53 protein-coding genes and 1 tRNA gene (2 of these 54 running past the window's edge) are annotated in these 55,778 nt (G+C 60.1%); 31 read left to right on the top strand and 23 right to left on the bottom strand.

Going from position 1 to position 55,778, the window contains the following annotated elements; genetic code table 11:
- Positions 1-467, top strand: the final stretch of a protein-coding gene (locus HNR55_RS02365) for a DUF2125 domain-containing protein (RefSeq protein WP_166110768.1). Its footprint begins 595 nt before the window's first position; the window shows 467 of its 1,062 coding nt (coding positions 596-1,062); the start codon falls outside the window, past its left edge; its stop codon occupies positions 465-467.
- Positions 468-480: 13 nt separating this feature from the next.
- Here HNR55_RS02365 and gloB read toward each other — a convergent pair whose 3' ends face one another.
- Positions 481-1,206, bottom strand: coding sequence for a hydroxyacylglutathione hydrolase (gene gloB, locus HNR55_RS02360; RefSeq protein ID WP_166110765.1), 726 nt, complete (start codon positions 1,204-1,206; stop codon positions 481-483).
- 63 nt (positions 1,207-1,269) lie between these two features.
- Between gloB and HNR55_RS02355 the strand changes: the two genes are divergently transcribed.
- The 7 genes from HNR55_RS02355 to HNR55_RS02325 all read left to right on the top strand — a co-directional run bounded on the left by HNR55_RS02355 (position 1,270) and on the right by HNR55_RS02325 (position 8,584).
- Positions 1,270-2,019: a class I SAM-dependent methyltransferase gene (locus tag HNR55_RS02355; RefSeq protein ID WP_166110762.1), complete on the top strand. Its 750-nt coding sequence runs from the start codon at positions 1,270-1,272 to the stop codon at positions 2,017-2,019.
- A gap of 80 nt (positions 2,020-2,099) precedes the next feature.
- The gene (locus HNR55_RS02350; RefSeq protein ID WP_242005382.1) at positions 2,100-3,833 is read left to right on the top strand and encodes a hypothetical protein; all 1,734 of its coding nucleotides are present in this window, start codon (positions 2,100-2,102) and stop codon (positions 3,831-3,833) included.
- On the top strand, positions 3,830-4,843 hold the full coding sequence (locus HNR55_RS02345; RefSeq protein WP_166110759.1) for a hypothetical protein: 1,014 nt from the start codon (positions 3,830-3,832) through the stop codon (positions 4,841-4,843). The genes HNR55_RS02350 and HNR55_RS02345 overlap by 4 nt, the downstream gene beginning before the upstream one ends.
- Entirely contained in the window at positions 4,840-5,424 is a 585-nt protein-coding gene (locus HNR55_RS02340) for a hypothetical protein (protein ID WP_166110756.1), read from the top strand. Before HNR55_RS02345 ends, HNR55_RS02340 begins: the two co-directional genes overlap by 4 nt.
- Complete coding sequence (locus HNR55_RS02335; RefSeq protein WP_166110753.1) at positions 5,421-6,554, top strand: hypothetical protein; 1,134 nt, start codon at positions 5,421-5,423, stop codon at positions 6,552-6,554. Before HNR55_RS02340 ends, HNR55_RS02335 begins: the two co-directional genes overlap by 4 nt.
- Positions 6,491-8,050: an NADH-quinone oxidoreductase subunit D-related protein gene (locus HNR55_RS02330; RefSeq protein WP_242005381.1), complete on the top strand. Its 1,560-nt coding sequence runs from the start codon at positions 6,491-6,493 to the stop codon at positions 8,048-8,050. The genes HNR55_RS02335 and HNR55_RS02330 overlap by 64 nt, the downstream gene beginning before the upstream one ends.
- A 36-nt stretch (positions 8,051-8,086) precedes the next feature.
- Positions 8,087-8,584, top strand: a complete 498-nt coding sequence (locus HNR55_RS02325) for an NADH-quinone oxidoreductase subunit B family protein (protein ID WP_166110750.1) — start codon at positions 8,087-8,089, stop codon at positions 8,582-8,584.
- Here the strand turns inward: HNR55_RS02325 and HNR55_RS02320 are convergent.
- From HNR55_RS02320 to aroB, 6 genes are all read right to left on the bottom strand, one after another.
- Positions 8,573-9,463: a CDP-alcohol phosphatidyltransferase family protein gene (locus HNR55_RS02320; RefSeq protein ID WP_166110747.1), complete on the bottom strand. Its 891-nt coding sequence runs from the start codon at positions 9,461-9,463 to the stop codon at positions 8,573-8,575. The genes HNR55_RS02325 and HNR55_RS02320 overlap by 12 nt on opposite strands.
- 7 nt (positions 9,464-9,470) lie before the next feature.
- Positions 9,471-10,160, bottom strand: coding sequence for a phosphatidylserine decarboxylase (locus HNR55_RS02315; protein WP_166110744.1), 690 nt, complete (start codon positions 10,158-10,160; stop codon positions 9,471-9,473).
- A 92-nt stretch (positions 10,161-10,252) separates the two neighbouring features.
- Positions 10,253-12,898, bottom strand: coding sequence for an alanine--tRNA ligase (gene alaS, locus HNR55_RS02310; protein ID WP_166111259.1), 2,646 nt, complete (start codon positions 12,896-12,898; stop codon positions 10,253-10,255).
- A gap of 153 nt (positions 12,899-13,051) precedes the next feature.
- Positions 13,052-13,549, bottom strand: a complete 498-nt coding sequence (locus HNR55_RS02305; protein WP_166110741.1) for a GtrA family protein — start codon at positions 13,547-13,549, stop codon at positions 13,052-13,054.
- Between the two features lie 582 nt (positions 13,550-14,131).
- Positions 14,132-15,220 carry an OmpA family protein gene (locus tag HNR55_RS02300; RefSeq protein WP_166110738.1) on the bottom strand — a complete coding sequence of 363 codons (1,089 nt, stop codon included), beginning with the start codon at positions 15,218-15,220 and terminating at the stop codon, positions 14,132-14,134.
- Between the two features lie 348 nt (positions 15,221-15,568).
- Positions 15,569-17,299 carry a 3-dehydroquinate synthase gene (aroB, locus tag HNR55_RS02295; protein WP_166110735.1) on the bottom strand — a complete coding sequence of 577 codons (1,731 nt, stop codon included), beginning with the start codon at positions 17,297-17,299 and terminating at the stop codon, positions 15,569-15,571.
- A gap of 65 nt (positions 17,300-17,364) precedes the next feature.
- Here aroB and HNR55_RS02290 point away from each other — a divergent pair, with 65 nt between their 5' ends.
- The 3 genes from HNR55_RS02290 to HNR55_RS02280 all read left to right on the top strand — a co-directional run bounded on the left by HNR55_RS02290 (position 17,365) and on the right by HNR55_RS02280 (position 19,593).
- Entirely contained in the window at positions 17,365-17,625 is a 261-nt protein-coding gene (locus HNR55_RS02290; RefSeq protein WP_166110732.1) for a hypothetical protein, read from the top strand.
- Positions 17,622-18,554, top strand: a complete 933-nt coding sequence (locus HNR55_RS02285) for a tyrosine recombinase (RefSeq protein WP_264813728.1) — start codon at positions 17,622-17,624, stop codon at positions 18,552-18,554. Before HNR55_RS02290 ends, HNR55_RS02285 begins: the two co-directional genes overlap by 4 nt.
- An 82-nt stretch (positions 18,555-18,636) precedes the next feature.
- Positions 18,637-19,593 (top strand): acetyl-CoA carboxylase carboxyltransferase subunit alpha, encoded by a 957-nt coding sequence (locus HNR55_RS02280; RefSeq protein WP_166110729.1) that lies wholly within the window; start codon positions 18,637-18,639, stop codon positions 19,591-19,593.
- Positions 19,594-19,654: 61 nt separating this feature from the next.
- Here HNR55_RS02280 and HNR55_RS02275 read toward each other — a convergent pair whose 3' ends face one another.
- Positions 19,655-20,407, bottom strand: a complete 753-nt coding sequence (locus HNR55_RS02275; protein ID WP_095349027.1) for a competence/damage-inducible protein A — start codon at positions 20,405-20,407, stop codon at positions 19,655-19,657.
- 155 nt (positions 20,408-20,562) lie between these two features.
- Here HNR55_RS02275 and HNR55_RS02270 point away from each other — a divergent pair, with 155 nt between their 5' ends.
- From HNR55_RS02270 to HNR55_RS02260, 3 genes are read left to right on the top strand one after another with little or no spacing between them, the layout of a single operon-like run.
- A complete protein-coding gene (locus tag HNR55_RS02270) occupies positions 20,563-22,182 on the top strand; it encodes a lysine--tRNA ligase (protein WP_166110726.1) in 1,620 nt (539 codons plus the stop codon).
- 17 nt (positions 22,183-22,199) lie between these two features.
- Positions 22,200-24,266: a lysylphosphatidylglycerol synthase domain-containing protein gene (locus HNR55_RS02265; protein ID WP_242005380.1), complete on the top strand. Its 2,067-nt coding sequence runs from the start codon at positions 22,200-22,202 to the stop codon at positions 24,264-24,266.
- Positions 24,267-24,314: 48 nt separating this feature from the next.
- A complete protein-coding gene (locus HNR55_RS02260; RefSeq protein ID WP_166110723.1) occupies positions 24,315-25,055 on the top strand; it encodes a MarC family protein in 741 nt (246 codons plus the stop codon).
- Between the two features lie 89 nt (positions 25,056-25,144).
- On the opposite strand, the gene HNR55_RS02255 is transcribed toward HNR55_RS02260, so the two are convergent.
- A complete protein-coding gene (locus HNR55_RS02255) occupies positions 25,145-25,966 on the bottom strand; it encodes a 23S rRNA (adenine(2030)-N(6))-methyltransferase RlmJ (protein ID WP_166110720.1) in 822 nt (273 codons plus the stop codon).
- On the bottom strand, positions 25,963-27,069 hold the full coding sequence (gene tsaD, locus HNR55_RS02250; RefSeq protein WP_166110717.1) for a tRNA (adenosine(37)-N6)-threonylcarbamoyltransferase complex transferase subunit TsaD: 1,107 nt from the start codon (positions 27,067-27,069) through the stop codon (positions 25,963-25,965). The genes HNR55_RS02255 and tsaD overlap by 4 nt, the downstream gene beginning before the upstream one ends.
- Positions 27,070-27,215: 146 nt before the next feature.
- Between tsaD and hemC the strand changes: the two genes are divergently transcribed.
- Positions 27,216-28,292 (top strand): hydroxymethylbilane synthase, encoded by a 1,077-nt coding sequence (hemC, locus tag HNR55_RS02245; RefSeq protein ID WP_166110714.1) that lies wholly within the window; start codon positions 27,216-27,218, stop codon positions 28,290-28,292.
- A 22-nt stretch (positions 28,293-28,314) separates the two neighbouring features.
- Complete coding sequence (locus tag HNR55_RS02240; protein WP_166110711.1) at positions 28,315-29,064, top strand: uroporphyrinogen-III synthase; 750 nt, start codon at positions 28,315-28,317, stop codon at positions 29,062-29,064.
- Positions 29,065-29,128: 64 nt separating this feature from the next.
- Here the strand turns inward: HNR55_RS02240 and secB are convergent, their stop codons facing one another.
- Positions 29,129-29,626: a protein-export chaperone SecB gene (gene secB, locus HNR55_RS02235; protein ID WP_166110708.1), complete on the bottom strand. Its 498-nt coding sequence runs from the start codon at positions 29,624-29,626 to the stop codon at positions 29,129-29,131.
- A gap of 139 nt (positions 29,627-29,765) precedes the next feature.
- Complete coding sequence (locus HNR55_RS02230; protein WP_166110705.1) at positions 29,766-30,284, bottom strand: histidine phosphatase family protein; 519 nt, start codon at positions 30,282-30,284, stop codon at positions 29,766-29,768.
- A 182-nt stretch (positions 30,285-30,466) separates the two neighbouring features.
- Here HNR55_RS02230 and HNR55_RS02225 point away from each other — a divergent pair, with 182 nt between their 5' ends.
- The 4 genes from HNR55_RS02225 to HNR55_RS02210 all read left to right on the top strand — a co-directional run bounded on the left by HNR55_RS02225 (position 30,467) and on the right by HNR55_RS02210 (position 34,334).
- Complete coding sequence (locus HNR55_RS02225; RefSeq protein ID WP_166110702.1) at positions 30,467-31,147, top strand: Tim44/TimA family putative adaptor protein; 681 nt, start codon at positions 30,467-30,469, stop codon at positions 31,145-31,147.
- Positions 31,144-31,998 carry a DNA-methyltransferase gene (locus HNR55_RS02220; RefSeq protein ID WP_184382522.1) on the top strand — a complete coding sequence of 285 codons (855 nt, stop codon included), beginning with the start codon at positions 31,144-31,146 and terminating at the stop codon, positions 31,996-31,998. Before HNR55_RS02225 ends, HNR55_RS02220 begins: the two co-directional genes overlap by 4 nt.
- 122 nt (positions 31,999-32,120) lie before the next feature.
- Entirely contained in the window at positions 32,121-33,539 is a 1,419-nt protein-coding gene (locus HNR55_RS02215; RefSeq protein WP_184382519.1) for a cytochrome-c peroxidase, read from the top strand.
- 159 nt (positions 33,540-33,698) lie between these two features.
- Positions 33,699-34,334, top strand: coding sequence for a Smr/MutS family protein (locus HNR55_RS02210; RefSeq protein ID WP_166110699.1), 636 nt, complete (start codon positions 33,699-33,701; stop codon positions 34,332-34,334).
- Here HNR55_RS02210 and HNR55_RS02205 read toward each other — a convergent pair.
- Together HNR55_RS02205 and hemF are read right to left on the bottom strand one after the other, a co-directional pair.
- Positions 34,311-35,477, bottom strand: coding sequence for a hypothetical protein (locus HNR55_RS02205; protein ID WP_166110696.1), 1,167 nt, complete (start codon positions 35,475-35,477; stop codon positions 34,311-34,313). The genes HNR55_RS02210 and HNR55_RS02205 overlap by 24 nt on opposite strands.
- A gap of 74 nt (positions 35,478-35,551) precedes the next feature.
- Positions 35,552-36,466 (bottom strand): oxygen-dependent coproporphyrinogen oxidase, encoded by a 915-nt coding sequence (gene hemF, locus HNR55_RS02200; protein WP_166110693.1) that lies wholly within the window; start codon positions 36,464-36,466, stop codon positions 35,552-35,554.
- 167 nt (positions 36,467-36,633) lie between these two features.
- On the opposite strand from hemF, the gene HNR55_RS02195 reads away from it, so the two are divergent.
- From HNR55_RS02195 to HNR55_RS02185, 3 genes are read left to right on the top strand one after another with little or no spacing between them, the layout of a single operon-like run.
- Positions 36,634-37,812, top strand: a complete 1,179-nt coding sequence (locus HNR55_RS02195; protein WP_166110690.1) for a cytochrome b — start codon at positions 36,634-36,636, stop codon at positions 37,810-37,812.
- Positions 37,809-38,570 (top strand): cytochrome c1, encoded by a 762-nt coding sequence (locus tag HNR55_RS02190; RefSeq protein WP_166110687.1) that lies wholly within the window; start codon positions 37,809-37,811, stop codon positions 38,568-38,570. Before HNR55_RS02195 ends, HNR55_RS02190 begins: the two co-directional genes overlap by 4 nt.
- Positions 38,557-39,444 (top strand): S-methyl-5'-thioadenosine phosphorylase, encoded by an 888-nt coding sequence (locus HNR55_RS02185; RefSeq protein ID WP_166110684.1) that lies wholly within the window; start codon positions 38,557-38,559, stop codon positions 39,442-39,444. Before HNR55_RS02190 ends, HNR55_RS02185 begins: the two co-directional genes overlap by 14 nt.
- Positions 39,445-39,608: 164 nt before the next feature.
- Here the strand turns inward: HNR55_RS02185 and HNR55_RS02180 are convergent, their stop codons facing one another.
- Together HNR55_RS02180 and HNR55_RS02175 are read right to left on the bottom strand one after the other, a co-directional pair.
- Positions 39,609-41,090, bottom strand: a complete 1,482-nt coding sequence (locus HNR55_RS02180) for a hypothetical protein (protein ID WP_166110681.1) — start codon at positions 41,088-41,090, stop codon at positions 39,609-39,611.
- A gap of 468 nt (positions 41,091-41,558) precedes the next feature.
- Positions 41,559-41,644 (bottom strand) — tRNA-Tyr (locus HNR55_RS02175).
- Between the two features lie 214 nt (positions 41,645-41,858).
- Here HNR55_RS02175 and panB point away from each other — a divergent pair.
- Complete coding sequence (panB, locus tag HNR55_RS02170; protein WP_166110678.1) at positions 41,859-42,677, top strand: 3-methyl-2-oxobutanoate hydroxymethyltransferase; 819 nt, start codon at positions 41,859-41,861, stop codon at positions 42,675-42,677.
- 121 nt (positions 42,678-42,798) lie between these two features.
- On the opposite strand, the gene HNR55_RS02165 is transcribed toward panB, so the two are convergent.
- Complete coding sequence (locus tag HNR55_RS02165; RefSeq protein WP_166110675.1) at positions 42,799-43,890, bottom strand: NADH:flavin oxidoreductase/NADH oxidase; 1,092 nt, start codon at positions 43,888-43,890, stop codon at positions 42,799-42,801.
- 98 nt (positions 43,891-43,988) lie between these two features.
- Between HNR55_RS02165 and HNR55_RS02160 the strand changes: the two genes are divergently transcribed.
- On the top strand, positions 43,989-44,309 hold the full coding sequence (locus tag HNR55_RS02160) for an ArsR/SmtB family transcription factor (protein ID WP_166110672.1): 321 nt from the start codon (positions 43,989-43,991) through the stop codon (positions 44,307-44,309).
- Here the strand turns inward: HNR55_RS02160 and HNR55_RS02155 are convergent.
- From HNR55_RS02155 to argH, 5 genes are all read right to left on the bottom strand, one after another.
- Positions 44,306-45,289: a zinc-dependent alcohol dehydrogenase family protein gene (locus tag HNR55_RS02155; protein WP_165925071.1), complete on the bottom strand. Its 984-nt coding sequence runs from the start codon at positions 45,287-45,289 to the stop codon at positions 44,306-44,308. The genes HNR55_RS02160 and HNR55_RS02155 overlap by 4 nt on opposite strands.
- A 212-nt stretch (positions 45,290-45,501) precedes the next feature.
- Positions 45,502-48,303 carry a DUF4175 domain-containing protein gene (locus HNR55_RS02150; protein ID WP_166110669.1) on the bottom strand — a complete coding sequence of 934 codons (2,802 nt, stop codon included), beginning with the start codon at positions 48,301-48,303 and terminating at the stop codon, positions 45,502-45,504.
- A 3-nt stretch (positions 48,304-48,306) separates the two neighbouring features.
- Positions 48,307-49,650: a diaminopimelate decarboxylase gene (gene lysA, locus HNR55_RS02145; RefSeq protein WP_166110666.1), complete on the bottom strand. Its 1,344-nt coding sequence runs from the start codon at positions 49,648-49,650 to the stop codon at positions 48,307-48,309.
- A gap of 116 nt (positions 49,651-49,766) precedes the next feature.
- Positions 49,767-49,907: a hypothetical protein gene (locus HNR55_RS02140; protein WP_166110664.1), complete on the bottom strand. Its 141-nt coding sequence runs from the start codon at positions 49,905-49,907 to the stop codon at positions 49,767-49,769.
- 4 nt (positions 49,908-49,911) lie between these two features.
- The gene (gene argH, locus HNR55_RS02135) at positions 49,912-51,360 is read right to left on the bottom strand and encodes an argininosuccinate lyase (protein ID WP_166110661.1); all 1,449 of its coding nucleotides are present in this window, start codon (positions 51,358-51,360) and stop codon (positions 49,912-49,914) included.
- 245 nt (positions 51,361-51,605) lie between these two features.
- On the opposite strand from argH, the gene HNR55_RS02130 reads away from it, so the two are divergent.
- From HNR55_RS02130 to HNR55_RS02105, 6 genes are all read left to right on the top strand, one after another.
- Positions 51,606-51,914, top strand: coding sequence for a hypothetical protein (locus HNR55_RS02130; RefSeq protein ID WP_166110658.1), 309 nt, complete (start codon positions 51,606-51,608; stop codon positions 51,912-51,914).
- Between the two features lie 83 nt (positions 51,915-51,997).
- A complete protein-coding gene (locus tag HNR55_RS02125; protein ID WP_166110655.1) occupies positions 51,998-52,768 on the top strand; it encodes an N-formylglutamate amidohydrolase in 771 nt (256 codons plus the stop codon).
- The gene (locus HNR55_RS02120; RefSeq protein ID WP_166110652.1) at positions 52,765-53,634 is read left to right on the top strand and encodes a shikimate dehydrogenase; all 870 of its coding nucleotides are present in this window, start codon (positions 52,765-52,767) and stop codon (positions 53,632-53,634) included. The genes HNR55_RS02125 and HNR55_RS02120 overlap by 4 nt, the downstream gene beginning before the upstream one ends.
- 38 nt (positions 53,635-53,672) lie before the next feature.
- Entirely contained in the window at positions 53,673-54,260 is a 588-nt protein-coding gene (gene coaE / locus HNR55_RS02115; RefSeq protein ID WP_166110649.1) for a dephospho-CoA kinase, read from the top strand.
- A complete protein-coding gene (gene dnaQ / locus HNR55_RS02110; RefSeq protein ID WP_166110646.1) occupies positions 54,257-54,931 on the top strand; it encodes a DNA polymerase III subunit epsilon in 675 nt (224 codons plus the stop codon). Before coaE ends, dnaQ begins: the two co-directional genes overlap by 4 nt.
- An 87-nt stretch (positions 54,932-55,018) precedes the next feature.
- Positions 55,019-55,507, top strand: a complete 489-nt coding sequence (locus HNR55_RS02105) for a hypothetical protein (protein ID WP_166110643.1) — start codon at positions 55,019-55,021, stop codon at positions 55,505-55,507.
- A 15-nt stretch (positions 55,508-55,522) separates the two neighbouring features.
- Here HNR55_RS02105 and HNR55_RS02100 read toward each other — a convergent pair whose 3' ends face one another.
- Positions 55,523-55,778 carry the end of a glycosyltransferase family 4 protein gene (locus HNR55_RS02100; protein ID WP_166110640.1) on the bottom strand. It continues 872 nt past the right edge of the window, so 256 of the gene's 1,128 nt are visible here — the last part of the coding sequence; its start codon lies off the right edge, out of view; the stop codon is at positions 55,523-55,525.

Genomic DNA, 55,778 nt, shown 5'->3' with positions numbered 1-55,778 from the left:
CATGGCCGCAATACCTGCAAAACGTCAAAGCCGCTTTTTCCATGCCCGGTCCATATGAGCGCCTGCGCGTGCTGGAGCAGGAGGAGGAGAGCGGGCAGGCCATCTGGCCCGAACTGCTCGTGCAAAAAGCCTCAGCTGACTGGAATGGCCTCAAGCTGGGTGTGACCGGCCATGTGCGGGGTGGACATGCCACAGCCATGACTGGTGATTTCTGGCTGACAGTCAGGGATTGGAAGCCTTTTGTGGAGCGCCTGCAACCTGAAAAAATCCTCCCACCTGAGCAGGCAGCGCTTTTTAAAACCACACTGGAAGATATGATTGCCCGGGGGGACCGGTCAGGCGGCAAGCTCGTTCTCTCGCTCTCCGCACGCAATGGCTATGTGTATATGGGGGCTGTGCCGCTGGAGCAGATTTTGCCGGTTGTAAGGCTGATGCAACCCCCACAGGGCACACAGGCTACGCAGTAGGTGCCTTGGGTGGTCAGAACGCGTCTTTACGTTTACGCAGGCTGGCCAGCGTTTGCGCATCGGGTGCGCGCAGGAACGGGTTTGTCGCGCGCTCAAGCCCAAGGGTAGAGGGCACGGTGGGCAATCCCTTGTCACGCAGGGCGCGTACCTCCTGTGCCCGTGCTGTCAGTGCGGGGTTTTCGGGGTCCACGCTCAGGGCAAAAAGAGCGTTGGAGAGCGTATATTCGTGCCCACAGCAGATATGGGTCTGTTCTGGCAGGGCGCGTAACCTGCTCAGGCTTGTAAACATCTGCTGTGCTGTGCCTTCAAACAGGCGGCCACAGCCAAGGCTGAACAGCGTATCGCCACAGAACAGGGCCGGGGGCTGATCAAAGTAATAGGCAATATGGCCCAGTGTATGGCCCGGCATGGCAAGGACCTGCCCGGCGCTCTGGCCTATTTCCAGCCTGTCATTGTCATGCAGGGGCAGGTCCAGTGCTGGCATGCGGTGCTGGTCGGCTGCGGGGCCAGCCACCTTGGCATGGTAACGGGCACGCAGGGCGTCAGTGCCGCCAATATGGTCATGGTGGTGGTGGGTCAGTAAAATAAAATCCAGCCTGTTCCCGTTCTCAGCCAGTGCACGTTCTATGGGGGCTGCCTCGCCGGGGTCCACAATGGCGGTCGTGCCTGTTGCTTCATCCCGCAGGAGCCAGGCGTAATTATCGCTCAGGACCGGAATGGCGCGAATGGTAAGGGGCATGGGGCCTCCTGCTGCTGGGCTGGGTCATGGCTTTGGCGGGCCAATCCATGATAGGCATGAACCATGCAAAATGCCATGCCGTGCGAAGAATGCTTTTACGGGACTCCACCGGGCAGAGTGTGTGTCAGCCTGCTGGGCGAGCGCATGCGATGGTTCTGGCCGGAGCTTAAAAACCAGTCTGTTCTGGGGCTGGGTGGGGCTGTTCCTTACCTGCATGCTCTGGGCGATGCGTCCACCCTGCGCATAGGGGCCAGTTTTGGGGCCATGCGGAGCGAGATGGTTTTGCAACCCGGACCGTGCTGCGTGGTGGACCCCGCAAGCCTTCCGTTTGAACCACAGAGGTTTGACCGCATTGTGCTTGTGCATGCCCTGCAAGGGCGTGAAAATCCGTTGACCGTGCTGCGTTCCGCAGCCCGCGCGCTCAAGGATGACGGGCGCCTGCTGATGGTTGTGCCCAGTCGGCTGGGTGGGCGTGCAAGACTGCGGCGTACTCCGTTTGCACGGGATGCCTCCTTTACGCGACCCAAGCTGCGGCAGTTGCTGGCAGCAGCCATGCTGCGGGCCGAACAGTGGGATGAAGCGCTGTTTCTGCCAGCCAGTCAGGTCTGCCATACACTCAGGCGTGGCAGACGGATGGATATTGCAGGCAAGGTGCTCTGCCCCGGCGGAGGCAGCCTTATTCTGGTAGAAGCCGTGCCGGAGATGTACTCTGCCCTTTCTTTACCGGTGCAGCGTAAAAAGGGGTGGTTTGCGCGTATACGCACGCCCTTGGCTGGCATGGTCGGAGCGTCCGGAGCGGGAAAAACATCCTAAGCCTGAACTGGTGCAGGTTGAACACATTGTATTCAACCTGCACTCATGGTGTTATCCGCCGGTTTTCGTGTTCATAGGTTTTGGGGCTGGGTTCCATTCTTCTCACTTGTGTTCTTTGTGGTCTGCTTCTGGTGCTGGTGGCGCTGGGTGTTGTTGCCGCGCTGCCGGACAATGTCCTGCGCGGCATGGCATTCTGGCGGGCCGAAATACTGGTGGCACTCTGGGGTCTTGCAGGTGTAACCGCTCTGACCGGTGCCGCTTTTCGGGTGGAAGGGGAATTCGGGTGGTTTCCCGTATTCGGGGCGGATGGGCCGTCTTTGCCCATGCTGGCCATTCTGGCCTGTGTGGGGGGGCTGGTGGGTCGGGGCCGGGCTGGTGTGGCCTGTGTGCTGGCCTGTCTGGGGGTTCTGGCTCTTTCGCCTCTGGTGTTTGGCCTGTTTACGGGTACGGCCCTCGTGCTGCTGGCAGGGCATGGCAAGCGTGGGCTGTGCCTGCCTTTTGCCGTGCTGCCTGCCTGTATTCCAGCCGATAGCAGCCTGTCCGTGCCGCTCTTGGGGGTTATGGTCCTGCTTGTGGGGTGGGCCATTGCCGTGCAGCGGGGGCCGTTGGGGGTTCTGCCAGCCTGTATTGGCCTGTTTTTGCTTGGGCGTCTGCTAGCCGAAGTGGGGGAATTGCCCCTGCTGTCGCAAGGGGTGCTGCTGGCCTGTGGGGGTGTGGTTGCGTGTGCAGGGCTTGCGCAGGCCATGCGCGACCGGCAGGCCATGGCCCTTGTGGCAGGGCTGGCGGCATGCTGGTACGGCATGCTGGTGCTGGCCCTTGTGCTGGCTCTTTCTTCCCCTCTGGGGGGGGCGGATACGTTTCGTACAACCGTGGTGCTGGGCATGGGCGCCCCTGTTGTGGCGCTGCTGGGCATGCTCTGGGTGGCTCAGCGTAATGACACAGGTGAGGGCGGCGTATTACAGACCCGCTTGGCGCGGTGCCTGCTGGGTGTGGTGCTGGCCCAGTGCTCGGTTCTGCCACCCTGTGGTGGGTTTGCGGTCCTGTGGGCGGCTCTGGCGGGGGGCAGTTACTCGGTCGAGGCCACGCAGCCGGTCATGGCGCTTCTGGCGGTGATGCTGGTGGTGTTTTTTGTCGCCCTTGGAGTGATGTTGAGTGCTGCTCTGGTGCGTGCGGGCCTGCTGCTTCTGTCCGCTCCACAGGAGGAGGCGGATGCCCCCGCTGCCATGGTTCTGCCTTTGTGGGTATGCGCGGTGCTGAGCAGTGTTCTGGCTTTTGTGCCGGGAACCTGGCTGTTTGTGGCGGACCATCTGGTGGTGGGGCCGCCCCTGCTGCCCGTAACATGGCAGGATATGACAACAGTGCATTTTGCAGGGCACGCTGCCCGCCTGACGCCACTGCTGGTTTTGCTGGGGGTGGCGCTGGTGCTGCTTGCCACGGGTCTGCTGGTCCGGGTGTTTGGTTTTATGCCATTTGCCCCGGCTCTGCGGCAGGTTGCAGCATGGCGGCAGGGCGCTCCGGTGTACGAGATTCCTCCAGACCGGAATGGTGCCGCACCGGTGGCGGAGGGTTGCTCTGGCGGGGGACTATTGCCTTTGTGGCCAGCATGGCGCGGTTTTTTTACCACGCCTGCGGCCGTTACGGCCCTGCGCGTACCGGGGGCAAGGGGTATTCTGCCACGCCGAGGGAAGGTTTTCTGGCGATATGCAAGGCGTTGCCTGTTTGTGGCCATAAGCTGGTGCGAAGCGCAGGGTATGGTTCTGATCCTGCTTCTTATGGGGGCAGGGCTGCTGGCCGGGCTGTTTGTGGGTAAATGACACATTCCATTCCCTGGGGCTGGGTCCTCCTCTTTTTGCCGCTTCTGGGCCTGCAAACACTGGCCATGGTGTTTGCAGCACCCTGGTTGAGCGGGCTTGTCGGGCGGGTGGCGGGTCGCCTGTCGGGGGTATCGGCTTTTCCGGTCATGGGGCGGTGGCAAGACATCTGGCACCAGTTTCGTCGATCCCGCTTGCAGCAGGAAGGTGCACAACTGGCCGGTATTGCCTGTGCGGCGGCACTGGTGCTGGCCGTTCTGGGCTGTGCGCTGGTTCCGGCATTTACACTGGTGGTTCCGGGTTTTCCAGCACCGGGCCTGCTGTTGATCTGCTGCGTGCTGGTTATGGCGCTGGTGTGCCTGAACATCCCCTGTGTGCTGGGCGGTGGTCTGGGGGCCGTGCAGGGCGCTCGCGGCATGCTGGGGGCATTTTTGTTGCTGCCTGCACTGGTACCGGTTTTTCTGCTCTGTGGCGCGCGTGATTTTTCGGATTTTCTGGCCACGGTACACGGACTTTCCCCCCTAACCGATGGCGCGCCTTTTGTGCTGGCCGGTGTGGCCCTGTTTTTAGTGCCCGCATTGGCGTGGCCTGTGCAGGATGGCCAGCTTGCCCTGCTGGCCGGGCCGGAGCGGGCCATGTGGCTCTGGGCGGCAGACTGTGTGCAAGTAGCATGGGTTGTGCTGGCGCTGGATACGGCATGGCCGGGCAGCCTTGCCTTGCCTGATGATGGGGGCATGGAACAATGGCTGAGCCAGTGCATGCTCGGTTTTGGTCTGTGGGGTGCCAAGCTGTTGTTGGCTGCGGTGTTGCTTGCACTGGTCCGGCTGGTTGTGCTGCCCCCGCTACGGCGTGCGCGGGTGAGGCTGGTCAGTATCTTTTTGCTTGGAGTGCTGGCCTTGCAGGTCACCTGGTCTGTTCACCCTTTTCTGGCTGAACGGGAGGATACCAGCGTGTCTGCCGTTTTGCAGGATAATTCGCAGGCTTCCGCCGCAGGGATGGAGGATACGCCATGACCCTTGTTGCCATTCTTGTGCCTATGGTGGCCTTGTGTGTTGTGGCGCGGGGTGTTGGTTTTCTGCTGCCCGCCGGGGTGGTGACTGCACTGGCCATGCTGATGGATGGGCTTACTCCGGTGCAGGAGGCAGGGGCCACGCTGGCGCTGCTGTTTGCAGCCCTGCCGCCGTTTTTTTTAACCCGCTACCAGCACGATGCCACACACGAACGCACAGGGGCCGCCGTGCCGTTTTTTGCACTGGCCCTTATGGTTTTGCTGCTGCTGGCCTGTAATCACGCGGGGAGTACGGTTTTCCCCGCAGGGCTATGCACCATGGTAGCCGGGCTTGTGGCCGTTGTGTGCCGCCAGAGCATGGTCTGGCAGTGGGCGGGGCTTTTAACCTGTATTGAAGGTGTTCTGCTGTCCGCCGTATTGGGCCACCAGCCTGTGGTGCTGGGTGTGGCCGCTCTGGCCGGGGCGGTGGTGCTGCTCCTTGGGGGCATGTGCATCCACCGCATTATGCCGCGTGTTGTGCCGGTGCGTGCTGCTGGCCAGCGGGGCAGGCGCACGGAGCAGCCGGGCGGAGGGGCAGGCGCATGAGTGCTGGCATGGAAGCCACGGTTTTTCTGGCCGCACTGGCGTTTGTGTGGCCCTTTATTGGTGCGCTGGTTGTGGCCGCGCTGCCTGCGGCCCATAGCCGTGAAGTCGCGATATGGATGGCCGCCATCGGCTGCGGGCTTGCGGTTGTCGTGTTCATGTTCCCCTCGGTCGGGAATGGCGCCAGCGGGTGGGATGATGATCCGGTGCAAAGGGCAGGGCGGGTCATGCTCGCTTTCGGCCTGCTGATGCTGGTGCTGGAAAACGGCATCCAGCCCGACCGCCTGTTGCGTAGCCTGCCGCATGTCTGCACGGCTCTGGCGGGGCTTGCGTGTGTTGCTCCTCAACCGGCCGTAGGGCTGGGTATTCTGGAACTGGCTCTGGCGTGGGGAGTGTTTGTTTTTACGCGCCCGGCCGGGCAGGCCAAAACCGGGTGGGGGTTAATCCGCACCGGGTCGGTGGGAACGGTCCTTGTGCTGTCGGGTCTGTTATTGCCGCAGGGGAGCACGGTTTCGGGCCTGATGATGGCATGTGGCCTTGTTATTTTAACCGGGCTTGCCCCGTTTGGTCAGTTCTGGCGCGATGAGAACGATAGCTTCCTGTTTCTCCCGTTTGCTGGGGCATCCATCCTGCTGGCCATGCGGCTGCGCGGGCATGGTGGTGCTGCGTTTGAAATGGCTCTGGTGGCGGCGGGCCTTATTTCGGTCTGGTTAACGGCTGCTGCTGGCCGTGCGGGGGACAGGCAGAGGCTGTTCCGCACATTTCCGTCCGCGCTGGCACTTATGGCCGTTGGCGTGGAGGCGGATGTTGCGGCCTTGCTGTTCCTGTGTGGCTGGTGCCTGGCGGGGGGGAACCGCAGTGGGCGGGGCTGGGCGATCAATGTTCTGGCCTGTTTTCCCCCCGGTGCGCCGTTTGTGGGGTGCCTGCTTTTGCTGTCTGTCATGACCGACTGGGCATGGCCCGTTGCGGTGCTGACCGTGTGTGGCATTCTGGCCGCCGTGCTGCGCGCCGTGCCGGACCGGGAGGCCGCCCGCCTGTTCTGGCCAGATGACATGGCCGGGCGTGTGGCATGCTCGGTGCTGACCGTTATGGGTTTTCTGGTACCATTGGCCATGATGCTGGGGGCGTTCTGATGGATGTTGCCGCACTGATTTACGCAGGCGAACAGACCTCCACCCCATGGCGCTTCCGGCTGGGTGAACTGGCCTGGCGCGATATGGTGGATATGCTCAAGCGTGATGATCTGCCTTTTGTCGGCCTGTGGTGCGATGGGGCGGATGTGCATGCCCTGTTCTTGCCCGATGGGCACCCACTCGCTGCAACACTGGCGCTGGAAGGGGGACGTTATCCTGCCCTTTCCCCCGCACGGGTTGCCGCCAGCCTGTACGAACGGGCGATCTATGACCTGTTTGGGGCAGAAGCCATGTGGGCGGTGGATGTACGCTGCCTGCTTGACCATGATGTGTGGTCTGCTGCTCCACCGCTTTGCGCCGCACCCGGTCGGGGCGGGCAGCGTAAGGGACTTGTGGCGTTCCAGCCATCCGATGCCATGGCGGCCGCCAAGGGGCGGGTGGAAGAGCGTGGCCCTGCAACGGGCGATCTGGCTCCACCGTTTTATACGCGGCTTGTCCTGTCCGGCACATTGGTCGCCAATGCGGAAACACAGACTGGCTATGCCCACCGGGGCATTGCCGCCCGCTCACGGCATGCGCGGGTAGAGGATGTCTGCCGGTTGAGCAGCCGCGTTGCGGCGGGCAGTTCCGTGGCGCATCAGGTTGCGTTCTGTCAGGCGGTGGAAAATGCCTGCAATGCGCAGGTCGAGGCCGAAGTGGCACTCCTGCGCGTAGCTTTGCTGGAAATGGAGCGCCTGTTCCAGCACCTGTACACTCTGGCCGGTATGGCGCGGCTGGCGGGTGCGCAGCTTGTGGCGTCGCACTGTATGGCGCTGCGGGAAAAACTGGTGGCCGAGGCTGCCCCCATAACCGGGTCACGGTTGCTGATGGATGTTTGCATCCCCGGTGGCCTGTCCGTGCGTGACGCAACGCAGATGGGGGATCTGTGCGCCAGATTGTACGAACTGGGGCAGAAGGCTTACCCGCAACTGGTGCTTTTGTGGCGTGAATACCCCGGTCTTTCTGCCCTGCTGGGTCGTGTGGGGCGTATTCTGGCCGATGATCTGGAGCGGATCGGGCTGGATGGTCCCGTAGCCCGGGCCGCAGGCTGGGACTGCGATGGTCGGCGCATGATGCCTGCATATGACGGGCTGTGGCGTTACACATCGGGCAGGCAGAACGGCACGGCGGAAGACCGCGCCCTGCTGTTGCTGGATGAGATGGAGGAAAGCCTGCGCATGCTGGACCTGGCTTCAGCCCGGATCGGGTTGAATGCTGGTGGTACGGTTCCCCTGTCCATGCAGGATGGGGAGGGAACGGGGCTGGTGGAAGGGCCATGGGGTGGCGTGCTGTACTGGGTGCGTCTGGCGCATGGCCGTGTGGCGGAGGCTTTTTGCCGCAAGCCTGAAACCTCGGCCCTGCTGGTGTTTGAGCAGGCTCTGCCCAACCATGAGGCGGAGGATGCCGCGTTGCTGGCCTGCTCACTCGGTATGAACGCAGCAGCACTCGATGGTTAAGGGAGCAGGCATGAACGGGTACAAGGCGGGGCAGTCATGGGGCTGATCCGCGCGGTCATGAATACGGTGTTCTGGAAAGAGCGGCAAAAGCGCAAACCATTGGGTCCGCGCTGGCCTTTGCTGCTTTTTCATGTGGATACGGGGGGCTGTGGTGGCTGTGGCATGGAGCTACAGGCCATGACCTGCCTGCCGTATGACATGCAGGGAGCGGGGTTCGGGTTTGTAAACTCTCCCCGCTCGGCCGATGTGCTGCTGGTCACCGGGGCTTTAACCCGCACCATGGCGCCTGTGTTGCAGGCGGCATGGGAGGCCATGCCAAACCCCAAAGGCATTATCAGCATTGGCACCTGCGCACTGGATGGCGGCGTATTTAGCGAAAATTATGCCGTTATGGGGGGGCTGGAGCGGCGCGTATCGGTCGATCTGGCCATTACGGGTTGCCCACCCAGCCCGCAGGAAATCCTGAATGGGCTGTGCTCCCTGCTCGGGAGTGCGGCGCAGGGCGGCAAAAAGGAAACGCCCTCAGGGGGATGAGGGCGTTTCGGTATCGTCTTTATGCAGGTCTTCAGCCGCTTTTTTCAGTTTGAGAAAACTGCGGCGGCTCAAGGGGAGCAGAACCATATAGATCACGCCCGCCGCAGCCAGTGCGGCCCACGGGTCTGCCACCAGCACCACTGCGTAAATGCCGGTCCCCAGCATAAGGGGCAGCACAAACTGGGCCGGAACCTTGAAGTTTTTAAAGGACCAGACCGGAAGGGTGGAAACCAGCAGCAGCGCGGTGCTGGTCAAGGTAAAGTCCGGCAGCCATGGCAGGCGGGTCAGGTTGTAAAGCCAGTCTATGCCCAGTTTTTGTGCTTCCAGCCCCAAAAAGAGCGGAAAAAGCGCAAGCCCGGCTCCGGCAGGGGCGGGCACGCCAGTAAAAAAGTTGCTGGCATATTTGGGTTTCAGCTCTTCCCCATCCAGATTGGCGTTAAAGCGCGCCAGCCTGAGCGCCATGCAGACCGTAAAGAGCAGGCAGGGCAGAAAAGCGTAGCGGTTACTGTCCTTGATCGCCCAGAAATACAGCAGGAACGAAGGTGCTACCCCAAAGCACAGAAAGTCGGAAAGGCTGTCAAATTCCGCGCCAAAGCGTGTGGCCCCGCGCAGCATGCGGGCAATGCGCCCGTCCAGCCCATCAATAAAGGCGGAAATGAGCAATGCTGCCGCAGCCGCCTGAAAACGTCCTTCAATGGCAAAGCGCATGCCCATCAGGCCCGCGCAAAGCCCCAGCATTGTCAGAATGTTGGGAATCAGGCGGTTAAAGGAAGGGCCGCGGCTTTTGTTGCGCACACGCCGCTTGCGGTGGCGTGGGCGCGGCGCATCCGTTTGCTCGGTCAGGACCACTGAAGGAGATGTTGGTGTGGGGAGTGTCACGGGCTTGTCAGAGACGCGCCATGACGGTCTCACCGCCAACCATGGTCTGACCAACAGCTACCAGCGGTTCAACGCCGGGTGGCAGATACAGGTCGGTGCGTGACCCAAAGCGGATCAGGCCGAAGCGTTCGCCCGCTTCCACTTTTGTACCTTCGTTGACGGAGCAGACAATCCGGCGTGCAACCAGCCCAGCAATCTGCACCACGGCCAGCATGCGGCCATCTGGCAGGGTCAGGCTGAGCACATTGCGTTCATTCTGCTCGGAGGCCTTGTCCAGACTTGCGTTCAGGAACAGGCCCGGGTGGTAGGCAATACGGGTAACCGTCCCTGCAGCGGGCATACGGTTTACATGCACATCCAGAACGGACAGGAAGGTGGCAATCCGCCATACCGGGGTTTCGCCCATACCCAGTTCCTTGGGGGGGGCAATTTTTTCAATGGACACAATATGCCCATCCGCAGGGGCCACCGCCACGTCATTACGGGCAGGTGTTACACGCTCCGGGTCCCGGAAAAAATAGAGGCAGAAGCCAAAAAAGCCGGTGCTGGCATGGCCAAGCAGGCGCAGCTTGGGGCAGCGCAGCTTGCGGCCAAGCAGGTAGGACACAACGGACACCGCGCCCGATGCCAGCAAAAACGGGCGGGCTTCGGGGTGGGGGCGTGCGACAACAAGTTTAAGGGATGCAAGTAAAGACATAACGCAATCCTTACGCCAAAGGCGCACCAAAGGGAAGCAGCGGGACAGGGGAGTAAGGTCTGCTCCGCTGCTTCGTTTTCAGGGCGTCTGTGTCAGACGGCTTCTTTCAGCACATCGCGTACGGCGGCAAAGGCCGCATCCGCTGCTGCACCATCCGGGCCACCGGCCTGAGCCATGTCCGGGCGGCCACCGCCACCTTTGCCACCCATGGCCACGCTGGCTGCCTGGACCAGAGTCACGGCGCTGACCTTCTCGGTCAGGGCTGGGGCTACGGCCGCCACAACACTGCCTTTGCCTTCAGCGCAGGAAATCAGGACCACCACATCGGCTTCGCCCTGCTTGAGAATGGTTTCTGCCAGCCCTTTCAACTCACGTGCGGGGGTTTCTCCCACATTGCGTGTGGCCAGGCGGGTTGCCCCCACTTTTTCCACGCCAGCAGCGGCAACGCTGCCTGTCGCCATCTGGCGTTGCAGATTGGCAATCTGGCGTTCCATGGCCTTGCGTTCTTCCAGCAGGGTAGCCAGCCGTTCGGGGGCATCGGCCACGCTCACCTTCATCATGCTGGCAAGCTGGAGCAGCCTCTGCTCGTTGGCCGCCGTCAGGGATTCGGCAGCTTTGCCTGCTACGGCCTCGATACGCCGCACACCGGCGGAAACACCGTTTTCGGCCACAATACGGAACTGCCCGATATCCCCCGTGCGGCTGACATGTGTGCCGCCACACAGTTCCATGGACCACGCACCCTTGCCATCTTCAGATGGGCCCATGGCCACAACGCGAACCTCATCGCCGTATTTTTCGCCAAACAGGGCGGTTGCCCCTTCGGCAATGGCTTCTTCGGGGGTCATGGAGCGGGTGGTCACGGCCGCATTCTGGCGAATACGGTGGTTCACTTCGGCCTCAATATCCGCCAGTTCTTCCGCCGTAATCGGGCGGGGCTGGCTGACGTCAAAGCGCAGACGGTCCGGGGTGTTCAGGCTGCCTTTTTGCGCCACATGCGCACCAAGGCGGCGGCGCAGGGCTTCGTGCAGCAGGTGGGTGGCCGAGTGGTGGGCGCGTATGGCCGAACGGCGGTCATGGTCCACGGTGGCGGTTACAGCCATGCCGGGCCTGAGCGTTCCTTCGGTGACCGTGCCGTAATGCACAATCAGGTCACCTGCTTTTTTCTGTGTATCGCGGATGGCGATCTTCAGCCCTTTGGCGGTCAAAAAGCCTGTATCGCCCGCCTGACCACCACTTTCACCATAAAATGGTGTCTGGTTGAGCAGCACGGCAACTTCCTGCCCGATCGTGGCTTCCGGCAGGAACGCGTTGCCTGCAACAAGGGCCAGAACTTCGCCATCAGCCTGCTCGGTGGAATAGCCAAGGAACTCGGAGGCACCAAACCTGTCGCGGGCTTCAAACCAGATGGTTTCGACCGCTGTATCGCCAGAGCCGGTCCAGGCCGCGCGGGCACGCTGGCGCTGGATGGTCATGGCGTCATCAAAGCCTTTTACATCCACATCGTGGCCACTACCGCGCAGGGCGTCCTGCGTCAGATCTAGCGGAAAGCCGAATGTGTCATACAGGCGGAAGGCCACATCACCGGGGAGCGGTGCGCCGGAGGCCAGCTTGCTCTTTTCGTCGTCCAGCAGGTGCAGGCCGCGGTCGAGCATGGCTTTAAAGCGTTCTTCCTCTCCGCGCATGGTTTCACGGATCAGGGCTTCCCCATGCACCAGTTCGGGGTAGGCCGAACCCATCTGCTGGATCAGGGCTGGTAGCAGCTTGTAAAAAATCGGGTCCGTGGTGCCCATCATGTGCAGATGGCGCATGGCCCGACGCATGATCCGGCGCAGCACATAACCGCGGCCATCCTTGGAGGGCAGAACACCATCGGCAATAAGGAACGCGGTGGAACGCAGGTGGTCGGCCACAACGCGGTGACTGGCCTTGAAGGGGCCATCCACGGCCTGATGTGTCAGTTCCGCTGACGCGTTGATGAGCGATACAAACGTGTCCGTATCGTAGTTGTCACGCTTGCCCTGCATGATGGCGGCAAAGCGTTCCAGCCCCAGACCCGTATCAATGGAAGGGCGGGGCAGGGGGGAACGTGTGCCCGGAGGGTCCTCGAAATACTGCATGAACACGAGGTTCCAGATTTCGACAAACCGATCGCCATCTTCATCGGGGGAGCCGGGAGGGCCGCCGGGAACATCGGGGCCGTGATCATAAAAAATCTCGGAGCAGGGGCCGCAGGGACCGGTATCGCCCATCCGCCAGAAGTTGTCGGAAGTGGGGATGCGGATAATGCGACTGTCATCCAGCCCTGCAATGGAGCGCCACAGACCGGCGGCTTCTTCATCCTCAGCAAAGACGGTTACAAGCAGCTTGTCCGGGGAGATGCCAAAACCCTTGGTAATCAGGTTCCATGCCAGCTCTATGGCCTGCGGTTTGAAATAATCCCCGAAGGAAAAATTCCCCATCATTTCAAAGAACGTATGGTGCCGGGCCGTGTAGCCAACGTTATCCAGATCGTTGTGCTTGCCGCCAGCGCGCACAACCTTCTGTGCGGTTGTTGCGCGGGAATAGGGGCGTGTTTCCTGCCCCGTAAACACGTTTTTGAACTGGACCATCCCTGCGTTGGTAAACAGCAGGGTTGGGTCGTTGCTCGGCACGAGGGACGAGGAGGGGACGATCTGGTGGCCCTTGCTGGCAAAATAGTCCAGAAAAGCGGTGCGGATTTCATTTGTTGTCAGCATGGCGTGAGGCAGCAAAGTCCTGAAACTGGTTGAGCGCATAAGATCCTCCCGCAGAGCGATGGATGATGCTTACGACCGGGTGATACGCGCAGTATTCTCTTAAACCTGTGGGTAAATGTAGCGCACCCTGTGCTTCTCTGAAAGAGGGCAGGATTATGGCTCTGCGTTGTGTGTGGGGTCGGTGGAGGTGAGTTGCACTGTCATTTCTGCAAGCTCAAGTGCCGAGGTGGGTGGTTTTTCACGAAAAACCAGTTTTTGCGTCAGGTTGAAGTTGGCGAACAGCCCCGCAAAACAGCCGCAGATCAGGGCCAGAACCGGGTAACGGACGCAAAGGGGAAAGAGGTAAAACAGCGTATAGACTGTTCCACGGTTAAGAAAAAACCCCAGACTGTTGGCGGAGAGGAATCGCAGCCATTGCAGGACCGGATGGTCGTGGTGAGTAGCGCCACGGAATGTCCATAAACTGTTCAGAATCCAGTTGAACGTTGTGGCAATAAAATAGGCAGCCAGCGTTGCTGCGGTTAACCCGATAACAGGGCGCAGAGCATAAACAGAGCCTGTGTCCCACAGGAAACCAAAACTGCCGACAACACAAAATTTAAAAAAACGTAAAAGACGTGGGGACGGCCTGAACGGAAGGACTGAACGCATATCCAGCAAAAGTCAGAAAAAAATGATCAGGGCAAGATATAAAAACGGGGGGCATGGAAGCCTCGTCTTAACGCTGTTCTGGAATGCCTCAAGGAGCAGTAACGGCCTGTCTTGCGGATAGCCCCTTTCCTGCGTGCCGTGCGTAGCGTGACGCAGGCCTATTGAGAGCCATGATCAGAAGAGGTGTGATGGATATGCAACAGATAGTAGCATGCATGGCAGCATATCACTGGCCGAAGGGCTGGTACCTGCTGTTTGTGATTCTATGTTTGATAATACCTGACATGACGGAGCATTTTATACGGCCTGTTACCGCAAGTAACTGAAGATACAAGGTTTTTTAATGTGACTTGCAGAAGCATGAAACGCCTGATCTGCTTTTTCAAGACTATAAATTTAAATATACAATCATATCACCACGCTGTTCTTGGTGATCGGCAGTAATGCAAAAAGCTGTTGAGAATAAAGTTCCATAAAAAAATGATCAAATATGCAGGCTTGGCTTCTGGGCAAGCGGGCATAAAAAAAGAGGCACCCGAAGGTGCCTCCCTTTTTGTTCCGAGGAAACCCGGAGCAGACCGATTAGTGGAGGATGATTTCCACGCGACGGTTCTGCGGTTCGCGGGTGTTCGGGCCGGTCGGTACCAGCGGATGGGCTTCACCATAACCGTGGATGTCGATGGCAGCAGCCGGAACGCCGTCATGAACCAGTTCAGCCTTCACGCTTTCAGCACGACGCAGGGACAGGCCCAGGTTGTACTTTTCGCCGCGCGGGCCGGGGTGAGCTGCGGAGTTATCGGTGTAACCGTTAACTTCGATGCGGGTGGTCTGAACGTGGGTGGAAGCCTGAGCAGCTTCAGCCACGATCTGACGAGCGCGTGCGCTCAGGACAGACTTATCCCAGTCGAAGAACACGAGGTAGGAACGTGCCGGCAGCGGAGCCGGAGCAGCAACGATCGGAGCAGCCGGCGGCGGGGGCGGCGGAGCCGTGTCGAACGCATAACGCAGGCCAACCATGAACAGGTGGTTGAAGCGATGGTCAACGCTGGTGCGGTCCGTACCGGAGCGAACGTCATCGAACTGGCCGTTACGGAAGGAGCCGGGCTGACCGATCATACGGTACTGCGCGGTCACCTGGAAGCCAGGGATACCCGTGTCGAATGCTGCACCGACGATGGCCTGGTAAGCAAAGCCACCCTTCGTGCCGCGGTAGCCGGGAGCGGAACCAAAGCTCTGGTGTTCCTGCGTCCACAGGTAGCCAGCACCGGCACCGATGAACGGAGTAACCGGCACGTTGTTGATGCCGAACTTCGTCAGGTCGAAGTCATACAGAGCGTTGATGAAGCCACCGTAGGAAGAATCCTTACCGTGGTTGCGCGAGCCATTGCCCGTGTTGCCGCTCAGGTTGGAACGCAGGTAGGTGCCTTCCACTTCAGCGCGCAGGCCGTTACCGAAGCCCCAGCCGACGGAGCCGTAACCGGTCCAGCCGCTTTTGTGGCCAACCTTGTTGGAGCCGGGTTCAGAACCAGCTTTGGTTTTGAACGTCTGGGTCTGGGTCAGGTCGTAGCCGCCGCCAAGGTCGACATACGGGCCGGTGATGGTGGTGGCGGATGCGGCCGCCGGAGCCGCTGCCATCAGGGTTGTTGCGAGTAACGCCGTGCGGAGACGCATTTTTTGTCCTCAATATTTCATCTAGGTGAGCCTGTTCTACCAATTACTGGCGTAACTGACCACCCGATGCACCAAAAATTCGTATAAAGCAGTCACCACTCATTCGGGAGAGGCGACCCTTCATACTCTTGTCGACTAAAAGACACAGCAGTGCTTTCGTTGCAACAGCTCATTTTGCAGCATGAACATGAACTGGCTGCATGCTGCACTGGAGTTGCTTCAGTTTACTGTGTCCAATAGCTCTGCCACTGCAGATTTAAGCCATGCTCTCGCGCCAGAATAAGGCGGAATTGAGGCTTATTGCAAAAATACAACACCTCAAAATGAAAGTGTGAGACCGTCTATCTGTCACCCCTGCGCGCCATCACAGATCAGAACTTCCCTGACTGCATCTGCAGGAACGTCCTGTGTTGTAAAGGCACGACCGATTCCGTGGGCAAGAACGAACGACAGACGCCCGTCCTGCATTTTCTTGTCCCGTTGCATGTGGGCCATCAGGTCTTCCACGGCAAAGGTGTGGGGCAGGTCCCGGATATGCGTAGGCATATTCAGGCTTTCCAGATGTTGTGTCACGCGGAGTTGATCCTGCTCCGGGCAAAGTCCGAGCCTGACTGAAAGCGCAAAGGCCAGATTCAGCCCGATGGATACGGCCTCGCCATGCAGCAGGCGGCCATCGTAGCCAAGCTCGGCTTCCAGCGCGTGGCCAAAGGTATGGCCTAGGTTGAGCAGCGCGCGCCCGTTGCTTTTCTGTTCCTCACGCTCATCTGCGGCCACAACGCGGGCCTTGAAGGCGCAGGCCTGCCGCACGGCTTCGGCCAGTGCTTCAGGCTCCTGGTCCAGCACGGCGGCGCCGTGTTTTTCGCACCAGTTAAACAGAGCCGGGTCACCGATCAGGCCGGATTTGACGATTTCGGCATACCCCGCAACCAGTTCGCGCCGGGGGAGGGTGCTGAGCGTGGTCACATCAGCCAGCACACATAAAGGCTGATGGAACGCGCCCAGCAGGTTTTTGCCCCAGCGTGTGTTGATGCCTGTTTTGCCACCCACAGAAGAATCGACCTGCGAAAGCAGGGTGGTGGGGATTTGCACAAAAGGCAGTCCGCGCAGGGTGGTGGCCGCCACAAACCCGGCCAGATCCCCTACGACTCCTCCACCAAGGGCGATGATTGTTGTGCGCCGTTCCACGCCCTGTTCCAGAATCGCGTCTGTCAGGTGCTGGTAAATGGTCAGGCATTTGCTCTGCTCGCCTGGCGTTACGCGCAGGCTGCGGGTGCGTACGCCTGTTTCACGCAGCGAATCCTCCAGCTTCTGCAGGTAAAGCGGCGCTACGGTGCTGTCGGTAATGATGATGGCGTTTTTCTGTGGAAGCACCGGAGCCAGCAGCCCGCCTGCCCGGCTGATCAGGTCTGTGCCGATCACCACATCATAGGACGTTCTGGCCAGCGACACAGGCAGCCGCAACGGGCGGCGGGACAGGGCAAGCGCTTCCATAACGCGGGTTGTGGTGTGTTCCACGTTGTTGTCTCCACAATCGACAATAATCTCGGCCTCGGCATAGACCGGGTGGCGGATGGTCATCAGCCGGTCCAGCACATCTCTGGGGGATGCGGTGTTGAGCAGCGGCCTGTGTGTGCGCCCCGCCACGCGGCGGAGCAGCACGGGCAGCGGGCAGCGCAGCCAGACCGAAACCGCCTGCCTGCGCACCAGAGCGCGGGTCTGGGAATCCATGAACGCGCCGCCCCCGGTCGCCAGCACCATGGGGGGGCCTTCAAGCAGGCGGCGAATCACCCGGCGCTCGCCATCGCGGAACGCGCTTTCGCCATAAAGCTGGAACACATCGGCAATGGAGCAGCCAGCGGCGCGCTCGATCTCAACATCGGCGTCAACAAAAGGCAGACCGAGTCTGGCGGCAAGGTGGCGGCCCACCGTTGTTTTGCCTGCACCCATAAGGCCGACCAGCACAATGCTGCGCCCCGAGGTCATGCCCGTGCTGCTGGGGTTGCGGACAATCCGCTCCAGATCAAGCGGGATAGGCGGCGGGTCTGTGGTTGGGGAGGGGGGAGAGATACGTGATGACATAAAGCCTAGCTTAACATAGAGCAGAAAGAACACACCTATATCTGTTGTAAGGGGAGCCCGCCCGAATGAGCCGTATGGTTCTGATCGTTTTTGCCGTTGTTGTTCTTGGCGCGCTGGGAGGCTTTGCCGCCCTTGGGGTTGCCGGTCGGCCGCCCGTGCCGCAGCCCGTCCACCATGACCTGCCTTTTGCGGCCGAAGCGGTGGCAACAACCCCTTCCGTTGCCGTACCTCCGGCTCCTGCTGTGCCAGTTGTAACGCCTGTTGTGCCAGCAGCCCCTGCACAGGTCAGCATTTCTCCCACAGTGCAGGCTCCCGCTCACCCGTGAGCAACGCGGAAGGCTGTGTAGAGCTTTTTCTGGAAATGCAGGCCGCCGAGCGTGCGGCCGCCCCCAATACCCTGCTGGCGTATCAGGCTGATCTTGCATCCTGTGCACAGAGTTTGCTGGCCGTGGGGCAGACCCTGCGCACGGCGAGTGCTGACGGCCTGCGTGGCTGGCTGGCGGACCTGTCCGCACAGGCGCAGTCGCGCCGTACCGTGGCGCGCCGCCTGTCGTGCATAAAGCAGTTCTACCTGTTTTTACTGCGTGAGGGCCTGCGGGCGGATAACCCGGCCGAGCACCTCGATTCCCCCCGTGCGGAGCAGGCTCTGCCACGCTTTTTGTCCGAATCGGAAGTGCTGGCCCTGCTTGATGCCTGCGTGGAGCCAGAAGGAGCCTCCCCCACCAAAAAGCGTCGGGCTTTGGTGGCGCGGGCAGCGCTGGAACTGCTGTATGCGTCGGGGTTGCGGATTTCTGAGCTGCTGGTGCTGCCCCGGCAGGCTCTGGCGGGGGACCAGCGCATGCTCAGCGTGCGCGGCAAAGGCGGGCGGGAGCGGCTTGTCCCGCTTTCAGGGAGTGCCCGGCAGGCGGCCAGTGCGCTTGTGCAGGCCGATGCAGGGCTGAACAGCCCCTATCTTTTTCCCGGACGCGACCCCGCACGGGCCATGACCCGGCAGGCTTTTGACCGGATTCTGCATGATGTGGGGTTAAAGGCCGGGCTGGACCCTGCGCGTCTTTCCCCCCACGTGTTGCGCCATTCCTTTGCGACCCACCTGCTTGCGCATGGGGCGGACCTGCGTGCGCTGCAAATGCTGCTGGGGCATGCGGATATCGCCACAACCCAGATTTATACTCATGTGCAGACCGAGCGGCTGCGGCAGGTTGTGGCCGAACATCACCCGCTCTCAGCCTCCCAAAACACGGCTTTGGACGATTGAGAGCGTAAAAAGCACATCCAGAACACATTTGGATGCACGAAGTGACTTGGCTTTAAGCGCCATTGTGCTATCGGCTTTGCTCATGCGTCAGTTTCTGGAATTTGAAAAGCCCGTCGCCGAACTCGAGAACAAGATCGACGAACTGCGGCAGATGACCGACCCCGAAGGGGTCAATATAGAAGAAGAGACGGCCCGCCTTTCTGATAAGGCGGAAAAGCACCTGCGCACGATCTACGCCAAGCTCACACCTTGGCAGAAAGTGCAGGTGGCCCGTCATGCCCAGCGTCCGCACACGCAGGACTATATTGGTCGGCTCATAGCGGATTTTACGCCGTTGGCAGGCGACCGGCTGTTTGGGGATGACAAGGCCATTATTGGTGGTATAGGCCGTTTTGATGGCATGCCCGTAATGGTAATCGGAACCGAGCGCGGCTCGGACCTGGAAACCCGGCTCCAGCACAACTTTGGCATGGCCCGGCCCGAAGGCTACCGCAAGGCCCAGCGGCTGATGAAGATGGCTGGCCAGTTCAATCTGCCGATTCTCACCTTTATTGATACGGCAGGCGCATGGCCGGGCATTGATGCGGAGCAGCGTGGGCAGGCCGAAGCCATTGCCCGCTCCATTGCGACCTGTTTTGACGCTCCTGTTCCCCTGATCGCCACGGTTATTGGTGAAGGTGGGTCAGGTGGTGCGGTGGCGCTGGGAGCTGGGGATCGGGTTCTTATGCTCGAACACGCCATTTACTCCGTTATCTCGCCCGAGGCCTGTGCCTCCATCCTGTGGCGTGACCCCAAGCAGGCCAGCACGGCAGCGGAAACGCTGCGTCTGACTGCTCAGGACCTCAAGCGTCTTGGCCTGATCGACCAGATCATTCCCGAACCCGTGGGGGGCGCCCAGCGTGACCCGGCCGCCGCTATGGACGCGGTACGGGGTGTGCTGGGTGCGATGCTGAAAGACCTGCTGCCGCTGGCGCCGGAAAAGCTGAAGGAACTGCGCCGCGAGAAGTTTCTGGCTATGGGGCGTGAAGCCCTGCACTGAACCGCACCACACCTGACCGCACTACTCCGGCGCGGTCAGCAGGATGCGGGTATCAAGCGGATCAGACAGGCGGTTCACCTTCCACGGGTGAGCCGCCTTTTTCTTTGAGCAGGTCGTGGATGGCCTGTGCCGCATCGTTCACGCGCTGCTTGTCCTGACCTTTGGCTACAAGAGCCACGCCGTGGCCACCTTCACGGTGGAACGGGTAAGAGCCAATATCCAGATCGGTAAAGCGCTCCTGAATGGCCTCCAGCCCATCGGCCAGCGCGCCCTCACCCAGCAGCGTTGTGTGCCATGTGCGCGAAAAAACAGGCGCGCCTTTCTGCAAGGTCGGGGCCAGTTCTTCAAACATGGCGCGCATGATGCGGGGGACGCCAGCCAGCACATGTACATTGCCAATGCTAAAGCCCGGCGCAATGGAGACGGGGTTGGCAATGGGGGTTGCCCCTTTGGGCAGTTTGGCCATGCGCTGGCGGGCTGTATTGAAGTTTTCCGGCCCAAAGCGTTCTTGCAGCACGGCAAAGGTGGGGGCATGAATTTCCCACGGTACCCCAAAGGCTTCGGCTACGCAGGGGGATGTGATGTCATCATGCGTCGGGCCAATGCCGCCGGTTGTAAACACCTCGTCAAAGCGGGCGCGTAATTCCGTGACCGTGTTGATGATGGTGGCCCTGATGTCGGGGATCACGCGGATTTCGACCAGGGGAATCCCCAGTTCTCCCAGCCGGAGCGCCAGAAACTGGATGTTGTCGTCCCGTGTGCGGCCAGAAAGGATTTCGTTACCAATAAGAATGAGTGCGGAAGTGCGGCGCATGACTCGGGTTTGACCTTTTGTTCTGGGCTTCTTGACTGCCCGCAAGGATGGAGCGGAGTGTTTGCGGGGTCAATGGGCGTAAAAATTACACCCCGAAGGGTGTCCTGCGCGTTTTTGCATTGACCGGGTGCCACGCAATTCATAGCTTCCCGCGCATGTCAGATAGCCAAACAGCATCCGCTTCCGATCTTCCGCGCGCGTGGCCTTTTGAAGAGGCGCGCAAACTGGCCGATCATGTTGCAACACGTAGCAGCACAGGCGCCGATGAGCGCCCGGCTCTGCTGGAAACCGGGTATGGCCCTTCCGGCCTGCCTCATATCGGTACCTTTGGTGAGGTCGCGCGCACGTCCTGGGTGCGGCAGGCCTATACGGCGCTTACGGGCCGTCCGTCGCGCCTGCTGGCTTTTTCGGATGACATGGACGCCCTGCGCAAGGTGCCCGATAACGTGCCCCAGCGTGAGATGCTTCAGAAGTACATAGGGCAGCCTCTCTCCCGCGTGCCGGACCCGTTTGGCACACACGAGTCGTTTGCAGCGCACAATAACGCCCGACTCTGCGCGTTTCTGGACAGCTTCGGGTTTGAATACGAATTTGCATCCTCCACCCAGTATTACACCTCCGGCCGGTTTGATGCGGCCCTGCGGCGGGTGCTGGAAGTACACGACCAGATTCTGGCCGTAATCCTGCCCACACTGGGGCCGGACCGCCGGGCAACCTATTCGCCCGTTCTGCCGCTGCACCCCCGTACGGGAGAGGTCATGCAGGTTAAAATGGACGCGATTGATGCCGCGGCAGGCACAGTGCGCTGGACCGACCCCGCAACTGGCGAGGTGTTTGAAACGCCGGTCACAGGTGGCCATGCCAAAATGCAGTGGAAGGCCGACTGGGCCATGCGCTGGTATGCGCTGGGTGTTGATTACGAAATGTCGGGCAAGGATTTGATCGACAGCGTGCGCCTGTCTGGCCGCATCTGCAAAATTCTGGGCGGCACACCGCCAGCGGGCCTGACCTACGAACTGTTTCTGGATGAGCAGGGGCAAAAAATCTCCAAATCCAAGGGCAATGGCCTGTCGGTGGAAGAGTGGCTGCGTTATGCCCCGCCAGAAAGCCTTGGCCAGTTCATGTTCAACCAGCCGCAGCGGGCCAAACGGCTGTATTTTGATGTGATCCCCAAAACGGCGGATGACTACCTGACCCACGTGGACAAGGCGCGCGCCCTTCAGGCAGAAAACCCGGCAGGGAATGACCTGCGGGCAAACCCCGCATGGTTCATCCACAAAGGCAGCGTGCCTGAGGATGCAGGAAGCCCCGTACCGTTTGGCATGCTGCTCAATCTGGCCAGCGTTGCCAATGCGGATACGCCCGAAGTGCTGTGGGGCTTTATCCGCCGTTACGACAGTGCCGTGTCACCGCAGACGCATCCCATGCTGGCCGAACTGGTCAAGCATGCCATTGCTTATTACGCGGACTTTGTCCGCCCTGCCAAAACCTTCCGTGCTCCAACGGATAAGGAACGCGCGGCACTTGTGGATCTGGCCGAAACCCTGCGGGGTTTTGAAGGGGAGGCGGCGGACGCATCCATCTTGCAGAATCTGGTGTTTGAAATTGGCAAACGCCACGGGTTTGAACCGCTCAGAAGCTGGTTCGCCTGCCTGTATGAGGTGCTTCTGGGGCAAACAGAAGGGCCACGCTTTGGTGGTTTTGTTGCACTGTACGGTGTGCCGGAAACCATTGCCCTTATAGACGCCGCCCTCTTGCGAGATACGCAGGTTTAAGCAGGGTCAGGCAATAGATGACACAGATGCCCCAGCTCCCCGACCAGCAACCTGACCTCCACGGAGGGGAAAAGGGATGGAAAAAGCGGCTGAGGCATCTTCCCCATCTGGTCGGGCTGGTGCTGATGGTGGCGGCCATTCTTGTGGTGCAGCATGAGGTGCGGCACCTGAAAATGACCGACATCCGGCAGGCCATGGAGGCTATTCCCGCCTTCCAGCTATGGGCGGCTGTTGGCTGCACGCTGCTTTCTTACTTTATTCTGTCTTTTTACGACCGGCTGGCCGCCATTCAGGTCGGGTATGGGCACTTGCCTTTCCGCCGGGCGGCGTTTGCGGCTTTCTGCTCCTATGTGCTGTCGCATAACCTTGGTTTTTCGGCGGTTTCGGGGGCTGCGGTCCGGTACAGGCTGTACCGCAACTGGGGCGTTAACGCCTTTGCCATTACTCAGATTATTGCCTTTTGCTCCGCCACCTACCTTCTGGGGGCTGCGGTCCTTATTGGGGCGGTGCTTATTCTGGAGCCTTCGGTGCTGCCCGGTATTGGCAACCGCGTGCCGCAGGTGGTGCTGGCCTTTGTGGGCGGGCTGCTGTGGCTGATGGTGGCCGGGTATATCGGGTTGTCCTTCTGGCTGCGCGAATTCCGGTTCCGTAAATGGGTCATTGCGTTGCCATCCCCCCGCATGGCTTTCATGCAGACCGTGGTGGCTACGGCAGAAGTTGCAGCAACCGCCAGCATAGCTTTTGTGCTGCTGCCCAAAGGATGCGGGGTGGATTTTGGTCCTTTTCTGGCCATCTATATTGCATCCTACACGGCGGGGCTGGTGGCGAGTGTGCCTGGCGGGCTGGGGGTGTTTGATGGGGCCATGCTGCTGGCGCTCGGCCCGTATATGCCTGCCCCCCAGATTCTGGGTGTGGTGCTGATTTTCCGCCTTTTTTACTACATTATTCCCCTCTTTCTGGCGGGCATGATGTTTGCCGGGCATGAGCTGTTCCTGCGGGGGGATGCCGCTCTTGCCAAAAAGAAGAACCGCAAACGCGGCAAGGATGCGCAGGTTGTCCGGCGCAGGCCCAGTCAGGTTGTGCGCGAGAGCGAGGCGGCTTTTTCTGTTGCCGTGGCAACGGGCGCTGTCTCGCTTTGTGGTGTGCTGCTGCTCTGCCTTGTGCTTATGGAGCCGATGCCCAAATTTTCCATGCTGCCGGACACGTTTGCAGGGCTTGTGCATGTGGGAGGGAACTATCTGCTCTCCCTTATGGGGGTTGCGCTGATTGGCATGGCCATTGGCCTTTCCCAGCGGGTAACGCTGGCATGGCGGGGGGCTCTGGGCCTGTTGCTGGTGGCAACGGTCATGACCTTCCTGCGTGGGAACACAATTTTTGTACCTGTTATGCTGGGGTTGTCCGCGCTGTTTATTGCGCCGTTCCGGAACTGCTACTATCGCCGGGCCGAATTGCTGAGCGAGCCGCTCTCGCGCTCCAATCTTCTGTGTCTGTTGCTGTTTTTTGCCTGCATTATTGCTCTGGCCACGCGCAATGCCGGGGCGGGGAGCTGGTGGCAGCTTATTCTTGCCTCCCCCGCGCATGGGGCCGTACGCTGGACCGTGGCACTGGCGGTGCTGCTGGCTCTGGTCGTGCTGGCACGGTTGATGTGGCCTGCCCGTATTCCTATCCAGTCATGGACGCAGGATATGGCCGAGCATTACGGAACGCTCGAACACGCCCTGCCTGACATTGCAGACATGAAGCCCGAAGGCTTTGTGGAGGGGGAGGCAGGGGATGCGGTTATTCCCTTTATCCACCGTGGGAACCTACTCGTCGGGCTGGGGGACCCTGCCGGTGGGGAGGATGACAGCATTTCGGCCATCTGGCGGTTGCGGGATCTGGCCTTGCAGCAGGGGCTGCGGCTTGCCTTCTGGCAGGTGGGGGGCAGCTTTATCCGGATTTACAACGACATCGGGCTGAATGTGTGGCCGCTTGAAGATGGCAGCAATACGCATCTGTGTTATCCGCCGGAGGATATTGCTCTGGTATCGCGTTTTGTAAAAACCTATAAAGCTAACCGGGACGTAACCCACGTTCCCCTTTGATCGGCTTATGGGCTGGAAGATGTTTGTGTTGGAGTTTCGGATAGGGTTATGTCGGCGCATCTTCCCGGGATTCTATTAAGCGGGAGTATGGTCAGGACAGGGATTTCTTCCTTTCTGCTGGCTTTTCCCGCCCTGTTTTCCATTGTCAATCCATTTGGCGCGGCTCTTATTTTTGCTCAGGCGTCCGATGGTCGCGCGCCGCGCGAGATCATGGCGCTTGCGCGGCTTGTCTCTTTTTATTCCTTTGTGCTGATTATTGCCTCCCTGTGGTTTGGCAGCCTTGTGCTGGCGTTTTTTGGCGTGACCGTTAACGCCCTGCGTGTGGCGGGTGGTCTGGTTGTGGCCGTGCGGGCATGGGCCCTGCTGCAAAGCCCTGAAAGTGTGGAAGCGCAGAAGGAAAAACAGGCCCTGCAGGGTGGGCGCACCGTTATGTCGCCCAACTGGGCGGATGCTGCGTTTTTTCCACTGGCCATGCCGTTTACCGTTGGGCCGGGCACCATTGCCGTGGCCATTGCCCTGGGGTCGGGTTGTCCGTCGGATCAATCCTTCTGGGCATATTCGGCGGGTACGACTGTTGCTGCTATCTGCGTGGTGCTGATCGTGTGGGCTGCGTATTCCAGCTCGGAAAAACTGGTATCCATGCTGGGTGTAACCGGCACGCGGATTGTCAGCAGGCTGGCGGCACTGGTTCTGCTGTGCATTGGCGTGCAGATTCTGGCCGCAGGTGTACAGGGTTTTGCAACAGATATGTGGCACAGCATGCTCAAGGATGTCAGTCGCCCCGCTTAAGCAGGGCGGTCTCCCTTGCGCACAATACCCACGCCCCTTCTTTCGGCTGAGGTATGAAGCCTCTTTACGCAAAAAAAGGGGGTGAGGGTTTATTCAGGCACCAGTTCACTCACTGTTGCGTCAAACGCACCAAGTGCCGTTTTCAGCCGCTCAAGCTGCTGCTGTGCCTGTGCTGCAAAGCCGTAAGGTGGTTTGATGACCAGTAACCCCGCCCCATTGAGGGCATCGGGGTTATGGGGGGGGCGCATCAGCAGTTCCGCCACCAGCACGTTGCGGTGCCCGGCCAGCTCCACGCTGGTATGGAACTGGCGCACCGGTGTTCTGTGCTTGATGGGGTACCATACCGCAATCATGCCCGCGGCAAAGCGGGTGCGAATGGTCTGGAGTGCTTCGGCTAGGCGGTCAAATTCCCCCGGCTCTTCAAATGGCGGGTCGATCAGCACAAGCCCGCGTTTTGCTGTTTTGGGGGGAAGGAGTGCGCGCAGGCTCTCATACGCATCGCGCTCATGCACGCTTATGTTGGGCTGGCCTGCAAACAGGCGGTACAGTGCCCGCTTGTCCACCGGATGTTTTTCGCAGCAGATCAACTGGTCCTGTGGGCGTAGCATGAGCGATGCCAGCAGGGGGGAGCCGGGGTAAAAACGTGGCCCGCCAGCCTTGCGTACCAGCTCCAGCCACGGGGCAAGCGGGCTGTCTGGCGCTTCTGCCCATAGTCTGCCGATGCCACTTTGGTATTCGCCGGTTTTTTCGGCCTCGGGGCTTTCAAGGTCATACCGGCCAATACCGGCATGGGTGTCCAGCACCAGAAAAGGCGCGTCCTTGCGCAGAAAATGCTGGAGCAGGCTGACCAGCAACGTGTGCTTCATGCAGTCGGCAAAATTGCCTGCGTGGTAGATGTGGCGATAGTTCATGCGGAGGCCTGATCGGGTTCAAAACGCTGGGCCATGTCTTCCAGTGGCCAGCGCGGGCGTGGGCGCAGGGTTGTGTTGTTGGGTGCGGGCAGGCCGCGTTCAGTGCTTTCGCGCCATGTTTCAAGGGCTGCCCAGCCGACCATAACGGCATTATCCGTGCAGAGCCGGAGCGGAGGTGCGGCAAAGCGCAGGCCGCGCGTGTGGGCTACGTCCTCCAGTCTGGCGCGCAGGGTGGTGTTGGCGGCAACGCCACCAGCGGCGACCAGCAGGCGGGCCTGTGGCATCATGTCCAGCGCATGGTTGATGCGGTCCGCCACAACATCGGCCACCGCCTGCTGGAAGGATGCCGCAAGGTCGGCGGCAAACTGGTGGGGCAGGGGCGCCTGCCCGTAAGGGGCCAGTTTTTGCGCAATCGCGGTTTTAAGCCCGGAGAACGAGAAGTCACACCCCGGCCGGTGCAGGAGCGGGCGGGGCAGGGCTATGGCGTCCGGGTTGCCCATCTGGGCCAGTTTTTCCAGTGCCGGGCCACCGGGCCAGCCAAGGCCGAGCATTTTTGCAACCTTGTCAAATGCTTCGCCTGCGGCATCGTCTATGGTGCCGCCGAGTTTGCGGTACCGGCCAACGCCTTCCACCGCAATGCACTGGCAGTGCCCGCCAGAAACCAGCAGCAACAGGTAGGGAAAAGGCGCACCATCGGGCACAATACCGGGCAGGCGGGCGGTCAGGGCATGGGCTTCCACATGGTTGACCGCAACAAAAGGAATAGCCAGCGCCAGAGCCAGCCCCTTGGCAAAACTTGTGCCAACGATCAGCCCGCCAATCAGCCCCGGCCCGGTGCTGGCGGCAATAAAGGCAAGGTCCGTGGTGGCCAGACCTGCATCTGCCAGTGTTGCCTCGACCAGAGCAGGCAGGAGGGCCAGATGCGCGCGGGCGGCTATTTCTGGCACGACCCCCCCAAAATCCGCATGCCCATCCTGCGAGACAACGCGCTGGGCAAGGCAGGTACCATCGGGGGCCAGAATGGCGCAGGCGGTTTCGTCACAGGAGGATTCAATGGCCAGAACAGGCCCGGAGGGCTGATGGGTGGCGGAAAGGTCACTCATGGACGCACCATAAAAAAAGCGGTATTCTTGCATGAATGCAACGGATGGGGAGGGGCGGAATGTTTTTCCGGTCGCGCAAGTTTTTCAGACCAGCCGGGCTTCATCGTATCTTGTCCTTTCTCCATTCCCGGTAATAGACACATCTTATGGATTCAGCCTACCCTTCCTCACCTGTCCTTTCTCCCGCCTTGCAGGAGATTGCCGCAGAAGCGGCTGCACGCCAGAAAAAGGCGGGTAGTCATTCGGGACGTCACTCCCTGCCTTTGCGCGTGGGCACGCGTGGGTCTCCTCTGGCGCTGGTCCAGACACGCGCGTTTTTGACCACGCTGACGCGCTTCTGCCCCGTCTTGCGGGACATGAACGCCTTTCAGGAACACCAGATCAACACCACGGGTGATCAGGTGCAAAACCGCAGGCTTGCGGAAATTGGTGGTAAAGGCCTGTTTGCAAAGGAAATTCATGAGGCTCTGGTAGACCGGCGGATTGATTTTGCCGTGCATAGCCTCAAGGATCTGGAAACAACACTCCCCCCCGGTCTGGTGCTGGCCTGCACGCTCAAGCGCGAAGATGCACGGGACGCGCTGATCCTTGGCCCCCGGCTGGAACAGTCCGATCCGGATGATCCGTATTCGGCCCTGCCCGAAGGCGCTCTGGTCGGGTGTGCCTCTGTCCGCCGTCAGGCGCAGATGCTGCATGTACGCCCCGACCTTAAGTTTGGCCTGCTACGCGGCAACGTGCAGACCCGACTCGACAAGCTTGCCGCCCGGCAGTGCGATGCCACCTTGCTTGCGCTGGCTGGCCTGCGCCGCCTTGGCATGGCCGAGCGGGCCAGCATCGTGCTTTCTCCCACCGTTATGGTGCCCGCCGCCGGGCAGGGCATTGTTGGCGTGACGGTGCGTGAGGACGATGTTGAACTGCGCGAACTGCTGTCCGCCATTGAGGATTACGAAGCCCGCGCCGTTGCCACGGCCGAGCGCGCCCTGCTGGCGGAGCTGGACGGGTCATGCCGTACGCCGATTGGGGGCTATGCCCAGCTTATTCCCGTTGTGGCGGGGGATACGCCCAAACTGCACCTGACTGGCCTTGTGGCGCGGGAGGACGGGTCCTTCCTGCTCAAGCGCAGCATAAGTGGTGCGCCCGAAGATGCCGCACGGCTGGGGCGTGAACTCGGGTGCAGCCTGCGCAGGGATAGCCCGGCCGATATTTTTGAGGAAAACGCGTAAAAACACACACAGGCCGTCTTCCATGCCTTCGCCGTCTTCGCGTTCGTTGCTGTCGTCGTCGCGTGGTGTCCTCATCACCCGGCCAGAGCCGGGGTTGGGGGAGACAGCTTTGGCGGTGGCCCGCGCAGGGTGGGTCCCTCTTCCTGCCCCGGCGCTGCATGTGTGTGCCTGCCTTGTGCGGCATTTGCCACGCCAGCCTGCCGCATTGCTGCTGACCAGTGGGCAGGCAGTCGCCGCCGCGGCGGAAAGTGTCAGCCCCTCCGTTCCTGTTTTTGCCGTGGGCGACCGCACTGCACAAAAAGCGCGGGCGGCCGGGTTTGTTACGGTGTGCAGCGCCAAGGGTAATGCGCAGGCGCTCGTACGCCTGCTGGTTGGTACGTGCTCCCCGGAGCAGGGAACACTTCTGCTTTTTTCCGGGGCGGGGCAGGGGGTGGAACTGGCGCAAAGCCTGCGCGGCCACGGTTTTAGTGTTGTACGGCGGGTTGCGTACCGGGCCAGTGCGGTGGTGGATTTTCCCGTCCCTGCCGGGCAGGCGTTGCAGGCCGGGCAGGTTGCGGCGGTTCTGTTTTTTTCGGCCCGGAGTGCCCGGAACTGGCTGGCCAGTGTGCCCCGTGGCCACCTGTATGCGCAGGTGCTGGCCCTGCGCGCCGTTGTTATTTCGCACGAGGTCGCGCAGGCCGTGCAGCTTGCGGGCTGGTTGGGGCCGGTTACGGTGGCTGCCACGCCCGATGCCCCGGCCATGCTTGCGGCTCTGGGCAGCCTGAACACATAAAAAAACCCGGCTGCCATAATGGAGCCGGGTTTTTGCAAGGCGCTGTTACACCCAAAGCAGAGACTTATGCGTGGCCTGCTGCTTCGGGGAATTCTGCGCGGCGGGCCTGCCACAGGGCCACAAAGTCGATCGGCTGCAGCACAATGGGGGGGAACCCACCATCACGCGTGACATCGCTGATGATGTTGCGCGCGTAGGGGAAGATCAGGCGCGGCACTTCAACCAGCAGGATGGGTTCGATCAGTTCCGGCGGCGGGTTGCTCAGGGTGACAACTGCGGCATAAACCAGTTCGGTCAGGAACACCGTGCGCCCGGCGGGGCCGTTTTCCGTTTCCGGGGCTTCCTTGGCTTCGGCCTTGATGCTCAGGGTGACTTCGTAAACCATCTGATCGCTCTGCAGGCGGCTGGTCTGCACATCGATGTTGACACTGATCTGGGGCTGAGCGCGCAGGGTGGCAAAGATTTCTGCCCCAACGGGCACTTCAAAGGAAAGATCGCGCGTGTACTGGAGGTTAATGGCCAGTGGCAGGGCGGGGGGAACGGACTGGGCAGTATCGGACATTGATGACAGCTTCCTGCTCTCAAACGTATTGGGTTCCCTTAAGGCGGTAGCATGACATGCGGGGTTAGCCAACACTCCAATCCGGGTCTTTGAGGGCTGGGGGCCCATGTTAGGTGTGCGGATAAGGACGTTTGTTTTTTTATGGGGTAAGATGGAGCCAGTCCCCGTTTTCCAGACTCTGGCTGCTCAGTTCGAGCAGGAACCACCAGTGCGACACAACCAGTGTGTGCTCATGGGGCGCGTCCGTGCGCATCTGCTCGCGGAACTGCTGCGCCCGCAGGGTGAGTGCGCGGTCGGACTCCGGTAAGGGAGACCACCATTTTTCCGGCAGATGGGCAAAATCAAGCTGTGGCCAGTCCCGCGTCAGCACAGAGGCGGGGGAGCCAACATCGCACGAATACATGCCCCGTTCGCGCACAAGGGGCGTTACCTGCGGCGTAAGGCCCAGTGCGCGGGCAATGGGGGTGGCGGTTTGCAGGGTACGGGTAAAGGGCGACACCAGAATACGCGTGATGTTTTTGTGCCGGAGTTCATCCACCAGCGCATAGGCGTGGTCCTGCCCCTGGGCGGAAAGGGCGGGGTCGGGCACGCTGGGGTCACGCCCGCTCAGGTTATACAGGCGGTTGAACTCACTTTCGCAATGACGCAGGATGATCATGGTAGCCTGAGGGGTTTTTAAAACAGGAATGGTCTTTTACAAGGGCGGATGGACTGGTATTCATTGTATCCGCGCGCTGTCATGACTATGTGATAATGAGAGCCCGAGGGAAAGTGCCCTTCCCGTAATAATATACAAACCTGCAAACGCTGTGTGCAGGCAGATTGGTGGACGTTTAACAGATGGATTTTTCTCTCGACCACTTCCCGGTCGATCTGGTTCTTCTGGCTTTGGTAGCCGCTTTTCTGGCTCTGCGGTTGCGGAGTGTTCTGGGTAGGCGCGTTGGCATCCAGCCCCCCACCATGCCTGTTCCCCCCCGTGCGGAGGCAGCGCCCCGTGTGGTGGAAAACAGGGTGGAACTGGCTGGCCCCGCCGTTGAGTATGATGTGCCATCCTCCGGTACGCGGGTCGGGCAGTTGCTGGTCGAGATTCACCAGCAGGACACAGGGTTTACCCCCCAGCAGTTTCTGATGAGTGTGCAGACCGTGTTCGCACAGGTTGTGGAAGCCTACGCGCAGGGCAACCGGGATGTGCTCAAAACTTACCTGACACCTGCGGCCTATAACTCGTTCGATGCTGCCATCACCGCGCGCGAAGCTGCGGGGCAGAAACAGCGCACAGACATTCAGGCCGTGCGCTCGCTTGCCATCGAGGACGTACGGCTGACAAAGCTGGACGTTGGGCTGGGCGTGGCCATTGATGTGCGTATTGTTTCCGACCAGATCAGTCTGGTGGAAGATCAGGCAGGCCAGCCGGTCACCGGTACGGATGCTGTAACCGAGTTTTCTGATATGTGGACGCTGGAGCGCCTGCTGGGCGTTGGTGGCAGTGGCTGGCGTCTTGCGGCGGCGCGTAGTGCGTGAGTGCGGACAAACCGGTCACGGGTTCCACCACCCCGCCCACACGGGCAAAACGCTATAAGGTTGGTCGTCAGGACATTGTTCTAGGCGACTGCCTGCGCGCGTTGCGGCGGATGCAGGCCGAAACCGTGGATGTGATTGTTACGTCCCCCCCCTATAATATTGGCCTGTCCTACAGGAGCTACCCCGACCGGCGGGAAGAAAACGATTATCTGGACTGGATGATGACGGTTGCAACACAGTTGCAGCGGGTGCTTAAGCCGGACGGATCGTTTTTTCTGAATATTTCTGGCTCATCCGCCCAGCCATGGCTGCCTTTTGAGCTGGCGGTGCGCCTGCGCGACCTGTTTGTGCTGCAAAACCATATTTCATGGGTCAAATCCATCTCCGTGGGGGAGGATAGCTTTGGCCATTTTAAACCCATGAACAGCCAGCGCTATCTGCACCGTGGGCATGAACATCTTTTTCACTTCACGCTTGATGGGGATGTGCCGCTGGACCGGCTGAGCGCGGGTGTGCCCTACAAGGACAAAACCAACATAGCCCGCCGTGGCCACCAGCAGGACCGCCGCTGCCGGGGGGATGCGTGGTTTATCCCTTATGAGACCGTGCGTGGGCGGGCGGAAAAATTTGATCATCCCGGCACCTTTCCCATAGCCCTGCCCGAACAGTGCATTCTGCTCCACGGCAAATCCGGCTGCCGGGTGCTGGACCCGTTTATGGGCACCGGCACCACCCTGCTGGCCGCCCAGCGCCTTGGGTGCAGTGGTGTGGGGATGGAAATAGATGCGGAGTACGTGGCCATAGCCCGGGCAAGGCTTATGCACGATCTGGTGAACAGCCCGCTCGCCTGATCGGATTTATCTATTATTACGATAAAAATAATCGTTTTGACATTTTGATGTGCATCAAACACAACGGGCGCAGGAATGAATAAAATGTATAAGAGAAAGAAATAGAACCGGGGGATCGGGGTTTGAAACGTATATTAGTCTCTCTGGCAGGGGTTGGTCTGCTGGCATATGGCGGTACAGTTGCTTTTTTGCAGCATTATGACCATGTAACGGCAACAGAACTTGTGCCAGCTTCACCAACACATAAAGACCCCGTTGCTTTGGCTGCGTTTAATGCGTTGAATGAAGCGCGCTGCGATTACTGCCATGCAACAGGTCGGGACCTGCCTTTTTACTTCCGTCTGCCAGTGGCGAACACGATTATGGAAAGGGATCGCGATCAGGGGTTGCGCCATTTCCGTATGGAACCTGTTCTGCATGCGTTTGAGCATGGCACGCCGCCATCGGAAGAAGAGCTGTCGCGCATTGAGGAAGTCATTGTGCAGAACCGCATGCCCCCGGCACAGTACCTGCTGCTGCACTGGCATGCGCACCTGTCCAATGCCGAGCGGCAGGATATTCTGGCATGGGTGCAGCAGACCCGGCGTAAATACTACGCCAATACGGGTGCAACCCAGGCACTGGCAGCCGAACCCGTACGCCCTGTGCCGGAAAGCGTGGATGTGGACCCTGTAAAGGTTGCGCTGGGCAAAAAGCTGTTTTTTGACAAAAAACTGTCAGGCGACAACACGCTCAACTGCGCAAGCTGCCACGGGCTGGACAAGGGCGGGGTGGATAATCTGGTAACCGCAACCGGTATTGGCGGCCAGAAAGGCCCGATTAACGTGCCAACCGTGTATGATGCGTATTTCAAGATCGCCCAGTTCTGGAACGCCCGTGCGCCAGACCTTGCCGCACAGGCCGCAGGCCCGGTTATGAACCCGCTGGAAATGGGGTCGCATGACTGGTCGGAAGTCGCCAAAAAGCTGGCGACAGACCCCGATTACGCCGGTATGTTCAAGGCCGCCTTTGGCCCGGACGTGCAGGTTGATCAGCAGACCATTACGCAGGCCATTGCCGAGTATGAAAAAACCCTGATCACGCCGGACAGCCCGTTTGATGAATACCTCAAGGGCAAGGAGGATGCGATCAGCCCGCAGGCCAGGCGTGGTTATGAGCGGTTCAAGGCCATTGGCTGCTCGGGTTGCCATAGCGGTATTGACGTCGGTGGCGGTGGTTATGAAGTCATGGGGCTGGAGTCCGATTACTTCAAGGATCGCGGCGGCAAGCTGACAGATGCGGATGAGGGCATTTATGCCATCAGCCACAACAAGCTGGACCAGAACCGCTTTGTAGTGCCCACCCTGCGCAACATTGCGCTGACTGCGCCTTACTTCCATGACGGCAGCGTAAAAACACTGGATGAAGCCGTGCGTAAAATGGCGCGCTACCAGACGCCGGACAGCAATCCGTCTGATCAGGATGTAGCGGATATTGTGGCGTTCCTGCAGACCCTGACCGGCAAGTATGAAGGTCATGAACTGACCGATATCAAACAGTAAACAGGAGCAGACGGGGCGGACATCTTTGCGGATGTCCGCTTTCTGTGCTTGAACAACGGCTCGTCCGCAGGTGATAAAGCCTGTTGGATGGGCCGTTTGTGTTTGTGGCAGATCGTGCACGGAGCGGATTGGTTGGAATAAAGTGCGATAGGTGACCGGGTGGTAAAAAGGCGGCGTCAGTTACAGGAGGCGGAAAAGCAGCTCTGGGCGCTGGTGGTGCGTGATGTGGCTCCTCTGACCAGCGCCAGTCTTGTTCCCCCCATGGCGGATACGGCATTTGGTCAGGAAGCCGCTTCCATGCCGGAGAGCGTAACGGCCATCCCGCAGACACATTACAAAAAAAGGCAACCCAAAGTCAGCCCCGCAGGCAGCCTGCTGTGGGAGCAGCGCCCAACAGCCCACCATGCTCCAGCGGTCTCGCCTGTAACAATAAGGCCAGCGCCCCCCATTGCGGAAAAAATTGGCCAGCGTCAGCCCGGTGTGGATGACTATAGCTGGCGGCGCTTTCATCAGGGGAGCATGCGGGTGGAAAAGCGTCTGGACCTGCACGGCATGGTCGCGCAGGAAGCCTTTGTGCGTCTGAGAGAATTTATGGATGTGGCCGCCCATCGTGGCCTGCGCTGTGTGGAAATCATTACAGGGCTGGGAACGGGGCAGGAAGGGGGCATTTTACGGCGCGAACTGCCCCATTGGCTGGAGCGGCCGGAAATGCGTGCCAGTATTCTGGGGCTGGCTTACCCCCATGAGGGGAATAAAGGCTCCGTCCGGATTTTACTGCGCAGGCGCAGGCGGTAAGGGCTGCGCGGGGGGAAGGCTCTTCCAGCGTGGCAGGTTAAGGGCCAGCCAGCGGCGGAACGCCATGCCCGCATTTACGTCAGGGGTGGCCATACCATAAGACGCAATGCATTTCGTGCCCGAAAGTACAGTCTGCCCGTTAGCCAGCGCAATCTGTTGCAGGTTCAGTCGGGCAGCACACGTTTCCGCCGCATGCCGCCAGCGCGCCACTTTGGCGGGGGGTGTGAGCAGGGGCAGAACAAGGGCTGCCTTAAGGCTGGCGGCAGAAGCAATGGCCTGCCATGCCTGCGGCAGAAAAGCCGGGGTGGATGCCCTGCGTTCTTGCAGCAATATGGTCGGGAAGGGGGGGGGCAGCACCAGATCCGCCGGTGTTGGCATGGGTGGCGCCTCGGTGTTGAGAAAAAGCGGGATAAACCCTTTGGCGCCCAGTGCGTCCAGCCGTTCCTTCAGGGCTGCGTCCATGGGGAGTTGAATGGCATCGACCAGTCCGCCGGTCAGGGCGGCCATGGCGGCATCTGGTGTTGCGTAGCCACTGACTGGCAGGGGCCGCAGGGCCAGCAGGTCAAAGGCCAGAAGAGTAGGCAGTTCCGGCCCAGTGGGGGTGGAAACCGCAACGCGGGTGGTTTTACCGCTTAGAATAATGCCGAGTGAGCGGTGCAGGCTGACATGCCCCACAACCACGCAGGGCTGGCATATTGTTAACACGGGCAACCAGCGCTGATAGGCGTAATGTACGCGGCTATCCCCGGCCATGGCGGCCATCAGTGCTGTGCCGGGGACGAGTAATGTGCTGGAGGCGGAACTGAGCTGCTCCTGCGCATCAAACAGGTTTGCACCTGTGACTCCGTCCCATCCGGTGGTGAAGGTGAGGTCAAAGGGAGGTTGTTCCAGCTCTTTTGCCATGTCCGGGGCCAGCCGGGTTGCCCATGTGCCACAGGGTGTTTCCGCGCTGCCAGCCACAATCAGCTTTGTGGTCTGGTCAGACGTGGCAGTGGGGGCCGGGCCTACCAGTATGTCATCCGCCGCGCGGGCTGTGGCTGCTGCGGCCATACTCCCCAGTGCCCCGCCCAGAAACAGGCGGCGGGACAGGGTGAGGCCATGATGGCGACGCATCATTGAAGAAGCAGGGATGAGAGTAGACAAACACCAATAGCCTTCATTGTGGTTATCGCTCCTCCATACTATGCGCACTTAACGGCAGAAAGACGGCCGTTTTATTACGGCCATTTAACCTCTGGGGGCATGCTCATCAGAATGGCTTCCGTATTGCCGCCGGTTTTAAGCCCGAACAGCGTGCCCCGGTCATGCAGCAGGTTGAATTCCACGTAGCGGCCACGGCGCACAAGCTGGGCATCGCGCTGTTCAGGAGTCCAGGGTTCCATCATCCGGCCACGAACAATGCGTGGGTAGGCATCCAGAAAAGCAAGGCCGACATCTTTGGTAAACGCAAAGTCCTCTTCCGCATTGCCGCTGTCCAGCCGGTCATAAAAAATACCGCCAAGGCCACGCGGTTCGTTGCGGTGGGGAAGGTAGAAATATTTGTCACACCATGCCTTGAAGCGCGGATAATACTCCGGGTCGTGCGCATTGCATGCCTTGGCAAAGGCATCATGGAATGTGGCGGCATCGTCCTGCGCCTCGGCGCTGGCGGGGAACATGGGAGTAATATCGCCCCCACCCCCAAACCAGCCCTGCGTTGTAATGATCATGCGGGTGTTAAAGTGAGCGGCCGGGACCAGCGGGTTGCACATATGGGCAACAAGGCTGATGCCGGTTGCAAAAAAATGCGGGTTTTCGGTCGCGCCGGGAATGGTGGCCGCAAAGTCGGGGGGGAATGTTCCCTCCACGGTAGAGACATTGACGCCCACTTTTTCAAAAACCCGGCCACGCATCAGGCTTATCACACCGCCGCCGCCGGGAGTTCCGTCTTCATTCAGGCGGTTCCAGCTTTTGCGTTCAAAGCGGGAGGGCTGTTCGTGGCCGGGCAGTACCGGGCTGTTCTGTGCGGCGGCGTCTGCCTCAATGGTTTCAAAGGCTGTGCATATCTGGTTACGCAGAGTTTCAAACCATGTGCGTGCCGCGTCCTTGAGCTTGTCGTGCGAGGGAACGGAGGCAGGCTTTGTCGGCGTCATGTGTAAACTCTTTCCATACTGGTCTGCTGCCCGGCCAGCAGAGAATCGGCTCAGGGCATTTTTTCAAGGGGTGCGCCTTAGGGCCGGTCATTGCAAGATTATCCGGTTCATCGTTAAACGGGAACCGGAGTGCGCCCGAGTGTGGTGGATCATGGGGGAGAAGTGCAATGGCTGGCAAACCAGTCTGCCAGAACGGGCAGGGCGCGGAGCCTGCAAGGCAGGGCCGGTTGGGTGCGTGGGCCAGAGCCTATGGCCGCCTGCCACTCCCTGCGGACCTGAACTGGCTGTGGACCATAGGGGCCATCCTATGCGCCATACTGGTCCTTATGCTGCTTACCGGGCTTACCCTCACGCTGGTCTATACGCCCGATGCGGGGCTGGCCTTTGGCTCGGTTGAAAGCATTGAGCGCCGCATGCCCGCAGGTTGGCTGCTACGCGGCATGCACATGACCGGCGCGTCTTTTTTCATGCTGGCCCTGTATGTGCACCTGCTGCGGGGGCTGTACTACCGCTCTTACCTGCCGCCACGCCGTGGAGTGTGGCTGAGCGGGTGCGCCCTGCTGGTCATGGTTATGGTTACGGCCTTTGCCGGGTATGTGCTGCCCTGGGGGCAGATGTCCTATTGGGGGGCGGATGTCGCGGGTAAGGCCGTGGGGGCGTTCCCACTTGCTGGCGGGTGGCTGGAGGGTGTTTTTCTGGGCGGGGACGCCCCCGGTACACCCACCCTGCACCGCATGTTTGCCCTGCATTTCGGGCTGGCGTTCCTGATCGTGGGGGTGGTGGTTGGGCATATTGCCCATGTGCATGCGCGGGGGAGTTCCAGCCCATCTGCCCGCCCGGCCGGGGCAACAGGGGTTTTGCCTTTTCACCCCTATTTCACGGTGCGGGATATGCTGGCCATTGTGCTGGTTGCACTCGCCTTTGTCGGGGTGCTGTGCTTCTGGCCGGAGTTGATCGTCGAACCTGCGAATTACCGCCCGGCCAATCCGCTACACACCCCGGCTGATATTGAGCCGGAATGGTATTTTCTGCCTTTTTACGGAATGATGCAGGCTGTGCCGTTCAAGCTGGGGGGGCTGCTGCTCTCTGGCGGAGCGGTGGCTGTCCTGTTTGCAGTTCCCTGGCTGGACCGTGCAATGGATGTCCCTCACAGCGCCCCCGTGGTGGTGCGGCTGGGGCTTACGGGCCTGCCTGTCTGCTCTGCCGTGGCAGTGGCCTGCGCAGGCCTGCACCACATGCAGGGGGTGTGGATGCTGGTGGCCCGGCTGGGTATGGTAGGGTATTACGCCTATTTTCTGCTCTATCTGCCCCTTGCTGGCCGTTTGTGGCGGGGGGGTAGGGTATGATGGTCCGGCGGTGTGTGGCTATTGGGGCTGGTCTGCTGTGGGCGTGGAGTGCGCTGGCGCAACCTGCGCGCGGGCCTGCTCCAGCCGTGCGGCAGCACTGGTCTTTTACAGGTGCTCTGGGGCATTTTGACCTGACTGCGGTCCAGCGTGGTTACGCGGTTTTTGTTGGGTCCTGCGCCTCCTGCCACAGCCTGTCACAGCTTCATTTTTCCGATTTTGAGGGGATGGGCCTGCAACCTGCGGAGGTGGCCGCACTGGCGGCTACCTGGCAGGTACCCAACGGGCTGGATGCGGAAGGGCGGCTCAGGCACCGCGCCGCCCGCCCGGATGATGCCCTGCCATCCCCCTATTCCGGGCCGGAAGCGGCTCTGGCGGCTAATCAGGGGGTGGTGCCGCCCGATCTTTCCCGCATTCTTCAGGTTTATCCCGGTGGGCCGGACAGGCTGTATGGCCTGCTGGTTGGGTACGGTCCGCAGCCTGTGCGCCAGATCGGGCATGGTTTTTCCAACCCCTATGCCATTGGCCACTTTACGGCCATGCCTCCCCCGTTGCATGGCAACGAGGTCAAATACGCAGATGGCACAGTGCCCGATGTGCAGGCCGAAGCACGGGACGTAACAACCTTCCTTGCCTGGGTTTCTGCCCCTCATCTGGACCAGCGCCGCAGGTTGGGTGTGGGAGCGGGGCTGTATCTGTGCTTTCTTGCCGTGCTGTTTGCGATTTTAAACCGGAGACTCTGGTCTGATGTCAGAAAATGAAGTTGTAGAACCCGTTATCGGTCTGGTTGGCGGGTCTGGCCTGTATGATATTGATGGTCTGGAAGACAAGGAATGGCGCACGGTGGAAACCCCGTGGGGCATGCCTTCCGACCAGCTTTTATTCGGGCGGCTGGATGGCGTAAAATGCGTGTTTCTGCCCCGCCATGGCCGTGGCCATCCTATTCCGCCCTCACGCCTGAACTACAAGGCCAATATTGCAGCGCTTAAAATGTCTGGCGTGACCGATATTGTTTCCCTCTCTGCGGTAGGCTCGCTCAAGGAAGAACTGCCGCCGGGCCGGTTCGTGATTATCGACCAGTTTATTGACCGTACGATTGCGCGGGACAAAAGCTTTTTTGATACGGGGTGTGTTGCCCATATTTCCATGGCGGACCCGCTGTGTAACCGCGTGGGCGATGTGCTCAAGGCCGAAGCCGACAGGCTGGGTATCGAGGCTACGCGCAAGGGGACGTATCTGGTTATGGAAGGCCCGCAGTTTTCCACCCGTGCGGAGAGCGAACTTTACCGTACATGGGGCTGCTCGGTTATTGGCATGACCAACATGCCAGAAGCCAGCCTGGCCCGTGAGGCGGAAATCTGCTACGCCACCGTCGCCATGGTGACCGATTATGACTGCTGGCACACCGAACATGATAACGTGACGGTGGACAGTGTTGTTAAAACCATGCAGGCCAACTCCGCCAAGGCCAAGGCGCTGGTCAAGGCGGTTATTCCCGCACTGGGTGGTAAAAAGCGTGGTCTGTGCAGCGCAGGCTGTGACCGTGCACTGGAATATGCGCTGATTACAGCCCCCGATGCGCGTGACCCTGAACTGCTGGACAAGCTCAAAAGCATTGCTGGCCGTGTGATCTGAAACACAAAGCACGTAACAGCCTGCGGCGTTGAGGCGTAGGCTGTAAAAAAACAGGCAGGCCGGTTGGCCTGCCTGTTTTGTTTGTTGCCTGTGATGGCCTTAGTGTTTGGCTGTGGTACGTGTAATGGCCGGAATATGCCAGCCAAGGTAGTGCGGAGATGTTGTCAGTTTTGTGCAGGTGGTGCCGTATAGCCGAAGGTTGCGCGAAGGTCATCGCATGTTGCCTGTGATGCTACCCAGACCTCTGATGGCCAGAACATCTGCCCACCAAAAAAATACTTGATATTCTGATGGCTTTGTAAAGAAAGGCAGTAAATATATTTCTGTTTTAGAATTGCTTCTAAAGTGGGAACGGGCAGATTATTCGGCATAAAAACAGCCTCAATATGTTTTTCTGTAATGGGGGTCCAGATTTTTGGATCCAGATAATCTGCTCTTGCATTTGAGGGGGTAAAGCAAATTCCGTACCATGCCTGACAGATATTTTGTATGGGGGATTTAACTGTTTTTCCTGCAAGGTAATCAATAATTGGCCATGTTGTGGTCCATACATCCCCTTTGATGTGATGTACCATTTTTACCAGTTCGATCTGATCCGTCTCATTCCGTGCAGGTTTCAGGTTGTGGCGCATGTCCCGCGCTTCCAGAATTGAGATGGAAAGGAGAATGCCAAGATTTATGGCAAGACCGGACATTAAAGTATTAATGTGTAAGCTGCGCAGAGCCTCTCGCAGGAGTATCGCCATGACAATGGCAGAAATCTCCATGAAAATAACAAAATCTGCTATCCAGCCACCAAATTTTCCGCCTGAAACAAAAGCAAAGCCAAATGCTGCACCATATGTCAGGATGAGGGGAGCAATGTCACGCAGTGTTCTGTTGTTGGGCAAATGTTTTCGATAAAGCAGCAGGAACGGAGCGAGAAGGGAAATAACAACATCGCCGGTATATTGCGCAACAAGCACAACGCTCTGGCTCAGATAATAGGGGTCTGTGCGGGGAATGGTAAAAGCCCAGTGCCAGTATGCTGGTCCGTATACCCACTGTAACAGGGCAACAGAAAGGACAATGGAGCCAAGAGCTATGGCGAATGAAATCAGATATTTACGCTCGTAAAACGCCATAACCAGCGGAATGCCGATTAAAAGTAGTCCGGTTTGTTTGACGAGAAAACACACGCAGATTGAGAGCCCGACGAGAATAAACTTTAAAAATCCGCTATCTTTCAGGCTGCACGTGAAGAGTACAAAAATGATGCTCAGCATGAATATAGCATCAGGTCGGGATAGGTCGATCCAAGCATACATTGGATACAATGCGAGGAAGAGCAGAGACCAGAGCAGACCAACCCAGTTCAGGCCGAGCATCCGGCGGATTGAAGCTTCAACCAGCACAGCCGACAGTAAAAAGGGCGGCACAAAAGATAGAATGCGTAAGAGGGAGAGATTGGCAATCCATGCTTCGGGGAAGGCCCGCAAATACAGGTAATAAAGTGGATTGTATATTGAGCTGGTTTGATAAAGTGCGGCCGGGGAATGAGTGTATTGGTAAAGAGGATATTGTTCACGCAATAAACCGCTGAAGTAGAAGGTTGTTGCTTCTGAGTGTTCCAGAATCCCATTAAATGCCAGTCGGCGGATAAGCACAGGTAATGCAAAAGCCAGTGCGTAAACAGCAATACCAAACAGGGTAGTCCAAACAGCCCATTGTATTGTTCTGGTTGGGACATGCTTCTTTGTCTGTGTAAAAATGGGACCGGTTCCTCATATGGGACTACATACAAATTCTGCGTTCTTATAAAAGAAAATCTTAATATTTTCAAAATATTGATGGGGAAAATCACAAATTAATCAGGTGTTTTGTGATTTTCAGGTATGTTTTTGTGTGCCTCAAACCTGCAAAATGTAAGGCCTGTTTGGCTGGGCGATGCGTGGCAGAACTGCTGGCTCTGGTATGGCCTGATTGCCTCAAAAAGCAAGACAATAATCCTGAGGCTCGGGGGGATGCGGTATGGAATACAGGTAGGTTTTTAAGTCGTAAAATCACGCATAAAGACCAAGCGTGCAGTTATAGAAACACTGCAAAAGCACAGAGATTTTAAATTTCTGGGAAAATGGTGGAGGGGGTTGGATTCGAACCAACGTAGGCGTACGCCAGCGGATTTACAGTCCGCCCCCTTTAGCCACTCGGGCACCCCTCCGACTTGTTGAGCACTCACCTAAAGCCTGTTCCCGGGGTTGTCAATGGCTTTGGGGAACTATTCTTTGCCTATGGTGGGTTAAGGGGCTTTATGCGGTTTTATGGCGGTGGAAATTGGCAAAAGATTTATAGCCATTTGGGCTGGACATATGCCGGGGTTCGGGGAAAAGCTGCATCCGGTTCCGGGTATCCAAGTGTGACGGGGAGTAGAGGTCTTGAGCAAACACCAAACAGTGCGGCGGCATACGCCTCGTTCTCTGGCGGCGCTGGATACGCCCGTAGTCGCCCTGACCGCCTACACAACACCCATGGCCCGCCTGCTGGACCCGCATTGCGACCTGCTTCTGGTAGGGGATTCGCTGGGTATGGTGGTGTACGGCATGGAGTCCACACTGGCCGTAAGCGTGGATATGATGGTCGCCCATGGTCAGGCTGTGGTGCGTGGTAGCCAGAAGGCCTGCGTAGCCGTGGATATGCCTTTTGGCAGTTATCAGGAAAGCCCGCAGCAGGCGTTCCGCGTTGCGGCGGATATTATGGCCAGAACCGGGGCAGGTTGCGTCAAACTTGAAGGCGGGCAGGAAATGGCCCCGGCCATAGAGTTTCTGGTCCAGCGGGGGATTCCGGTTATCGGGCATATCGGGCTTAAGCCGCAGGCCGTGCATGCGCATGGTGGGTTTCGTACCGTCGGGCGTGGGAGCGAGGCCGAACAGGTTATGGCCGATGCGCTGGCGGTGGAAAAAGCCGGAGCCTTTGCCGTGGTGATCGAGAGCACAATGGAACCGCTCTCGCGCGCCATAACCGAAGCTCTGGGGATTCTGACCATTGGTATCGGCGCATCGCCCCAGTGCGATGGGCAGATTCTGGTTGCGGAAGACATGCTGGGCCTGTTCCCTGACTTTACCCCACGTTTTGTGCGTAAATTTGCTAATCTGGGGCAGGAAGTGGACCGCGCTGTGGCTGATTACGCCCATGCCGTGCGTACGCGCACATTCCCCGGTCCGGCGGAATGCGTGGGCATGCCCAAAGCGGACTAAGGCCACTTCGATCAGTTTGTGAGGGAGGGATGTGCGGGTAAACTGCGCACATCCTGTGCAGGCAGCACGCGGTACCCCCGCACAGGTCTGGCCTGTGCGGGGTATACGGCCAGTAACCGCGTTACTGGTAGCGTGAGAGCCACCATGCGTAGGACGGCGGCAGAATGGTTTTTGCGTCCTTGGCGTGCAGAATACGCGCTGCCTCATGCGGCCAATGCGGGTTGGCCAGCAGCGGGCGGCCGATTGTGGCAACATCCACAACCTCGTTACGGATCAGGGCATCCGCCTGCCGGCCTTCGCTGATGTACCATGATGTGGTGACAGGCAAACCCGCCTCCTGCCGCACTTTATGGGCTATGGGGGTCATAAACCCAGGCCCCCACGGAATGGTGGCGTCAGGGGTGGAAAAGCCTATGCTGACATCAATAAAGTCCAGCCCATGCTCTTTCATCCTGCGCACGAGAGCAATGGAGTCCTCCAGTGTCTGCGCATCGTTGCCATCAAATTCAATCACGCCAAAACGGGCAGTCAGCGGGCGGTCTTCGGGCCAGACGGCGCGCACGGCTGCCAATGTTTCCAGCAGGAAGCGGCCCCGGTTTTCTGCCGGGCCACCATACTGGTCCGTGCGCGTGTTGGAATGCGTGGACCAGAAGCTCTGCGCCAGATAGCCATGGGCAAAATGCAGCATCAGCCATTCAAAACCCACGTCACGCGCACGTATTGCGGCTGCGACAAAGTCGTTTTTAACGCGTTCAATGTCCTCAAGGGTCATTTCATGCGGTGCGCGGGGCAGGTTGGCACCAAAGGCAATGGGGGAGGGACCAATAGGCTGCCAGCCGCGCGGGTCGGTGGCGGCAATATGGTCATCCCCTTCCCATGGCACGTTGGCGCTGGCCTTGCGCCCTGCATGGGCGATCTGGATACCCGGTGTCGCCCCGGTTTTGCGGATACTGGCAACAATGGGAGCATAGGCCTGTGCCTGTGCATCATTCCACAGGCCAAGGCAGTTGGGGGTAATCCGCCCTTCGGGAGAGACAGCAGTGGCCTCAAGCGTGACAAGCCCGGCCCCACCACGGGCGAGCGAGGCGTAATGCACGCTGTGCCAGTCATTAGGCATGCCGTCCTGCGCCTGATACTGGCACATGGGGCCGACAGCAATGCGGTTGCGTAATGTACTGCCTTTGAGGGTATAAGAGTCGAAAAGCGTTGGCATGAACCGTGCTCCTGCTACAAAGGGTATCATTACCCATTAGTTCGACTATAATCGAACTAATGGGTAAAGCAAGGGAAGAGGCAGGACAGGTAGTTGTCATGAAGCAGTATGACCATCCACTGGCGCAGGATATGCAGTTGTCCTGCCTGCTTTACGCCCTGTCCGACCCGTTCCGGCTGGCGGTGGTACGCAAGCTTGCGGCCTGTCAGCCCCAGCCCTGTGCCCCGTTGCAGGGTGGACGGCCAAAATCTTCCGTCTCCCATCACTTTGCGGTCCTGCGCAAGGCGGGGCTTGTCCGGACCGAAGTGGTGGGGGTTACCCACATGAACTCCCTGCGTGAGCAGGAGCTGGAAAGTCGTTTTCCCGGTCTGCTGGCGGCCATTCTGGCAGCGGCCAGCGTGGAGGACGTGCCCGCCTAGGGCACCAGCACGGCAGCACCGTCAAACCGGCCATGGCGCAAATCATCCAGCGCTTTGTTGGCGTCCTTGAGTGCGTAGGTCGTGGTGGTGGTGTGGATGCCAATTTTGGGCGCGAGGGAGAGAAACTCCAGCCCGTCCTCACGCGTCAGGTTGGCAACAGAGACAATATCGCGCTCTTCCCATAACGTGTCGTAGGAAAAAGCGGGGATTTCACTCATGTGAATCCCGGCGCACACTACACGTCCGCCTTTGCGCAGGGTTTTAAGGGCTGCGGGGACCAGAGCCCCATCAGGGGCAAAAATAATGGCTGCATCCAGTTGCTCGGGGGGGAGTGCGTCCGACCCACCAGCCCATTTTACGCCGAGCGAGCGGGCAAACTCCTGCGTTTTGGTGTCATTGGGGCGGGTAAAGGCATAAACCTCGCGCTTTTGCCATACCAGCACCTGCGCAATAATATGGGCTGCTGCCCCAAAGCCATACAGCCCAACTTTCTGGGCATTGCCCGTTTTGCCAAGGGAGCGCCACCCGATTAGCCCTGCGCAGAGCAGGGGGGCGAGGGAGACGTCCGAGCCTTCCTCCCCCATGGGGAATGCAAAATGTGCATCGGCCACGGCCATTGTGGCGTAGCCGCCATCGCGCGTGTAGCCGGTAAAAATGGGGTGGTCACACAGGTTTTCATGGTCTGTTGCGCAATAGGAGCAGTGCCCACAGGTATGGCCCAGCCACGGAATACCGACGCGCTGGCCAACCGTAAGGGAGGTTACGCCACTGCCCAGCAGGTCAACCCGGCCAATAATTTCGTGCCCTGGGGTTACGGGCAGTTTGGGGTGGGTTAAGTCTCCATCCACCACATGCAGGTCGGTCCGACACACACCGCAGGCCAGCACCTTGACCCGAATCTGGCCCGGACCGGGGGTGGGGTCGGGCAGTTCCTCCCATTGCAGCGGGGTGCGCGGGCTGTGCAGACGCATGGCGAACATGAAGGCTCTCCCTTATGGGGCAGCGGGCTTGCAACTGGCACCCTGTGCCCATCCGTTATGCCGCATTGTGGCGGTTCTTTTCCATTATGTGCAACGCGGCTTTTGGCGCGGATAGGCGGGGCCTGCGCATTGCGGGGTCCCTATGGGGGCATAACCAGCCGTTTGGCATTGGTGCGGGCGGCAGATATTGGTGCAGGGGGCCGCCCACTTGCTCAGAAAGGTTTGAGCAGACGGTCCAGATACTCAAGTTCCTGTTGCGGGCGGGTTCGGTCTGAATCGCGGCGGCGGAGTTCCTGCTCAATCTCACGCGCGCGCTGGCGGGCTACCGTGTCGGGAATATGGGTGCTGTCGTCCGTATTCTGGTCCGCCCCTTCGCCTTCCTTACGGCCTAAGGGGTCTTTGCCTGTTGTGTCTTCGTCGTCCCCACCTTCGCCCGCAGTATCGGAGGGCTGGCCATTCCCGCTTTCTCCCGCATTGCCTGAACCGGATGACCCATCGCCACTCCTCCCAAAGGAGGGCAAAAAGCTGGGCGTTGTGTTCTGGCCATTGCCCTTCATGCTGTCCTGCATCTGCTTGCGGCTCTGGCGCAGGGCTTCGAGTGCTTTTTCCTCAGCACTGGCGGCTGCGGCATCATCCCCATCAGCCAGCGCCTTGCGGGCCGTAGCCATGCTTTTGCGGGCCTGTTCAAATGCATCGGGGGTTTTGCCGGTTAGCTCCTTGAACTCATCTTTAAGCTCGCTCAATGCCTGTTCTAGCGCATGCTGGGTCGCACGTTCGGTGCGGCGTGCGCTGGCCTGCGCTTCGGCCTTGGCGGGGTCTGGCAGGCCAGAGGGGGGCGGGGCATTGCCAGATGAGGGCTGGGGCTGCGGGCCTGTGCTGCCTTCACCCATATTGGGTGGGGCGGAAAGCCCGAGCCTGCGCAGGAGTTCCGATGTCGGTAGGTTGGCGTATTCCGCAGCTTCTCCATCCCCATCATCCGCCAGATCGCGCTGTTGTTGGGAAAGGGCGCGCACATGCTCATCCAGCCGGGACTGGGCATGGTCCAGCAGGCTGGATTCCTTGGTTGCCAGGTCATGCAGGGCGGCGGCCTGCTCACGCGCTTTCTGCTGGGCCTGGAGCTGCTGGGCCAGAGCGGCAAGGTCCTGCGGTGTGGCATTGCGCATGCGCTCGGTTGCGTTTTCCATTTCCTGCAGGCGTTGCATGGCATCGCCCGAGCGGCCATTGGCGGCATCGGCGCGTAACTGCTTCATCAGCCGATCGAACGCTTTATTCCCCGCTGCGGAAAAACCGGGCAGGTCGGGGATGGCCGTATGGTTGCGCAGGGCGTTATCGGCCAGAGCCTGCATTTTACGGGCGATGGCGTCCTGTAGCGCCTTCAGGCTCTGTTCCAGCTCTTCCTGTGCCTGCTGGTCGTGGGTGCCATTGCGCTTCATGTCCGCCAGCTTCTGGGCGACATCGGCCTGTGCGGCCCGCACATCAATCGAGGCCTGAGCGCTGGCATTATCGCCCGTGCGCCGGTCTTCTATGTCCAGAGCCAGGTCCCATAGCAGGTTGGTGGCGCTGGTGCGGGCGGTCTGGGTGTCTATGTCGGCATTTTCCAGCAGGGCTACAATGCTGGTCAGGTTAAGGAACATGCCCGTATGCTCACGCACAGGGCCGGGTGCCTCACCCAGTGCTTCCAGATCCTGCGCCGTATCGTCACGTTTTTCCTGTTCCAGCGCAAAACGTCTGCGTACGTCCAGAATGGCGCGGGCAATGGGAGAGTGGAAAACCCTGCTCCCGAGTTTGAACGTGGCAGGTTCGCTCTGCCCCTGATGCCCGCTGGTGGCGGTTGCCACAATCTGCCCCGTCACATCCTGCCCCGCCCATGGGTCTTCCGACAGGTCTGGGACAATCACGTTTTTAACCGATTTGGGGTGGCCGGTTAAAGGCAGGGGAATGCTCAGTTCCCGCTTGGGGTTGGCCTCTCTGGCAGGGTGAGCGGCGTGTAGCACGACCTGCATGTCTGACAGGCCATAGGCGTGGCTGGCCGTGTAGGGCAGGCGGGTATGCCAGTCCCCCTTGCCGGGGGCTCCGGGGGATGGGCCCCAGGCAACCTGTGGGGCCAGGTCGGGCAGAATGGTCATGGACCAACTGGCAAGAGTGCGCCCCCGGCCGGTTAGCCTGAGCAGGCCGCTATGGGTCAGCGTGGCTTCCAGCTTCCAGCTATGGGGGTCCAGTTTCTGGCGTTTTGCGTCCTGTACCACCATGCCGTGTGTGCCTTGCAACACGGGGTGCGAGGCCATGCCGTTAACAATAACGGTAAGCCGGGCACCTTCCTGCATCTGGGGGGCAGGGCGGTTCGGGCTTAAAAAAACCGGAGCGTCCGGGGCATAGGCGGGGGGAGTAATCCACGCATCTATGTGGGGGAGAGGGACATCGGGGTCATCCCGGCCGGGAATGAAGGCGGCCAGAATACGCCCCGGAGCCGAGGACCCGGCAACCCCGCTGGCGACGGCAAGAGCCAGCACCAGCCCCGCAGCGGCAAGCTGGTGTGTGCGGTCTTTGGGTGCAAGGTCGGGCCAGCCAGCCCGCAACTGGCCAAGGGAGGCCAGAAGCCGCTGCCGGTGAGCCTGCCACAGGAGCGTATTGCTGGCGTGGGGGAGTGGGGCCGGGGTATCTGTCAGGCTGGCGAGGGGGCGGTTGCGCAGGCCGGATGCCTGCTCGATCCGGCGGTCAATGTCCTCCGGCGTGGTGGGGCGCAGGCGGCCCAGATCGGTATGGAGCCGCCAGCCACACAGGCTCAGCCAGCCTGCTACACTGACAAGGCGCAGGCCATCGGGCAGGTGCTGGGGCAGGCGGAGCAGGCCCGCCAGCGTGTAAACACCCAGCATGGCCATGGTCGGCTGGAGGGCGGGCCAGAGCTGCTCAATGTGCAAAACAAGGGCTGCATGGCGGCGCACATGGGCCAGACGGGCCGCCAGCGTGCCGTCCTGCGCGGTTGATGCGGTCAGATCCTGCTTCAGACCGCGCATGCGTCAGGCTTTTCCGTTCGGGGGAGCTGACATGGCTTCATCCTGCCACAGTTCTTCGAGTGTCTGCCGACGGCGTATCACTGTCCATTGACCGTTTTCTACCAGAACCTGCGCGGCCAGAGGGCGGCTGTTGTAGGTGGAACTCATGACTGCACCATAAGCGCCCGTGTCCAGAATGGCTATACGGGATGCACGGCCAAGAGGGGGCAGCAGGCGGTCGCGCGCAAACGTGTCACCACTTTCGCAGACCGGGCCAACAACATGCGTAGGTGCGACAGGCTGGCTGAAGGCCTGTGGCGCAAGGGGGACAAGGCCATGCCAAGCATCATACATGCTGGGGCGGACCATGTCGTTCATGGCGGCGTCAAGCACAAGGAACGGGCTGGGAAGCCCTTCCTCCTTGCGCAGGATAACGCTGCTCAGCAGCACACCTGCGGGACCAATGGGCCAGCGCCCCGGCTCTATGCTCAGCCGCAGGCCAAGCCCGCCCAGTTCGGCCCGGATGGCGCCTGCCAGAGCTTCCGGCTGGCCCTCCACCTCGTTGCGGTAGCTGATGCCAAGCCCACCACCGCAGTCTACGGCCTCCACGCTTAGGCCACTGGCACGCACGGTGCGCACCAGTTCGGCCACGCGGGCATAGGCTGCGTGGTATGGCGCGGTGGAGAGAATCTGGCTGCCAATATGCGTTGCAAACCCAACGGGTTTGATGCCCGGCAGGGTAAAGGCGTGGGCATACAAAGCCGCAGCGTTATCAAACGGAATGCCAAACTTGTTGGCGGCCAGCCCGGTGGTGATCTTGGCGTGGGTTTTGGCATCCACATCGGGGTTGATGCGCAGCGTGATGGTGGCCTGTTTGCCAAGGCGCGTTGCAATGGCCGAGATAATGGCCAGTTCTTCCGCACTTTCCACGTTAATCTGGCCAATGCCCAGACCAATGGCATAGTCCAGCTCCGCATCGCTCTTGCCTACGCCGGAAAAAACCACCCGCTGTGCCGCAATGCCCGCCTTTTGTGTGCGCGCAAGCTCGCCCCCGCTGACAATATCCGCCCCATACCCTTCCTGCCCGATAAGGGACAGGACAGAGAGGTGGTCATTCGCCTTGACCGCGTAATGGATGCTGACATCCAGCCCCGCATCGGCCATGGCCGTATGCATGCGGGCAAGGCGCTGGCGCAGCGTGCCAGCACCGAGCACCCAGCATGGGGTGCCAACAGCATCGGCTATGGCGTTCAGGGGCACGCCCTCAAACATCAGCCCACACAAGGGGTCTGTGCTCAGGTGCGGGTGGGTTGCCAGCAGTTCAGCCAGCGAGGGGTCTGCATCGGTATAGGCGGGTGAATCAGCCATGAAACGAACTGGGCCTTGGACAAAAAAGGGCGGAAGCATGGGTGAGCGCACTGCACGGCAGGCCAGACCCCGGGTGGTGCCGCACGGGGGCTGGCCTGTTACGGCATGGGCTGCGCTCAGTCCGGTGGATAGACGAGGGGGTAGGTAATCTTGTCGCGTGGACCCGGAGCCTGATTAGGCCCCTTTTTGCCACAGGCGGCCAGTGGCAGGCACAGGACGGTAGCCAGAAACAGGCCCATGAACAGGCGGGGGGTCATATGCTCAGCCTTTTGTGGGGATGGGGGTGCCTGCCAGAGCGTCCAGCCAGCGGGTGGCCTGCGCCATAACATTGGATGCAGCGGTTCCGCCAAGGCTTGTGCGCGAGGCTATGGAGGCATCAACGCTCAGGACAGAATAAATGTCCTGCGTAATGCCCGGCTCTTCGGCCTGCATTTCCGCCAGAGTGAGTTCTGCCAGACCAATGTTCTGGGCTTCTGCGCGGGCCACAAGGCGGCCTGTTACGTGGTGGGCGGTGCGGAACGGCACCTTGAGCACCCGTACCAGCCAGTCTGCAATATCGGTTGCGGTGGAATAGCCCGAGCCAGCCAGAGCGCGCATCTGCCGGGTGTTGGCGGTCATGTCGCGCACCATGCCATCGCATGCGGCAAGGCACAGGGCGGCGGCATCGGTTGCGGCAAAAACCGGTTCCTTGTCTTCCTGCATGTCCTTGGCATAGGCCAGCGGCAGACCTTTCATGACCGTCAGCAGCCCGATCAGGCTGCCGTTAATGCGGCCTGTTTTGGCGCGAACCAGCTCGGCTGCATCCGGGTTACGCTTTTGCGGCATGATGGAAGAGCCGGTTGTAAACGCGTCTGACAGCCGGATGAAGGAGAAGGGGGAGGAACACCAGATCACGATTTCCTCCGCCATGCGGGAGAGGTGCATGGCCAGAATGGACAGTGCAGACAGGTATTCCAGTGCAAAATCCCGATCCGAGACCGCATCGAGCGAATTGGCGGTCGGGCGGTCAAAATGCAGGAGTTCGGCCGTCATAGCCCGGTCAATGGGGAAGGACGTGCCTGCAAGGGCGGCCGAACCCAGTGGGCATTCGTTCAGGCGGCGGCGTGTGTCGGCCAGACGGCCCCGGTCGCGGGCCAGCATTTCCACGTAAGCCATAAGGTGGTGGCCAAAGGTGACCGGCTGTGCGGTTTGCAGGTGTGTAAAGCCGGGCATGGGGTCTGCCGCGTGTTCCTGTGCCCGCTGTGCCAGTGCGCGCATGAGCGAGGCCACCTGCTGGTCCAGCCCGTCTATGGCGTCACGCACCCACAGGCGGAAGTCGGTGGCTACCTGATCATTGCGGGAGCGGGCGGTGTGCAGGCGCTTGCCAGCTTCTCCCACCCGTTCAGACAGGCGGGCTTCGATATTCATGTGAATATCTTCCAGCGCTTCGGAAAAGGCGAAGTCGCCTGCGGCAATTTCCGCGCCAATTTCGGTCAGTCCCTTGCGGATTGCTGCCTCATCGTCCTTGGAGATGATGCCCACATGCGCAAGCATGGCCGCATGGGCCAGAGAGCCTGCAATATCCTGCTTCCACAAGGCTTTATCAAAGCTGATGGAGGCGTTGATGGCCTGCATGATGTCCGAAGGTCCACCCGCAAATCGTCCGCCCCACTGCACATTGGCATTGGCTGTGGTGGCTGTCTGGGCCGGGGGCTGGTTCTTCAAGGACATGGTTGGCTGACCTGTTCGTTTACATGTAGCGTGGAGCCGCAGCCATAATACCGGAGCAGGCTGAATGCAAAGCCCATCCTACCGGCGCATGCCCCACTGCGCAAACCGTCATCCGTGCGCCGGATTACGCCGGTGCTGCGGTGCTGGCAGGTTTTTTATGGGGCAGGCGGTATTTACAGGGCTGGCTGCATGCTTATTTCTCTGCTTATAAAGTGTGTAAATTACAAAGGGTTCAGGAAAAGACCATGGCTCACGAACTGACAACTTTTGGAGTGATCGACCCGGGTGCGAACGTGCTGCTCGAAGTGATCAAGGCGAAAAACCCGATTGCCGCCGTGCGTCGGCTGGAAGAAAAGATGCGTGGGCCGGACTATGTGGCTGCCCGCAGCTACAGTGAAGGTGGTGAAGAATCGCTGGACGGCACAGACCCCGCCTATCTGGTCTATGAACTGGATGGCAGTGGTCTGGATGCGGAAGGTCTGGGTGGTGAGGATGCAGGCCGCGTCCGGGCCGAGGCCGATCTGGCCGCCGTTATTGTCTCGTCCGCCCAGTAAGGCGTTTTTTTCGGGGGCGGGGAAACGGATGTCATGCGTCCGTCCCCGCTACCCGGCAAACTGGCACATGCCGGGCATGACTGATGACAGAAATATTGGCTGAGAGTTTTAAGGTTTACGGGCGGGATGACGGCGGGCCGTTTGTGCTGGTCAGTGACCACGCAGGGCAGGCCATTCCGCCCACGCTTGATGGTCTGGGCCTGAGCGCGGATGAGCGCGCCCGCCATATCGGGTGGGATATTGGTATAGACGGTGTTGGCCGCAGACTGGCCGATGCCCTGCCTGCGGTGCTGATCGAGCAGGTGTATTCCCGTCTGGTGATCGACTGCAACCGCGCACCGGGTCACCCTACATCCATTGTGACGCAGAGTGATGGCACGGTTGTTCCACGTAACCAGAGCCTGAGCATGCAGGACCGGGCATGGCGCGAACAGGCCATTCTGCACCCCTACCACCAGCGGATTACACAGGAGCTTGATGCCCGGCTGGCGCAAAAGCGCGCCGTGGTTGTGGTGGCCCTGCACAGCTTTACGCCGGTCATGCGCGAGGTAGCGCGGCCATGGCATGTGGGGCTGCTGCATAACCATGACTCCCGTCTGGCCCATATCATGATCGACCTGCTCCGGGCCGAAGGTCTGGTGGTGGGGGATAATGAACCCTACGCCCTGACCGATACATCGGACTACACAATCCCCCTGCATGGCGAGCAGCGCGCCCTGCCGCATATTGAAATTGAAATCCGTCAGGACCTGATTGCTCATCCAGAAGGTCAGGCGGAATGGGCCGCCCGGCTGGCCAGCCTGCTGCCGCAGGCCTGGCGGATTTTTTGCACAAGGTATGAACAGCGGCCATGACCACCTCCCCCATCACACCACCCCCGCAGATTATTACCGGCAAGGCCAGACTGGCCGGTGTTATGGGCTGGCCGGTTGAGCATTCCCGCTCGCCCGCGCTGCATAACTACTGGCTGCGGCGCTATGGGGTCGATGGTGCCTATGTGCCCCTGCCCACGGCTCCGGAGGATTTTGTGGCGGCAGTACTCGGGTTGCAGGCTGCGGGCTTCAAAGGGGTTAATGTTACCATTCCGCACAAGGAGGCGGCCTATAAGCTGGCCGATGTGCTGGATGCCTCGGCCCGGCGGGCAGGTGCTGTCAACACGCTTGTCTTCCGTGAGGATGGGAAAATCCTTGGCCTTTCCACCGATGGTAGCGGGTTTGTCGCCAGTCTGGAGGCCAGCAGTCTGCCACCCCGCCCGCAGACCCGCGCCCTGCTGCTTGGGGCCGGTGGAGCCGCGCGCTCCGTAGCCGCGGCTTTGCAGGACAGGGGCATCAGGGTTGCCATAACCAACCGCACGCAGGAGCGCGCAGCAACGCTGGCCGCGGCATTGCCCGGTACGGATGTGCTGGCTTGGTCCGAGTGGGAGCAGCGGCTGGGGGAGTTCGCCCTGCTGGTCAACACCACCTCGCTGGGCATGGCCGGGGGGCCGGACCCGTTGTTCTGCCCTTCTCTGGCGCAGGCGGCAGAGGATCTGGTGGTGGCGGATATTGTGTATGCTCCGCTGGTGACGCCCCTGCTTGCGGCGGCAACCCGGCAGGGTTTGCGCACGGTGGGGGGGCTGGGCATGCTGCTCCATCAGGCACGGTTTGGTTTTAAGGAATGGTTTGGCGTGGACCCGCAAGTGGACGATGCAACGCAGGACCATGTTCTGAACAGCCTTTGAGCGTGATCTGCTCCTTCTGACCAAGGCAGGGTTTAGGCATGAAAATACTGGGCCTGACCGGAGGCATGGGTATGGGCAAAAGCACGGTTGCCAGCATGCTGCGCCGTGCCGGGGTGGCGGTGTTTGATGCAGATGCCATTGTTCATGCCCTTCAGGCTCCGGGGGGGGCTGCCTTGCCCCGCATTGCGCAACTGGTGCCGCAGGCTGTCACGGCCGGGCGGCTGGACCGGCCGGTGCTCCGGCAGGCCGTGCTGGCGCACCCGGCATTGCTGAAAAAACTGGAAGCCATTATGCACCCTCTGGTGCGCCGGGCCCGCACCGGGTTTTTGCGCCGCTCCCGCCTGCAGGGGGCCACCTGCGTGGTTCTGGATATTCCACTGTTGTTTGAAACCGGGGCAGACCGGCTCTGTAGCCGGGTGGCGGTGGTGTCTGCCCCCCCATGGGTGCAGCGCAGGCGCGTGGCCCACCGCCGCAACATGCCTCCCCCGCAGGCCCGGAGGCTTATCGCCTGCCAGATGCGGGATGCCCGCAGGGTGCAAAAAGCGGATACCGTTATCCGCACAGGGCTGTCCATGAAGGAAACAGAGCGGCAGGTCCGCCGCTTTATCAGGAGTTTGAGGGCATGAAGCGATCCATCCTGTTTGATACGGAAACAACAGGACTGGACCCCGCGACCGGGGACCGGGTGATTGAAATTGCAGCCCTGGAGCTGGTGGGGGACCTGCCCACAGGCAATAGTTACCACACCCTGCTGGACCCCGAGCGCGATGTGCCTGAAGAGGCCAGCCGTGTTCACGGCTTTACCCGCGCGGACCTGGAGGGAAAGCCGAAGTTTGCCGAGGTCGTGGACGATTTTCTGGCCTTTGTGGGGGATGATGCCCTTATTGCGCATAATGCCCGCTTTGACTTTGGCTTTTTAAACGCCGAACTCAAGCGTGCAGGCCGCAAACTGCTGGATATGGGCCGTATGGTGGACACGCTGGATATGGCGCGCGAGCGTTTTCCCGGCATGCCCAACAGTCTGGACGCATTGTGCCGCCGTTTTGGCGTGGACCTGTCCGCCCGTACAACCCACAATGCGCTGCTGGACTGCAAGCTGCTGGCTGAAGTGTATGTGGAGCTTATGGGTGGTCGCCAGCACGGTCTGGGGCTGGTGGCTGATGGTGAGCAGGCCCCCGCCGTGGTGTATGCTGGTCCGACAGCGCGCAGGGTGGTTAAAATCTGCCCTACGGCTGCTGAACTGGCCGCGCACACAGCGTTTGTGGAAAAGCTTAAAGACCCGGTCTGGAACACATAAACCGCTCAGCCATGCCTGCAATAAAGCTATGCAGCGGCAGAACCCTATGCCATGTTTTGGTGGTCCGGAACACAAGGAGCATTATTGATGCGCTCAGCATCCCGTCGTTTTCTTGCGGCGCTGGCACTGTCCGGCGCATGGGTCTTGCCCGCAGGAGCAGAGCCCGTTCTCGGCCCTGTCATGGCGGAGGTTACCTTTAAAACCCGCTCGGCTGATCTGGGTGTGGGCTACACCTGGGGCACTGGTGTGCTGACTTATGGCGGGCATGACTACCCGTTTGAAGTCAGCGGGGCTTCGGCCGCTGCAATCGGTTTTTCCTCCGGCAACAGCGTGGGCAAGGTGTATAACCTGCAACGGCTGGAAGATTTTGCAGGAACATACTGGTCACTTTCAGGCGAGACAACGATCGGCAAGGGTGTTGCCGGGCATCTGATGGAAAATGATTCAGGCGTGCGCATCCGGCTGGATGAAATCCGCACAGGTGGGCGGCTGGCGGCTTCTCCCTCCCGTCTGACCATCCGCTTTCTGCCTGCTGCCAAAACGACCGGAACAGACAGCCCTGCCAAAAAAAACTGAGCAGGGAACTCACTTTCAGCCCGCCCGATTGTTCGCCTGCGTGAGCAGGCTTAAGGTTCTGCCTATAACCCTACGTTCTTCATAACGTGTCAGAGCCAGTTTGCGCCCGGCTTCCCCCATGCTCTGGCGCAGGGCGGGCTGGCTCACCAACTGGCGCAGAGCCTGTGCCAGCGGGGCAACGCGGCGGGGGGGCACCAGAATGCCCGTCTGCCCATCCACAACCTGCTCACGCGGACCGGGAACATGGGTGGCCACAACGGGCAGGCCGGTC

Source organism: Acetobacter lovaniensis, assembly GCF_014207635.1.
In the GTDB taxonomy this organism is placed as follows: Bacteria; Pseudomonadota; Alphaproteobacteria; order Acetobacterales; family Acetobacteraceae; genus Acetobacter; species Acetobacter lovaniensis.
The sequence above is the reverse complement of the archived record's forward strand: the minus strand, read 5'-3'. Positions and strand labels throughout refer to the sequence as shown.

Bases quoted from the DNA above. Each gene is read 5' to 3' on its own strand.
- HNR55_RS02290 (WP_166110732.1), top strand. From the start codon at position 17,365: ATGAGCCGTATGGTTCTGATCGTTTTTGCCGTTGTTGTTCTTGGCGCG.
- dnaQ (WP_166110646.1), top strand. From the start codon at position 54,257: ATGAAGCGATCCATCCTGTTTGATACGGAAACAACAGGACTGGACCCC.
- HNR55_RS02155 (WP_165925071.1), bottom strand. From the start codon at position 45,289: ATGTTCGCCATGCGTCTGCACAGCCCGCGCACCCCGCTGCAATGGGAG.
- HNR55_RS02305 (WP_166110741.1), bottom strand. From the start codon at position 13,549: ATGCGTTCAGTCCTTCCGTTCAGGCCGTCCCCACGTCTTTTACGTTTT.
- HNR55_RS02130 (WP_166110658.1), top strand. From the start codon at position 51,606: ATGGCTCACGAACTGACAACTTTTGGAGTGATCGACCCGGGTGCGAAC.
- HNR55_RS02255 (WP_166110720.1), bottom strand. From the start codon at position 25,966: ATGAACTATCGCCACATCTACCACGCAGGCAATTTTGCCGACTGCATG.
- HNR55_RS02160 (WP_166110672.1), top strand. From the start codon at position 43,989: ATGAAGCAGTATGACCATCCACTGGCGCAGGATATGCAGTTGTCCTGC.
- HNR55_RS02230 (WP_166110705.1), bottom strand. From the start codon at position 30,284: ATGATCATCCTGCGTCATTGCGAAAGTGAGTTCAACCGCCTGTATAAC.
- HNR55_RS02185 (WP_166110684.1), top strand. From the start codon at position 38,557: ATGTCAGAAAATGAAGTTGTAGAACCCGTTATCGGTCTGGTTGGCGGG.
- aroB (WP_166110735.1), bottom strand. From the start codon at position 17,299: ATGTCATCACGTATCTCTCCCCCCTCCCCAACCACAGACCCGCCGCCT.
- HNR55_RS02265 (WP_242005380.1), top strand. From the start codon at position 22,200: ATGACACAGATGCCCCAGCTCCCCGACCAGCAACCTGACCTCCACGGA.
- alaS (WP_166111259.1), bottom strand. From the start codon at position 12,898: ATGCTGACAACAAATGAAATCCGCACCGCTTTTCTGGACTATTTTGCC.
- HNR55_RS02140 (WP_166110664.1), bottom strand. From the start codon at position 49,907: ATGACCCCCCGCCTGTTCATGGGCCTGTTTCTGGCTACCGTCCTGTGC.
- HNR55_RS02120 (WP_166110652.1), top strand. From the start codon at position 52,765: ATGACCACCTCCCCCATCACACCACCCCCGCAGATTATTACCGGCAAG.
- lysA (WP_166110666.1), bottom strand. From the start codon at position 49,650: ATGGCTGATTCACCCGCCTATACCGATGCAGACCCCTCGCTGGCTGAA.
- HNR55_RS02325 (WP_166110750.1), top strand. From the start codon at position 8,087: ATGGGGCTGATCCGCGCGGTCATGAATACGGTGTTCTGGAAAGAGCGG.
- HNR55_RS02270 (WP_166110726.1), top strand. From the start codon at position 20,563: ATGTCAGATAGCCAAACAGCATCCGCTTCCGATCTTCCGCGCGCGTGG.
- HNR55_RS02165 (WP_166110675.1), bottom strand. From the start codon at position 43,890: ATGCCAACGCTTTTCGACTCTTATACCCTCAAAGGCAGTACATTACGC.
- HNR55_RS02150 (WP_166110669.1), bottom strand. From the start codon at position 48,303: ATGCGCGGTCTGAAGCAGGATCTGACCGCATCAACCGCGCAGGACGGC.
- HNR55_RS02300 (WP_166110738.1), bottom strand. From the start codon at position 15,220: ATGCGTCTCCGCACGGCGTTACTCGCAACAACCCTGATGGCAGCGGCT.
- HNR55_RS02330 (WP_242005381.1), top strand. From the start codon at position 6,491: ATGCTCGGTGCTGACCGTTATGGGTTTTCTGGTACCATTGGCCATGAT.
- gloB (WP_166110765.1), bottom strand. From the start codon at position 1,206: ATGCCCCTTACCATTCGCGCCATTCCGGTCCTGAGCGATAATTACGCC.
- HNR55_RS02190 (WP_166110687.1), top strand. From the start codon at position 37,809: ATGATGGTCCGGCGGTGTGTGGCTATTGGGGCTGGTCTGCTGTGGGCG.
- coaE (WP_166110649.1), top strand. From the start codon at position 53,673: ATGAAAATACTGGGCCTGACCGGAGGCATGGGTATGGGCAAAAGCACG.
- HNR55_RS02355 (WP_166110762.1), top strand. From the start codon at position 1,270: ATGCAAAATGCCATGCCGTGCGAAGAATGCTTTTACGGGACTCCACCG.
- HNR55_RS02275 (WP_095349027.1), bottom strand. From the start codon at position 20,407: ATGCGCCGCACTTCCGCACTCATTCTTATTGGTAACGAAATCCTTTCT.
- HNR55_RS02195 (WP_166110690.1), top strand. From the start codon at position 36,634: ATGGCTGGCAAACCAGTCTGCCAGAACGGGCAGGGCGCGGAGCCTGCA.
- HNR55_RS02315 (WP_166110744.1), bottom strand. From the start codon at position 10,160: ATGTCTTTACTTGCATCCCTTAAACTTGTTGTCGCACGCCCCCACCCC.
- hemC (WP_166110714.1), top strand. From the start codon at position 27,216: ATGGATTCAGCCTACCCTTCCTCACCTGTCCTTTCTCCCGCCTTGCAG.
- HNR55_RS02240 (WP_166110711.1), top strand. From the start codon at position 28,315: ATGCCTTCGCCGTCTTCGCGTTCGTTGCTGTCGTCGTCGCGTGGTGTC.
- HNR55_RS02340 (WP_166110756.1), top strand. From the start codon at position 4,840: ATGACCCTTGTTGCCATTCTTGTGCCTATGGTGGCCTTGTGTGTTGTG.
- HNR55_RS02125 (WP_166110655.1), top strand. From the start codon at position 51,998: ATGACAGAAATATTGGCTGAGAGTTTTAAGGTTTACGGGCGGGATGAC.
- argH (WP_166110661.1), bottom strand. From the start codon at position 51,360: ATGTCCTTGAAGAACCAGCCCCCGGCCCAGACAGCCACCACAGCCAAT.
- HNR55_RS02105 (WP_166110643.1), top strand. From the start codon at position 55,019: ATGCGCTCAGCATCCCGTCGTTTTCTTGCGGCGCTGGCACTGTCCGGC.
- hemF (WP_166110693.1), bottom strand. From the start codon at position 36,466: ATGACGCCGACAAAGCCTGCCTCCGTTCCCTCGCACGACAAGCTCAAG.
- HNR55_RS02280 (WP_166110729.1), top strand. From the start codon at position 18,637: ATGCGTCAGTTTCTGGAATTTGAAAAGCCCGTCGCCGAACTCGAGAAC.
- HNR55_RS02225 (WP_166110702.1), top strand. From the start codon at position 30,467: ATGGATTTTTCTCTCGACCACTTCCCGGTCGATCTGGTTCTTCTGGCT.
- tsaD (WP_166110717.1), bottom strand. From the start codon at position 27,069: ATGAGTGACCTTTCCGCCACCCATCAGCCCTCCGGGCCTGTTCTGGCC.
- HNR55_RS02335 (WP_166110753.1), top strand. From the start codon at position 5,421: ATGAGTGCTGGCATGGAAGCCACGGTTTTTCTGGCCGCACTGGCGTTT.
- HNR55_RS02345 (WP_166110759.1), top strand. From the start codon at position 3,830: ATGACACATTCCATTCCCTGGGGCTGGGTCCTCCTCTTTTTGCCGCTT.
- HNR55_RS02260 (WP_166110723.1), top strand. From the start codon at position 24,315: ATGTCGGCGCATCTTCCCGGGATTCTATTAAGCGGGAGTATGGTCAGG.
- secB (WP_166110708.1), bottom strand. From the start codon at position 29,626: ATGTCCGATACTGCCCAGTCCGTTCCCCCCGCCCTGCCACTGGCCATT.